This is a genomic window from Nocardioides sp. HDW12B, from assembly GCF_011299595.1.
Classification (GTDB): domain Bacteria; phylum Actinomycetota; class Actinomycetes; order Propionibacteriales; family Nocardioidaceae; genus Marmoricola_A.
Window position 1 is genome coordinate 3,477,686 of sequence record NZ_CP049867.1, and the last position, 57,246, is coordinate 3,534,931.

Below are 57,246 nucleotides of genomic sequence, written 5' to 3' on the forward strand. Positions count from 1 at the left end.
CCTGCGGTGCTCGCCGTCACAGGAGTAGGTTCCGCTCGTGAACCGCATCCTGCTCGTGACCAACGCCGCTGCCGGCACCAACGAGCAGGAAGCCGTCGACGCCGCCCTCGACGTCCTCCGCAAGGGCGCCGAGGTCGAGGTCGCCGCCACCAGCAGCCCGGAGGAGCTCGACGAGGTCGTCGCGGGTCTCGACGGTCGCACCGTGGTCGCCTGCGGGGGCGACGGCACGCTCCACGCCGTGGTCAACGCCCTGTCCCGCGCCGGCGCGCTCGGCTCGACCGACTTCGGGCTGATCCCGCTCGGCACCGGCAACGACTTCGCCCGCGGCATCGGCCTGCCGCTGGAGCCGGACGCCGCCGCAGCGGTGATCAGCGGCGGCCGGACCGTCGCCACCGACCTGATCGTCGACGACGAGGGCACGGTCGTGGTCAACAACGTGCACCTGGGCGTGGGGGCGCAGGCGAGCCGCCGGGCCGAGAAGTGGAAGCCGCGGTTCGGCAAGATCGGCATCGGCAAGGTCGGCTACCTCGTCGGGGCGCTCGACGCGAGCCTGCAGCCGAAGTACCTCAAGGTGGAGGTCACCGTCGACGGCACCGTCCTGCAGGGCCGCGAGCTCACGCGGGGCCACCGGGTCGCCCAGGTGGCCATCGGCAACGGCTCCGACGTCGGTGGCGGGACCCAGCTGATCCCCGGCGCCGACCCGGAGGACGGCAAGCTGTCCGTGATCGTGTCGCGGACACGCGGCACCTGGTCGAAGCTCTCCTACGCCGCCCGCCTCCGGCTCGGCACCCACAACCTCATGAAGGAGGTCACCGAGGTGACCGGCACCGAGGTGCGCGTGCGGGGCGAGCGGTTCTACTGCGTCGCCGACGGCGAGATCGCCGGTCCCTACACCGACAAGTCCTGGTCGCTGAAGCGCGGGGCGCTCTCGATGTTCCGCCCCTGACCCATTTGCCCCCCGGCCCCATGTAACGCGGGGTTATGGACGCCCCCCAAGGCGCATGACGCGTGGGAGGCGTCCACAAGCCTTGGTCAGAACCTCTCGGGGGGCACGCAGGCGACCTGGTCGTCGTACGACGAGCCAGGTGTCGTCCCCAACCCCCGCGACCTCGGAGTTGTCCCCCGCGCGACCCGAGCCCGCCCGACGGCCTCCCGGCCCGACGCAGGGTGCGGGCATGACGAACCTCCCGCCCACCCTGGCCGCCCTCCGGACCCGGCAGTGCGGGCTCTTCACCCGACGTCAGGCCGTCGACGCCGGGTGCACCGAGCGCGAGGTCAAGACGCGCACGGGCGCACGGGGCGACTGGGCGACGGTCCGGCGCGGCGTCTACACGCTCCGCACGACGTGGGACCACGGCACCCCGCGCACGCGGTACGTCATGCGCGTGCACGCCGCCGTCCTGGCGGCCCGCACGCCCGTGCTGCCCAGCCACGCCTCCGCGGCGGCGCTGCTCGGCATGCCCCTGCGGCCGCGGTGGACCGAGCTCGTCCACGTCACCCGCCCCGGCGTGGGCGGTGGCCGGGTCGAGGGCGGCGTGAGCCACCACGTCGCGGCGTACGACGAGCGCGACGTCACCCTCGTCGGTGACGTGCCGGTGCTGGGCCTGGCGCGGACCGCCGCCGACATCGGGCGCGAGCTCAGCCTGGAGGACGCCGTGATCGCGGCGGACGCGGCGTTGCGGCTCGGCAGCACGCGCGAGGAGCTGTGGGCGGCCACGGAGCGGATGTGGTCGTGGGCCGGGATCACGACGGTCCGCGCTGCTCTCGAGATCGCCGACGGCGGCGCCGAGAATCCCGGTGAGTCGCTGCTCCGGCTGGCCGCGTTGGAGGCCGACATCGGTCCGGTCGAGACGCAGTTCCACCTCACCGACGGCCACCGCAACGCCTACACCGACCTCCGCGCAGGGCGGCTGCTCATGGAGTTCGACGGCGAGGTGAAGTACCTCGGGCGGGACGCCGGCGGCGTCGCGGACCGCCCGGCCCACGAGGTCGTCATCGAGGAGAAGAAGCGCGAGGACTGGTGCCGCAGCCAGGATGGTGGCTACGGCATGTTCCGAGCGGTGTGGTCGGAGGTGCTGGGGCGACGACGCTCGGACACCGCGCGACGCGTGCGGGCGGCGTACGTCCAGGCCGAGCGGCTGTACGGCGGCTGACGCGCGGCGCGTCGTCCGACCGAGGCTTGTGGACGCCTCGCACGGGTCACGACCCTTGCGAGGCGTCCATAACCCCGCGTTACATGCGGAAATCAGGCGGTGGCAGGCGCGGGGAGGGTGCCGGAGGTCAGACGGTGAAGCCGAAGTGCGCCGCGGCCTCGGGCGACGAGTCGCGCAGGAACGTCGCGCAGCGGCCGGCCTCGCCGGAGCCGATGACGCCCACCGGCGTGCCGGCGGCCTGCTCCTTGTCGGCCGCCTCGGCGGGCGCGTCGATCGAGCCCTCCCCGATCGCAGCGGCCGAGCGAGCCAGCAGCGCGAGGCAGGTCAGGAAGCCGCGGTTGGGCTCGTGCGCCCACGGCACGGGGCCGGTGCCCTTCCAGCCGTTGCGGCGCAGCATGTCGAGTGAGCGGTGGTAGCCGACGCGGGCGTAGGCGTAGACCGTGAGCTCCTCGGCCCCGGCGTCACGCGCCTGCTGGGCCAGGGCCGCCCAGGCGGTGGGGGACTCCGGGTGCGCCCGGACCACGGCCTCCGGGGCCGCACCGCCGGCGAGGTCCGCGGCGGCGGGGTCGGCGGGGAGGTGGGTGGGCGGGGGTCCGGCCATGAGGTCCTGGAAGGTCATGGCCCCAGTGTGCATCGTGCGTGAAGGAACCCAGTTACCCGCTCTCCCTCCCGTTCACACCTGAGGGCTGCGATACTGACCACGCCGACCCAGGGCGGGCGCGGTCGAACCGGCTGCCACACGCCGGGACGGTCGTGAGAAGGCACGGACAGAAGGACAGCGATGCGTCGTCAGGAAGCGTGGGACACCCTGCGCCACCTCGTCGTCGAGGGATCCCCGCAGCAGGCGGCCACGATGCTGTCGGCCCTGCTCCTCGGGTACGCCGAGCACGGTCGCGACCGCGCCGCGCTGCTGTGCGAGGTCGCCTTCGCCCAGCTGATGGCCGACGAGCCCGACGCCGCCCTCTCGACGGCCCGTCTGGCGATGGACGAGGCCACCCACCGCCGCTGCGCCGACGCCGTCGGCCCCCGGGCCCAGGCGGCCGCGACGCTGGCCCTCGGGCTGGCCGTGCGCGGCCCCGCCCCCGGTACGCCGGCCGCGACGGTGTCCGCCGCGCTCGAGTCGGCCAGCGACCTGCTGCTCGACCTCGAGGTCGACGACCCGGCCGCACCGATGACGACGTACCTCGTCGCCGAGGCCGCCCTGCTCAACGGTCGCTTCGTGGCCGCCGAGGAGGCCGCCTCCCGCGGACGCGCCGTCGCCACCGGCGGCTCGGCCACCGACCCCCGCGACCCGATCGCCCTGGTGCTCAACGAGCTCGTGCTGGCGCGCTCGCTGGTGCTGCGCGGTCGCCGGCGCGACGGCGCCGCGCTGGCCTCCCTGGCCGCCGACCGTGCCGCCCGGATGTCGATGAGCGCCCTCGAGGGCGTCGGGCGGGCGCTCGAGTCCGTCATCGCCGCGGCCGCCGACGACCGCAGCGCCGGCCTGGAGGCCGACCGCCGGGCCCGCCGGGTCGCGACCCAGAACGGCAAGAGCCTGCCCGACATCGCCACCTGGTTGCTGCTCGGCTACGCCGCCTTCCTGCAGGGCCGTCACGCCGAGGCCACCTCGATCGTGGTGACGACCTGCGGCGGCAGCGACCTGCCGCGGTTGCCGTGGACCATGCGGGAGGCGACCTTCGAGCTGCTGGCCACCTCCGCGGTGGCGCAGGAGCGCATCGACGAGGCGTCGGCCTGGCTGGCCCGCGCCAGCCGTGGCGAGACCGTGAGGCGGCCCGACCCGCGCACCTCCGCGGTCAGTGCGCTCGAGCGCCGCGCCGGACGGCTCCACGAGGAGTGGCCGGAGGTGCCCTCGGACGTGGACCTCGCCGAGGCGGTCGGAGGCTGGCACGCGCTGACGCCGCGCGAGCGCCACGTCGCCGAGCTCGCCAGCCGCGGCCTCAACAACCGTCAGGTCGCCGAGCGGCTGTTCCTCACCGAGCGCGCCGTCCGGCTGCACCTCGAGCGCGTCTTCCGCGTCATGGGCATCCACGGCCGCGCGATGCTGCCCGCCACGCTGGCCGGCATCGTCGAGTCACGCACGCTCGCCCCTCAGGTCGCGCTGACCGACCGTCAGGAGGCCGTCGCGGCCAAGGTCGCCGCCGGTCTCACCAACGCCCAGGTCGCCGAGTCCCTCGGCATGAGCGTCAAGACCGTCGAGAAGCACCTGCGCGACGTGTTCGCCCGCTGGAGCGTCAACAGCCGCTCCGCGGTGGCCTCGGCCTGGCACGACTACGCCGAGAGCCGCGACCAGGACAGCGCCAACGCGTCCTGAGCCCGATCCCCGCGAGGGTTGTGGACGCCTCACCAGGGGTGTGACCCATGGTGGGCGTCCATAACCCCGCGTTACATACGGGTGGGGTCAGGGTGGGTGGGGGTGGGGGTCAGAGCTTGTGGCCGGTGGAACGCAGGTTCTCGCAGGCCTCGACGACGCGGGCGGCCATGCCGGCCTCGGCCGCCTTGCCCCAGGCGCGCGGGTCGTAGGCCTTCTTGTTGCCGACCTCGCCGTCGATCTTCAGCACGCCGTCGTAGTTGCTGAACATGTGGCCGGCGACCGGGCGGGTGAAGGCGTACTGGGTGTCGGTGTCGACGTTCATCTTCACCACGCCGTAGTCGAGGGCCTCGGCGATCTCCTGCGGGTCCGAGCCGGAGCCTCCGTGGAAGACGAGGTGGAACGGCTTGGCGCCCTTCTCCAGGCCGAACTCCTGCACGACGGCGTCCTGGGCGTCGCGCAGGACGGACGGGCGGAGCTTGACGTTGCCGGGCTTGTAGACGCCGTGCACGTTGCCGAAGGTCAGTGCGGTCATGTAGTAGCCGCGGTCGCCGTACCCGAGGGCCTTGGCCGTGGCGATGGCGTCCTCGGGGGTCGAGTAGAGCTTGTCGTTGATCTCGGCCTCGACGCCGTCCTCCTCGCCGCCGACGACGCCGACCTCGATCTCGAGGATGATCCGGGCGGCCTGGCAGGCCTGGTGCAGCTCCTCGGCGATCTGCAGGTTCTCGTCGAGGGGCACCGCCGAGCCGTCCCACATGTGGCTCTGGAACAGCGGCTCCTGGCCGTTCTTGACGCGCTCGGCCGAGATCGCGAGCAGCGGCCGCACGAAGCCGTCGAGCTTGTCCTTGGGGCAGTGGTCGGTGTGCAGCGCGATGTTGACCGGGTAGTTCTTCGCGACCTCGCGGGCGTACGCCGCGAAGGCGGCCGAGCCGGCCACCATGTCCTTGACGGTCGGGCCGGACAGGTAGTCGGCACCACCGGTCGAGACCTGGATGATGCCGTCGCTCTCGGCCTCGGCGAAGCCGGCCAGGGCGGCGTTGAGGGTCTGCGAGGACGACACGTTGATCGCGGGGAACGCGAAGGCGTCGCGCTTGGCCGTGTCGAGCATCTGCGCATAGGTCTCGGGGGAAGCGATAGGCATGAGGGAGGTCTCCTGGAGAAGGTCGGAGGGTCGCGCTTCACCCTAGTGGCTACCCACCGGTCACCGAAGGTGTGCCGACCGTGACAACGGGGCCGGGGGGTGCTTCCGTCTTGGTGTCATGAGCCGACACCTCTCCGAACCTCCCTACGACGACGCCGAGCTGGCGGCAGCGATCGACGCCTCCTTCGGCGACGGCCCTGCCCCGGCGCCGCTCGACGAGCTGCTGCTCGCCGGACGGCGCGCCCGCCGGCGACGTACGACGACCCGGGCCGCGGTGGGCGGGCTGGTCGCGGCCGGCGTCCTGACGGTGGCCGCGGTCTCCGTCGGCAGCTGGGACCTGACCGGCGCCAGCGGGGCCGACGGCGGCGGCGACTTCGCCACCTCTCCCTCGGGTGCCCCGACGCCCGCACCCGACGAGGCGGGTCCGACGCCGTCGGACGGCGTCACGACGGAGCCGCCGCCGCTGCCCGCCGGGCAGGAGCTCGGCCTGACCTTCGGCCCGGACGGCGCGCTGCGCGCCGACGAGGGCACGGTCGTCGTCCGCCGTCTGGTCGACCCGGTCGGTCTCACCGGGATCGGCGGCGCACGGCGGACCTTCGCCCTGGAGGTCGAGCGCGCGGGGAAGCGGTTCTGGGTCATCGCCCAGTGGTACGGCGACGCGGGCGAGATGATCTCCGCCGACCCGGCCGGCCAGGGGTTCGACCGCTTCGAGGACTGGCTGGCCCACCGCAGCGACGCCATGCTGGCCGATGCCGACCCGTTCGTGGTGCTGCAGGCCGACGGCTCCTTGCGCCCCGCTGACGGCGTCGAGCTGCTCGCCCAGAAGCAGGACCTCGGCTTCGGGCCCCGCTTCTCCGGACCCCAGGACCGCACGGCCGCCGCCGAGGTCCGGGCCGACGGACGCCGGTGGTACGTGCTGGTACGCGACGACGCGAGCAGTCAGCCGGACTACATCACGGTCGACCCGAGGACGAGCGCGGCGACGTTCGAGGGCTTCCTCCTCGAGGCAGCGGAGACGTACTCCGACGAGGCCGACGGCAGCAGCGGAGGCTACCGATGACCCCGGGCCGCCGGTCCGAGGACCGCGACGCCGCGTTCACTGCCTTCGTCGCGGCGCGACGTACCCACCTGCGGCGGATCGCCTACGCCACCTGCGGCGACTGGCACCGCGCGGACGACCTCGTCCAGACCGCGCTGGTCAAGGCGTACGTCGCCTGGCCGACGCTCCGCAAGCACGGCAGCGAGGAGGCGTTCGTGCGGCGGATCATCGTGCGCTCGAACGTCGACGAGACCCGCCGGCCGTGGCGTCGTGAGCGGTCCGGGCTCGACGGCCACGACCGCCCAGCGGCGGGCCCCGACGTCGAGGAGCGGTCGGCGCTCTTCGACGCGCTGCAGGAGCTGCCCGAGATGCAGCGCAAGGCTGTGCTGCTGCGGCACTGGCTCGGGCTCTCGACCGCCGAGACCGCGGCCGAGCTCGGCATCGGCGAGGGGACGGTGAAGAGCCACTGCTCGCGCGGCCGCGAGCGCCTGCAGCGGCTCCTCACCGAGGCCGACCTCACCTGAGACGACAGGGCTCAGCCGCGCCAGGGCGCGCGGGCGTCCGGGCTGTCACCGCCGGACAGGTCGGCGTGCTGCACGACCCAGGTGTGCATCGCGATCGCTGCCGCTGCCGAGGCGTTGATGGAGCGGGTCGAGCCGAACTGCGCGATCGAGAACGTCGCGTCGCAGACCGCGCGCGCCTCCGGTGACAGCCCCGGGCCCTCCTGGCCGAACAGCAGGCAGACCTGCCGCGGCAGCCGGAGGGTCTCCAGCGGCACCGAGCCCGGCAGGTTGTCGATGCCGAGCACCACGACACCCGCCTCGTGCATCGCGGCGGCCAGCGCCTCGGGCGTCTCGTGGTGGCGCACGTGCTGGTAGCGGTCGGTCACCATCGCGCCGCGGCGGTTCCACCGCCGCCGGCCGACGATGTGGACCTCACGTGCCAGGAACGCGTTGGCCGAGCGCACGATCGTGCCGATGTTGAAGTCGTGCTGCCAGTTCTCGATCGCGACGTGGAAGTCGTGGCGCCGCCGGTCGAGGTCGGCCACGATCGCCTCCATCCGCCAGTAGCGGTAACGGTCGACGACGTTGCGCCGGTCCCCCTCGGCGAGCAGGTGCTCGTCGTACACCTCGGAGCCGGGGCCCTCGGGCCGCGGCCCCGGCCACGGTCCGACGCCCACCTCGGGCGGCCCGTGCGGCATCGGGTCGTACGGCGCCCGCCGGTCCTCGGCGGGCCGGTCCTCCGCGGACCCGTGATCCACCGGCTCAGGAGTCGACGGCACGACGCGAGGCTCGGATCGACCGGACCCGCTGCAGGACCCACCAGCAGACGAACAGCACGACGGCCGCGATGACGACCTTCTGGAAGGTGCTGGCGTACTGGTCGACGCGCTCCCACTGCTCGCCGAGCTGGTAGCCGGCGAGCACGAAGACGCTGTTCCAGATCAGGCTGCCCAGCGTCGTCAGCACCAGGAAGACCGGGATCGGCATGCGCTCGACGCCGGCCGGCACCGAGATGAGGCTGCGGAAGATCGGCACCATGCGGCCGAAGAAGACCGCCTTGGTGCCGTGGCGGGCGAACCAGTCCTCGCACTTCTCCAGGTCGCTGACCTTCACCAGCGGCAGCCGCTCCCACACGGCGTACATGCGTCGCCGCCCGAGGGCCGCGCCCAGCGCGTACATCATCAGCGCGCCCACCACGGACCCGGCCGTGGTCCAGAAGATCGCCTCGGCGATCGTGAACGACCCCTGGCTGGCGGTGAAGCCGGCCAGCGGCAGGATGATCTCGCTCGGGATCGGGGGGAAGAGGTTCTCGGCGGCGATGGCGATGCCCGCGCCGGGTCCGCCGAGCTTCTCCATCAGGTCGACGGCCCAGCCGGCGACGCCGGTGAGGTCCTCGCCGGGCGACGCGGTGGACCTCGCGACCGAGGTGAGCGCGACCGTCGCTGCTGCTGCGATCACAGCCCGAGCTCGTCCTTGCCGATGGCGAAGCGGTACTGCAGGCCCGCCTCCTCGACCTTCTCCGCGGCGCCGGTGTCGCGGTCGACGACCACCGCGACCGCCACCACGTCGGCACCGGCCTCACGCAGCGCGGCGACGGCCTCGAGCGCGGAGCCCCCGGTGGTGCTGGTGTCCTCCACCGCGAGCACGCGTCGGCCCTCGACCGGTGCCCCCTCGATGCGCCGCTGGAGGCCGTGGGCCTTGCCCTCCTTGCGCACGACGAACGCGTCCAGGACCGCGCCCTCGGCGGCAGCAGCGTGCATCATCGCGGTGGCGACCGGGTCGGCGCCCAGGGTGAGCCCGCCGACCGCGTCGAAGGACAGGTCGGCGACCAGGTCGCGCATGACGCGACCGACCAGCGGGGCGGCGACGCCGTCGAGGGTGATGCGTCGCATGTCGACGTAGTAGTCGGCGTCCGCCCCCGACGAGAGGGTGACCCGGCCGTGGACGACGGCTTTCTCCTTCACCTGCTCGATGAGGGCCTGCCGGTCGTCGTTCGCGAGGGTGGTCATGACTCGTGACCCTAGTCGGCCACCCCTGCCGCCGGGACCCTCGCACTAGCATCGCGACCATGACCCGCCGCCTCGCGAGACGTCTCCAGGACGTGCCGCCGACCGTCTTCACCACCATGTCGGCGCTGGCGCTGCGCACCGGGTCGGTGAACCTCGGACAGGGCTTCCCCGACGAGGACGGACCGCCGGAGGTCGTGCGGCGCGCGGTCGCGGCGCTGCAGGGCGGGCGCAACCAGTACGCCCCCGGTCCGGGCGTGCCGGAGCTGCGCCAGGCGGTGGCCGCGCACCAGCGACGTCACTACGGGATCGACCTCGACCCCGACCGCGAGGTGCTGGTGACCGCCGGTGCCACGGAGGCGCTGGCTGCCGCGGTGCTGTCGCTGGTCGACCCCGGTGACGAGGTGGCGATCGTCGAGCCGTTCTACGACGCCTACCTGGCGTGCGTGGCCATGGCCGGCGGCGTCCGTCGTCCGGTCCCCCTGCGGCGTACAGCGTCGGGGTTCCGCCTCGACGTCGAGGCGCTGCGCGCGACCGTGACGGACCGCACCTCGGTGCTGCTGCTCAACACCCCGCACAACCCGACCGGGGCCGTGCTGGACGCCTCCGAGCGGGCCGCGATCGCGGAGGTGGCGGTCCGCCACGACGTGGTGGTCGTGGTCGACGAGGTCTACGAGCACCTGACCTACGACGGCGTCCGGCACGCCCCCTTGGCGGCCGAGCCGGGGATGGCCGAGCGCACCCTCACCATCTCCAGCGCCGGCAAGACCTTCTCCCTCACCGGCTGGAAGGTCGGCTGGGCCACCGGCAGCGAGGAGCTGGTCACCACGGTCATGGCGGCCAAGCAGTGGCTGACCTTCACCAACGCCGCCCCGCTGCAGCCGGCGATCGCCTACGCGCTCGACCACGAGGACGAGGCGGTGGCCACGCTGGCCGCCGACCTCGCCGTACGCCGTGACCTGCTGTGCGGCGGGCTGGCCGAGCTCGGGCTGGACCCGGTGGTGCCGCAGGGCACCTACTTCACCCTCGGCGACGTCCGGCACCTGGGGTGGCCCGACGGCGAGGCGTTCTGCCGCGCGCTGCCCGAGCGGGCCGGGGTCGTCGCGATACCGGCGCAGGCGTTCTACGACGACCCCGCCGACGGCCGTCACCTGATCCGGTGGGCGTTCTGCAAGAACCGCTCGTCGATCGAGCGCGCCCTCCACCAGCTCGCCCGGGCGGACCTCACCGCGTAGCGGCCCGAGGTCGGGCGCCCGAGGGACCAGCCCCTGCCGATCACCAGGGCTTGCGGGGCTGCTGCGGCTCGCGTGGCTCCTCCGGCGAACGCTGCCACTGCTGCGGGGGCGGCCAGCCCTGCGGTGCCTGCTGCTCCGGCGCCGGGGGCTGCTGCTGCTCCTGGGGCGCGGCTCCGGCGTGGTCGTCGTGGGCACGGTCCGTGCCCCCGTCCGCTCCTGCGTCCGTCCCCTCGTGGTGCCCGGACCGGTCGGCGCCGTCGGTCGACGCCGGTCGCGGCGGGTTGCCCCCCTCGTGGTGGGGCGCGGTCTGCCCGGACTCGTCGCGGTGCCAGTCCGGCACGGCGCCGGCGTCCCCGGTCGCGGCGCCCTGCCCCGGGCCCGACTGCCCGGGCGGCGCGTGCCCCGGCTGCTCGGCGTACCCGGGCTGGGCGTAGCCCTGCTGCGCGTCGCCTTGCTGCGCGTAGCCCTGCTGGGCGTACCCCTGCTGGGCGTACCCCTGCTGGGCGTACCCCTGCTGGCCGTAGCCCTGCTGGCCGTAGCCCTGCTGGGCGTACCCCTGCTGGGCGTACCCCTGCTGGCCGTAGCCGTACGGGTCGTAGCCGGGCTGGGCGTACCCGGAGGGTCCGGCCCCGTAGCCGGCGGCCTGCTGGCTGTAGGGGTCCCAGCCCTGGCCGCTGCCGGACCAGCCGGTCCCGCCGGTCGGCGTCCGCCGGGCGAACCAGTCGTTGGCGCCCCCGGTGAAGAGCAGGATCACCGTGGCCCCCGACAGCAGCAGGGGGAACGCCGAGAAGATGCTCAGGATGCCCAGCAGGCTGAGCAGGGCCGTCATGGCGCTGGAGATGACGAGCAGGATGCGAGCCACCTGCGAGCGTCGGAAGGTCAGGATCGTCAGCACGAAGGCCGCGACGGACCACACGAGGAAGATCGCCAGCGTCGTCCACGCCAGCGTCTGGACCTCGGTGGTGCTCATGTTCAGCTCGTCGCGGAGGTCCTGGATGAACTCGTCGGGAGCGGCCGCGAGCAGCAGGATCCCGAGCAGCGTGAGGGCCGTCATCAACCCCGAGCCGACCCACGCCGACCAGCAGGCCAGCGTCACCGTGGTCGGACGGCGGTCCGGGTCCGGCTGGCCCGGGTAGCCCTGCCCGCCGTACCCCTGCCCGGCGTAGCCCTGCTGCGCGTAGCCCTGCTGCGGGTAGCCCTGGCCGTCCTGGCCGGGGCCCCACCCCGAGGAACCGCCGGGAGCACCCTGCGGCGGCGCACCCCCGGCGGCCGGACGAGGCTGCCACCCCGCGGCCGGCCGTGGCTGCCACCCACCGGTGGGCTGGGTGGACGCGAGCGGCTCGGCGGCCGTGCGACCGGTCGGCGGGACCGCGGCGTCGGAGTCGTGGCGCCCCGCACCCGGTCGCGCGGACTTCTTCGCCCGCGGGCCGGGCTGCGACGGGGGCTTGCCGTCGAACCAGTCGCGCGACGGACGGGACCAGTACATCCCGACCGCGATCGCCAGCAGCACGGGCATGACGCCCGAGACCGGCATCGTGAGGACCAGCAACCCGGTGACGATCGTCAGCCCGAGCCGCGCGCCCCGGTGACCCTGGAGCGCGAAGATGCCCAGCACGAAGGCGGTGGCCGCGAGCGCACCCGCGACCAGGCCGAGCACGTGGAGGGCGTCGAGGACCTGCTCGACGCTCACCCCGAGGCCGTCGCCGGGAGGCTCGGCCAGGATCTCCTCGATGCTCTCCCGCATGTCGCTGCCCCGGAGGCTGCCCAGCGTGTCCATGAGCGTGAACACGAGGAAGACGCTGCCCAGGACGGCCAGCAGCGAGGCGGTGGTCACCTGGCGGGGCCGCTCCAGGGACGGCTTGTCAGTCATGCCTCCATTGCACCACGCGTGCCCGACACCTGCGTCAGGCCGCCCGGCCCTGCCCCGACGGGTGGCAGCATGACCGGGTGACGCCGTTCATGCTTCTCGTGGCCCTCGGGATCGGCACGGCCGTCGTCACCGCGACGGTGATGCGGAGCCGCGACGGCGGCTCGACGACGCCTCCAGCAGCGCCCGCCACGCCGCCGACCGCGCACGTCCCCCCGTCGCCGGTGTCGGGGAAGACTCCGACGTCCCCGGAGCAGGCGGCGCGCACCCTGCGGTCCGTACGGCGCCACCGACGTCGTTCGCTGGTCGGCAGCGTCACCGCCGGCGTCGTCCTGGGGCTCGCGACGGGTGCGTTCCCGGTGGCGCTGTGGGTCGACAGCCGCACCGTCCCCGCGGGAGCCGAGACCACCGAGGTCACCGTCGAGGGCTACGTCACCGGCACGACCGCGCTGCGGTCCGGCGCGCGACCCAGCGCACGCACCGTCCAGGTCACCCCGGCAGTCGACGGCCGCGACCGGGTCACGCTGGAGTACCGCTGGCTCTGGCCCGACGCCGGCGACGCCCTGGAGGTCTACCCCGAGGACGGCGGCCTCCGGGCCACCGAGGAGGCCGGCGCCCTGCACCTGGTGGGGGCCTGGCGATGGCGACGTTCTGGACCTGGGCCACGGTGGGCTGGGTGCGCCACCGTCGTCGTCAGGACCGTGACCGCGAGGCGCGCTGGGAACGCCTGGCCCGGCCGTCGTCCGAATCCGCCCCCGGTCCGAGGACCGGCGGGGCATGATCGACCCATGTTCGACATCGCGATCTGGACCATCGTCGCGCTGGGCGTGGTCGTCGGCGCCGTGATCGGGGTGCGCGGCTACCTCACCGGCGGCCCGGACGGCGGCCGTGACCCGGGCCTCACCGCGGACCAGCGGCACGCCATCCGCATGCAGGAGCACCACGCGAAGCGGGACGCCAAGCGAGCCGCCAAGGCGGCCGAGCGCGAGGAGCGCGAGCGCGGCGCGTAGCGCTCCGTCCGGTCCGACGATTTACGGGGTTTTGTCACGTCGCGAGCGCCTTCGTCGGATCATGGAGATCACGTCACGAGGGGGACGAGTGGGCGAGTTCACGGTGGATCCGGACAGCTTGACGGCGAGCGCCGAGGTCGGGCGACGGCAGGCCGAGCACCTGGCGAAGGTCGACGGCTACATCTCGTCGGCCTGCAGCCGCTTCGAGGCCTTCACCGGCGTCCTGAGCTTCTTCCAGGGCCAGTACTCCGAGGCGGTCTCCACCGCCCGTGAGGGTGTCCAGACGTTCGGCGACGTCGCCCGGACCGTCGACGAGTCCTTCGAGGGCTGCCGCGACGACTACCTGACGGGCGACCGGCAGGTCTACCAACGCTTCGACCGCGCCTTCAGCGACGTCGTCAACCTGGCGCCGTACGAGAAGCCGGGGTCCGGGTCGTCGGTGCCCGCGACCGGTGGTCCGCCGGCCATGCCGGGATCGGCGCTCGCCGACCCCAAGCCCTACGAGCTGCCGAAGGCGCCGGACTGGGTCAACAAGCCCTACGACACCGTCTTCCCGAACAACGACGACACCCCGGCGCTCACGCCCCGCGGCGCCATGAAGGAGGGCGCCGTCCGCTGGCTCGACGGCTGGGTCGACGACGCCCAGCAACGGCACTACGAGCGCCAGGGCTACTCACCGACGGAAGCCCGTGACATGGCCCGGGCCAGCGCCGACGACCACGCCTCGACCGCGATGCACGACCGCATCGAGGGCCGCGCCTCGGAGGCCGGGTGGAGGGCCTACTGGGAGGCCCGGGAGAACGGCAGCAGCCACGAGGACGCGACGGCGGCCCGCCACGACGCCTACGGCGAGTCGCGCAGCAGCGACGCGGTCGACAGCGGCAACCGCCGCGACATCTTCGACGCCGGCAGCGCCTACAAGGGCGCCTACGACGGCGTGAACGACGCCATCAAGAACACCCAGGAGGTCGCACAGGGCGTGCAGGACCTGCAGGACCAGATGGACGACAACGATCGCTACGGCGACTTCATCGACCGCGAGGACGACGACAGCAACGAGGAGTGGGGCAGCCGATGAGCGTCTTCGAAGCCTTCGACGCATCCTCGGTGGTGGGCGGGTCGCCGCCCGCCGGCCGGCGGGGCGAGGTGATCGAGGAGGCGAAGAAGAACTGCGGCTTCCTGATCCGGGGCATCGACTGGGCCGTGCACAAGGTGACGGGCTGGAGCCTGCTGGAGGCGATCCTCGAGCCGCTGGCCGGCGACTTCAACACCCTGGACTCCATGAGCCAGGCCTGGGAGGAGGTCGCGGTGGCGCTGGGCGCCGTCGGCGACAACTACCGCTCGCTCGGGCAGCAGCTGCCCGGGGTCTGGACGGGCAGCGCGTCCGAGGCCGCCGTCGGGCGTCTCACGTCGATCGCGGGCAGCCACGACGAGCAGCAGGAAGCCGCGGAGATGATCGCCGAGCAGCTCACGGCGCTCATCGAGGTCTCCGAGGCCACGGTGGACACGGTGGCCGCCTGCATCAACCTCGTCAACGACATCGCGCAGGACCTGCTGGCCTCCGCCGCGTCGGGAGGGGTCGGCCTGCTCAAGGTCGCCTTCACCGCACCTGGCAAGGTGAAGCGGATGGTGACGCTGATCCACCGGGCCATCGAGGCCCTCGACCGGCTCACCTCCGCGGCCAAGGCCGTGGCCACGGTCATGAAGCACGTCAACGCGGCGCTGAACGTCGCCGACGGGGTGCTCGACTTCGGCAACGCGGCGACCAACTCGCGCGCCGGCGGGATGATGAACGAGACGGCCGGCGCCGGGTTCGGCTGAGCCCGCCGCCTCGACCACCCGCCCGTCAGTCACGCCCGAGACCCCCGCCAGGAGCACCGATGAGCCTCTCGTCCGACCCCCGTCTGCGGCAGGCGCTCGAGGAGTCGCGCCGTCAGACCCGGGACGCCGTGCGGGACCTGCGCGCCCTCACCGCGCAGACGCAGGCGGAGCAGCGCGAGTTCCGCAAGGAGCAGGAGCGGTCCGGTGCCGACCGCGCCACGGACGCCCGTCGTGGCGCGCTCGGTCCCGCCATGCAGCGGGTCCAGGAGCGCATCGACCGCCGTCAGACCACCTGGAACGACGTCGTCTCCGGTGCGGACACCCACCCGAGCGCGGTCGCCGTCCGTCGCGACATCGAGCAGGGGCTGGCCGAGTTCCGTCGTCTGGCCGACCAGGACCCCGAGGTCATCGAGGCGCAGATCGCGGCGCGCGCGGCAGCCGAACGCCTCCGCGGCGCCTCCGGCCCCGGCGCCCGCTGACCCCGGCGAGCCGCCGGGACACCTGACGGGTCGCCGCCGCCCTCAGACCTCCGCGGACGCCGTACGCCGTCGCGTCGCCGGCCGCACGATGAGGGCGAGCGCGGTGAGTCCGACGCCTCCGAGGCCCCACCACAGCGCCGCCTGGCGAGCGTCGGCCCACGGGTCGACGGCCGCACCGAGAGCCTTGACGTCCGCCGTCGCCTCGGGTCGCTCGCGCTTGAGCCCCCGCGGGAGCGGCGGCCCGGGGATCGTCGGGTCGATGGTCATCGTCAGCGCCTCGACCGGGCGGATCTGGCCCCACCCCTGCACCGGGTCGGAGTAGCCGAGCCTCGGCCGGTCCGCCGAGGCGAGGATGCGGTAGACGATCTCCTCCGCCGAGGCCTGCGGGTACAGCTCGCGCAGCTGGGCCGCGAGCCCCGCCACGAACGGTGCGGCCCAGCTGGAGTACGGCCGGTCGACTCCCCCGACGCAGTCGCCGCGGTTGCCCAACGAGGCCACGAGCACGTTCTGCCCGGGAGCCGCCACGTCGGAGCCGGGACCGTGCACGGTGTAGGCGTCCACGACGCCGGTGGTGTTGGTGGCGGCGACGCCGATGACGTTCTCGTTGGCCGCCGGGTAGCGGGACGCGGTCAGCGCGTCGTCCTCGCTCGCCGGGGCGTGGTTGCCCGCCGAGGCAACCACCACGACGTCCTCGCTCTGCGCGTAGTCGAGCGCCTGCGTCAGGCTCGGCAGGTCCGCGTCCTCGGAGTCGGTGCTCATGGACACGTTGATGACGTCGGCCCCGTTGTCCACGGCCCAGCGGATCCCGGCCGCCATCAGCGCGGAGTTGGGCTCGCCGGTGTTGTAGACGTCGTCGTCGCCCTCGCTGACGAAGACCTGGACCGGGAGGATCTTGGCGTCGCGCGCCGTCCCGACCAGGCCCGAGCCCTCGATCTCCCGGGCGGCGATGACGCCGGCGACGGCCGTGCCGTGCCCGTAGAGGTCGCTGCGGCCGTCGGCGGTGACGCCGGGGCCGCTGACGAAGGACGTGCCGGGGAGCACGACGTCGGGGCCGAGGTGCAGGTTGTCGACGTCCACCCCGGAGTCGACCACGGCCACGGTGACCCCGGCCCCGGTCGCCAGCTCCCACGACTGCGGGAACCCGAGGTTGATGATCGCCGCCGACTTCTGCTCGATGAAGGGGTCGTCGGCGGTCGGGCACTCCTCACCGGTCTCGGCCGCTCCGGCGGGTGCCGGCGGGACCAGGAGCAGGCCGACCGCTGCGGCAGCGGTGAGTGCGGCCGCCCGACGAGCGGGTCCCGCGTGAGCGGGCGTCCGCCTGGCCCGGGTCATGAGTCGCCCTGCTGGTCGGCGACCGGAGGCTGCCCGGCCGCGCTGCGGGTCAGGGCCGGCCCGTCCCGGAAGATCTTCGTCCACGGGAGCGGGACCGACGGCGGCTCCACGGCGGCGTAGCCGAGGGACGCACGCGTGCTCGCCGAGTCGGCCGGTGTGCCCACGGCGTAGCGCGTCCCGGTGGAGTCGACGAGGAAGACGCTGCCCGTCCCCAGCACGCCGCCCGGCGAGGCCTGCACGAGCGCACCTCCCCCCGGCTGGATGTCGCGGGAGAAGAGTCCGTCCACGATGGCGGGAGCGGACTCCGTGGGGGCGGAGAGCGAGACCACGGGCGCGGCCCCCTCCTCGGTGTCCAGACGCGCGCACTCGACGTCGGTCGTCGCGTAGTCCTCGACCATCTCCTGCGGCCACGACTCCGGGTAGGGCGTGTCGTCGTCGAGGTTGAGCCCGGCGACGTCGGAGTTGCTGACGTCGATGTCGAGCCGGGCGAGCTGGGCTCCGCGCCCGGAGCTCGTGTAGACGGCAGCAGCGAAGGGCGACAGGGGGATGAGGGTCCCGCCCTGGCCCAGGGCGTAGGGACGGCCGTCGACGAGCAACGGCGTGCCCACGCGGGTCAGGCCGGGCACGCCCGTGCTGTTGACCTGCGTGCCGGCGCCGTCGACGGCGAAGGGGACCAGCGGGTCCCCCACCGGGAACAGGTCGAGCCAGACCCCGGTGACGCCGCGCTCGGGCTGGTCGTCGAGGCCGAGCGCTCGCAGCACGGCCGCCTGGGGCTTGGCGGCGTCCGGCAGCTGGTAGCGCTGGTTGCCGGTGACGATCCAGGACCCCTCGCCGTCGACGACGCGCAACGCCTCGTCGGTGACGGGCGTCGAGACCGGCGTGTCGCCCACGGAGACCGCGAGGCCTCCCGTGCTGTCGGTGCACGCCGTCCAGCCGGACTGCACGAGGCTGCTGGGTGCGGGGAGGGCGTCCGGGGCCCCCTGGATGCCGATGGTCGCCTCGGTCGGCGCCTCGGCGATGAGGTCCTCCGGGACGAAGTTGACCTTCATCTCCTCCCCGTCGCTGGCGAGGAGCAGCCGGGCGGAGGTCGTGTTGATGACGGGGTAGAGCGTGCCCTCGACCGCGACGAAGCGTGACCCGCTGTCCTTGCCGACGACGAGACCGCCGTTGCTCCAGTCCTCGGGGACGCTGGGCTTGATGAAGCCCGACACGGCGGCGCCCGCCACGATGAGCAGGGCCAGGACCAGTCCGCCCACGAGCGTGCGGCCGTAGCGGACGGGTTCCACCTCGCGCCCACCCGGCGCCCCGCTGACGAACGCGGTCACCAGACGACGCCGGTTGAAGGAGTGGGCCTCGACGAGGTCGCGCTTGCTGGACATTCAGCCTCGGGTTCGTGACGCGGGTGGGTGTGAGGTCAGCAGTCGGGGGCAGCGGTCTCCCGCTGCCCCCGACCTCGGTCGCTCGATCAGTCGCGGACCTCGGCCCGTCGACGTGGGCGGAGCAGCGTGCCACCGGCGAGGAGGAGGCCCAGCCCGCTGGCCACCCACAGACCGGTGTGGGCAGGCGCGCCCGTGTCGGGCAGCGTCGGACCGGTGCTCGAGGAGGTCGTCGTCGTGGCGGCCGGCTGCACCGTCCCGCACACGGCGGCGTCGGTGCACACCGCGTCGTCGTTGGTGCTCACCTCTCCCTGCGGAGCGGCTCCCAGGCTGCTGACGTCGCCACCGGCCTCGGCGCCACCGCTGCCGGTGTCGCCGTCGCTGCTGGTGTCGCCACCGTTGCCGTTGCCGTTGCCGTTGCCGTTGCCGTTGCCGTTCCCGTTGCCGTTCCCGTTGTCGCCGTCGTTGCCGCCGATCGGGGGAAGCGGCGGCACGCCGCCGTCGTCGCCGTCGTCGTCGCCGTCACCCGGGTCGCCGTCGCCCGGGTCGCCGTCGCCCGGGTCGCCGTCGTCGTCATCGTCGTCGTCGCAGAGACCGTCCGGGTCGGCCGGGATGCCCAGCTCCGGGTCGCACGGCACCGGGAGACCGCCGCCGTCGTCGTCATCGTCGTCGTCGTCACCGCCGCCGGGAGGGAGGTCAGGGTCCTCCTCGCCGGGATCCCCGGGAGGCCCGGGAGGACCCTCGCCGTCGTCGGGGTCGTTCCCGCCGCCGTTGTCGGTGTCCTCGCCGTCGCCCGGGAGCAGCCCCTCGACACCCTCGCGTGCCGCGGTGCCGGCGTCGGCGGCCTCGCCGACGGCAGTGCCCGAGCCCTCGGTGCCGTCGGCCGCGGCGCCCTCGGCGGGGCCGGACTCGGCCGCGGTGCGGACCGCCTGGACCGTCACCTTGGGCGCGCACAGGCGCGGGTCGTTCGGGAGCTTGTCGGCGTCCTTGCACAGGTCCTTCGGCGTGCACCCCGCCTCGAAGGCGGCGTCGCACTCGGCGAGGGCGCGTGTCCGCGCGTCGGAGGCCTTGCTCGTCCTCTTCGCGGTGGCGTCGGTGCCGGCCTCCGCCGACGATGCCTCCGTCTCGTCACCGAGAGCACCGGACGGACCGGTGATCTCCTCGGCGAGCGACGGGGAGGCGAACCCGATCAGCAGCACCCCGGTCACCAGGCTCGCCGCGCCCAGTCTGCGACCAGATCTCATGGTGTTTCCTCTTTCTCTCATGCGTGTGAATCGTGGACGTCGGGGCGTCGTCGCCCCGGACGGGTGGGTCATCGGTGGGTCGTGCAGCTCGTCGGGTCCGTCAGGTCGGTCACGGCGCCCTCACACCGCCCCGACCACGCCGATGGCGACGACGAGGAGGGGCAGGAGGGACACCAGGGCGACCAGCTCCGCCACGTCGCCGAGTCGCCCTCGGCGCACCGAGGGAGGCATCGGGACCAGCGTGCTGACGAGCAGGACGGCTGCAGCCGCGGCGAGCACGAGGGCGAGCCCGACGTGCCAGGACGACTGCAGCAGCAGCGCCGCGGCGGCCGTCGCCGCCAGGCCGGCCACGCCGCACACCAGGCCGACGGCGACCTCGCTGCCGACGCGGTACTGCCGGGTGCGCAGCATCAGCGCGACGCTCGACATGACGACCACGAGGGCGCCCGTGACGCCGAGGCCCACCGCGAGGGGGCTGACGAGCACCAGCAGGATGCCGACCGTCGCGGTGACGGCCAGCAGGACCTCGTGACCCATCCGGGCCCCGGCGCGCACGGCGTCCGGGTCGATGTCGGCGGGCTCGGCAGTCAGGTCGGCGTGGGTGTGGGCCTGCTCGACGTTCGTGCCGGTGGAGCCGAGCGCGAACCAGGGCAGGGCGCTGCCGGCGAGCACGACCACCACGAGGGCGACGACGTACACGTTCGCCGGGTCCAGGTCGGTGGCCTGCGCCAGGCCGCTGCCGACGGCCAGCACCGCGCCGACGACCGCCGCCGGGAGCATCAGCGCTCGTCGCTGGACGAGACCGAAGAACGCGATCACGCCCACCAGCAGGACGCCACCTCCGGTGGCGGCCAGCGGGAGCTCGAGCACCGGGCCGGAGTCGACGACCGTGAGGCCGGCGACACCGGCGTAGAAGGCGCTCGTCCAGGCCAGCACCAGCGCCGCGGTGTGCTCGGCACGCACCCGGGCCAGGGTCAGGGCAGCGGCCAGGAGCAGCAGCGCTCCCACCCCCGCCGCGGCTCCGGCCACCGGGTCGGGGCGTTGCAGCGCCAGGGCGAGCCCGCCCAGGCCGAGCAGGAGCGCCCCGGCCGACAGCGCCGTACGACGACCCGAGGCCGGGTCCCACGGCTGGAGGTCGCCCTCCACCGCGTCGGCCATCGCCTCGACGATGTCGTCGTACACCCGGGGAGGCCGCTGGTCGGCGCCGACGACGACGCTCAGCACGGCTCCGTCCTCGACGCCCTGGAGGGTCAGCCCGGCCTCGCCGGAGAGCCGTCGGCCGTCGGATGCGTGCAGCTCGTAGCCGGCGTACGCCGTCGCCGGGTCGAGCACGCCGACGGTGCGGCACAGCTCGGGGAGCAGCTCGGCCACCGGCAACGTCGCCGGCAGCACCAGGTCGGCGCGGCGTCCGCCGCCCACGACCGTGACCCGGACGAGGCTGGCGCCGGGCGCCGCCGCCGAGGTCGGCTCCTCCATGGTCTGCGTCATCGGATCACGTCCGGTCCGAGCTCGTCGTCGTCGATCCACGCGTCCTCGTCGGCCAGCAGCATCGAGCGACGGTGGCCGTCCTCGTCCTCGTGCGCGCCCTGACCGCCTCGGCCCCCGGTGCCGGCCGCACCGGCCGCGCCGGCTGCTCCCCGGGCGGCGCCTCCGCGTCCGCCGGTGGTCGTCCCGGCCACGCCGGCCGCCCCGCGGCCACCGGCCGCGCCGGCCGCGCCGCCGCGACCGCCGGCTGCACCTGCGGAGCCGGGGGCCATGCCGCCCCGGGCGCCGCCGGCCGTCGAGGTGCCGGTGGTGCTCGCCGGGACCATGGTGCCGCCGCGGGCTCCCGCGGCGCTCGAGCCGGTGGTCCCTCCAGCGCCGCTGGTGACACCGGTGCCGGCAGCTCCGGCGGGGAGTGCACCGCTGCGCCCGACCGTGCCTGCGAGACCGGACCGCGCACTGGCGCCGATCGCGCCGCCACGACCGGCCGCCGAGCTGCCGCTCGTGCCGGCGACGGCGGTCGAGCTCAGGGCCCCCGCCGCCCGGGCTCCGAGCAGGCCTCGACTGCCACCCTTGAGGACCCCCAGCGCGCCGGCGCCCGCGGCGACGCCGCCGAGGCCGATGCCGGGCGATCCGCCCGTGGCACCGATCGCGGACCCGCCGGTGGAGGCCGCCCCCGAGCCGAGGCCGGTGGTGCCACCGAGGTCCGTGGTGCCGCCGATCTGTCCGTCGGCGGTGACGCCGGTCGCCGGCGTCGAGCCGATGGCGGGGACGTTGGCGCCGTTGCCCGAGCCGAGGACCAGGACGCTGTCGAGGCCGCCCCGACCGCCGCCGGTGACCGCGCGCACGCCGGAGGCGGTGGAGTAGGTGCCCACCGGACCCGCGTAGGTCGAGGAGGAGCCGGAGCCGCCGCCGGTCCCCCCGGTGCCGCCACCGCCGCCACCCGTGCCGCCACCGCCGCCGCCACCGCCGCCACCGCCGCTGCCCTCGCGCTGGGAGGCCGCGGAGATGTCGCCGTTGACGCTCTCCATGCTCGTGGTCATCTCGGCGTAGGCCTCCTGCGCCGCCGACTCCCGGGCGTTCGCCGCCTGGTTGCGCTGCGCGTTCAGCTTGATGTAGCGGACCTCCTCGTCCGCAGCCGCGTCGGCGCCGGGCGCGGTCGGCGAGGGCGGGACGGGCGGCAGGTTCGCGTACGCCGACTTCGCGGTCCGCAGCGTGGAGGCAGCCGTGGTGAGCGCGGACGAGGCCGCGTTCATCCGGGAGCTGAAGTCCTGGGTGCGTTCGGCCAGGCCGTCGAAGGCGGTCGTCGCCGCCGTGGCGTCGCGCCCCTGCCAGTCCGCGGCGATCGCCGTGCTCGCCGAGCGGAGTGCCTCACTGACGTCTCCCAGGCCGGTCGACGCCTTCTTCCACGCGGTCGCGGCGCTGTCGATCTGACCCGGCTCCGCCGACTCGACCCTGGCGAGCTTCTGCTCGTTCGGTCCTGCCATGTCCCTGACTCCCCTCGTGTCCTACGCGTTCGTCCTGGTGGTGCTGCCCGAGCCGCCGGACCGTCGTGCCAGCACGACGCCTCCCGCTGCCAGCAGCAGTGCGACGCCGCCGCCGAGCAGCCACGGCAGGGCCGAGCTGCTTCCGTCGTCGCCCGCCTGCGCGGGTGCTCCGGTGGCCTCGGCCGTGGTCTCGCTCCCGTCCTCGCTGCTCGCCTCCGGCTCGCCGGTGGTGTCCCCCGCGTCGGCCTCGGCGTCGGCTCCGTCGTCGGCCTGGCCGTAGACCGACATCGGGTAGGTGTCGATCACCCGCTGCGGGTTGCCCTCCATCAGCGGGTTCTCGTCCGGCCACCCGGTCGGGTCGTTGGCGAGCATGTTGCGCAGCGAGACGACGCCGAACCCGACCGCGTCCGAGTAGGCGAACTCCTCCGGCTCGGCGTCGAAGTGGATGAGGTGCTGGATCAGCTGGTTCCCCGTGGCCTCGGGGTACTTCGACCGCACCAGGGCCAACGCCCCGGCGACGATCGCCGTCGCGGGCGAGGTCCCGTCCTGGGGCTCGCCGGCGACGAAGCGGTCGCCCTTCCAGGTGTAGCCGGGGACGCCGACTCCGGGCGCCGCGATCGTCGGGTAGCCGCGGTACTTGCCGAGGCTGCGGTAGGGCAGCGGGTTGGCGTCCCACGGCCGGGCCTGGTCGTCGAGCGCCATCACCGCGACCCAGCCGGCGTGCGCCGCCGGGAAGTCCATCATCCCTCGGTTGACCGAGTCCTCGTAGTCGCCTGCGGACGCCACGGCGACACCACCCAGCTCCTCCACGTCACGCTGCAGCTGGTCCCACCCGGTGGCGAGGTTGCCGAGCGACAGGCTCAGGATCGGGCCGCCCTCGACGCCGCGGACGGCCTGGCCCAGGATCTCGAGCATCTCGACCTTGCAGGAGATCCCCGGCGAGTTGGGGTCGGCGTCGAGGGTGAAGTACTGCAGCTCGGCGTCCGGCGCGATGCCGGCGATGCCGCCGCCCGCGGACCCGCTGCCGCGTCCGGTCCCGGCCACCAGCGAGGCCATCCAGGTGCCGTGCTCGGCGTCGGGGACGCGGTTGCTCTCCATCTGCTCGCCCAGGCAGCCCTGGCGCAGCTCGAGGCTCGACCCCTCCAGGGCCGGGACCGTGGCGTCGATCGAGCCGTCGGCCATGATGACGGTCGCGCCCTCACCGGTGGTCTCCTCGTGCGCCTCCGGCACCCCGAGCGCCTCGAACCACCAGCTGGCGCCCGGGCTGCTCGCGGCGTCGGCCGGCGTCGGTGCCACCAGGGCGAGGCCCGCTGCCGCCGTCGCGCAGGCCAGTACGCCGGCCCCGACGCGCCGGGCGCGACGGGGGGGCGGTGACGAGGTCGACGAGGGGGGCACCGGGATCACTGCGTCACTGGGCCTGGGTGCCCGAGCCGGACGACGGCAGGGCGGGCTCCAGCACGTCGATCGTGCCGTCGCCGTCGGCGTCGAAGGACGTGGCGATGGGAGTCGGGGCGGCATCGCCCTCGAACGTCGTGGTCGACGACTCCGTGCTCCCCGAGTCGTCCCCGGCGCCGTAGCTGTAGGTCTCCGGGGAGTCGGTGTTGCCGGTGGCCCCGTCGTTGCCCTCGGGACGCTCACTGCCGGCGGGCGGCTCGGACCCCTCGCGCTGCTCGGCGGCGGGCGGCGGGTCGCCGAGCTCCTCGCGGTGCTCGGCGCCGGCGTTGTCGAAGTTCTGGTCGGCCTGCGACTGGTAGCCGCTCATCGACTCGTTGAGGCCGCTCAGGGCACCCTGGCCGGCGCGCTGGGCGTCGGCCGCCGACTGCTCGTCCGTGGCCTCGTGGGCGTTGCAGCTCGCCTCGATGTTGGCCGCGAAGGTCTCGAGGTCGGCGATGACGCCGTCGATGGTGTCCATGAAGACCTGGTGGGCGGCCTGGTGCTGCTGGCCGACGGTCTGGGCGATCGGCACCTGTCCGAACGCGGACGGGGCGAGGTCCAGCGCGCGGAAGTCGCTGGACTGGGACGTGGCGTTGTCCTGCATCGCGGCCATGTTGTCGCGCGCGATGCGTCGGATCGCCTCGATCGTGATCTCGATCTGTCCCGAGACTGCTCCGGCCGGGATGTCGGTGCTGCCACCGCCACCGGAATCTGCGTTCACCATGCCTGTCGGCCCCCGATCTCCCCGTCGTGTGTGCTGCTCAGCCGTGTGCTGCTCGGGGCCCTGACCCTCCCGGGCCCCGGACGCCGCTCACGGGTCGGGACGACCGAGGTCGTCCCGACCCGCGCGGCAGGTCGTACGTCGTGCTGGGCGCGCGCGGCTGGAGCCACGGCACCCGGGCGGGGCTCAGCCCCAGCGCGCGGTGTTCTGGCTCTCGGTCGCCTGGTAGTCGCTGTTGGACGACGTGACGGCGGTGCCGATCTCGGCCAGCAGGGCCTTCATGTCGGCCATCGCGGTGTCCCACTTGGCCTTGGCGACCTGGTACGAGTTGGACGCCTCACCGGTCCAGTCCGAGCGCAGCGGCGCCAGCTCGGACTCGAGGGCGTCGAGACGACCCTCGATCTGGTTGGCCTGCGACTGGATGTCAGCCGCCGCCGCGTCGAGGCTGCCGAAGTTGACCTTCAGCTCTCCTGCTCCACTCATGTTCTGTTTCCCCTCGTGCGTGTGTGAAAAGTCGGGTGGGTGTCGGAGCCGGTCAGCCGAGGCGGCCGGACAGCTTCGAGAAGGTCGAGGACTGCGACTCGTCGTTGGCGTTGTAGACCTGCTCGGACGAGCGCAGGTTCGCCTCGAACTCGTTGAGCGCCGACGTGATCTTGCGGGCGTCCTCGTCCCAGCGCGTCATCACCTGCTGGAAGGCGCTCGAGCCCGCTCCGCGCCACTGGGCGCCGATGCCGGCGAGCTTGCCCCGCAGGCTGCCCAGCTGCTGGTCCAGGTCGCCACGTGCCGACGAGACCATCTGAGCACCCTTGGTGAGTGACTGATCCTGCTTTGAAACCTCTCCAGCCATGTGGCCAGCCTCCTTGTCGATCCCCCGCCGTGGCGTGTCCGGTGCCACGATCGAGACTTGTCCCCAGCCGGTCGGCAGGCGACTCGCGTTCCTCTATCAGTTAACCCTGGAATCCCGTCCAGGGCGGCGATTTGACCCTAAATCGAAAGTCCCGATCTGGACAAATCACAGTGCCGCACGTCCTAGATTCCCGCGCCGGCGGCACCCGAAACGCTGCGGGGACGGTTGACGCGTCATGTGTCGGGCGGGGTCACGACACCAGCGAGCGCACGGCGCCGAAGATGCCCGAGGCCAGTGGCACCGCGGCGACGACGAGGACCACCGCGAGCGCCTCGCAGACGTCGGCCAGCCGGGCCCACCACACCGAGCGCCAGCCCTGCCCGAGGGCCAGCCCGACCGAGACGGTGAGGGCGCCCAGCGCGCCGCCGACCGCGAAGATCCACCAGGTGGCGCGGGGGTCACCCACGTCGAGCAGCGTGAGCCCGGTCCAGGCCGCGACGACGCCGGCACTCAGCCGGAGCGCGAGCCGCGGCACGCGGGCGCGGACCGAGCGGGCCACGAGCGCGAGGGCCGCCGCCCCCAGCAGCACCATGGCCACGCGCGAGACACCGAGCACGTCGAGCTCCGCGTCGCGGACCAGGAGCGCGCCCCCGACGACGACCACGGCGCTGATGACCACGGTGCCCGACGTCATCAGCCGCTGACCCCGACGGACCACCGCGGCCACCCCGTCGGGACGCACGATGACCCTCTTGCGCCGGCTGCCCCGTGGTTGCTCACGGGCCGACCACGCCGTGTTCTGCAGCCGGTCGAGGTCGAGCAGCGCCTCGTCCGGCACGTCCACGACGAGGTAGGGCAGCAGGCGCGCGGCGACCACCGCGGCGCCGTACGCGATCGCGAGCAGCGAGAGCACCGACGACCCGAGCAGCAGGAGCAGGAGCGTGAGCCCGCTCAGCGTGGCGCCGACGACGAGCGCGACGTCGGTCAGCTCCTCCTCCTCCTGGCTCAGCCAGGCACGGGCGACGGCCGCGGCGCCGGTGGCGCACAGTGCCGCCACCGCGAGGCCGAGGAGCAGCCCGCCCGTCTCGTCGGAGTAGCCGGCCGTGAAGCCTGCCGCCGCGGCGAAGGCAGGGCTGGCGGCCGCCCGCAGTCGACCCCCGATCTGCGAGGTGCGCAGCGGGAAGGCCGTGGCCAGCGCGGCGAGGACGAAGAACGCGGCGCAGCCCAGTCGCTGGGACGCCGATCCCTGCACGGCCACCACGGCGGCCGAGCCGACGGCACAGACGGCGCCCATCCCCAGCGTCGCACCGGACGTCACGCCCGTACGGCGTGCGCGGCGTGCGTCGGCGGCGCCTGCTCGCTCCGCCTCTGTGGGGGCCGGGACCGCGGAGGCCCCGGGCCGGGACGGGTCAGCGGGGGCGGGGTCGCCCGAGCGGTCACGGGCGCGCGTGCTCGCCGCGCGGCCCGCGCGTCCTCCGGCTCCGCCGGCACCGGCTCCCGTGGTCGTCAGGACCACCGGGGCGTCGGGACGCGGTCCCGGTGTGCCCACGCCGGGCGTCTGCGGGGCGGCGGGGGTCACGCCGCCGTCGGCCACGATCAGCACGTCGCCGTGCTCCACGCCGAGCTGCTGGAGCTCCTGGTCGGCATCCAGCGGGTGCCCCGAGGCCGTGACGAGGCCCGCTCCGGCCGGTCGCGACGAGCCGACGTACGCGGCGTACTCGTCGGTCAGCTCGGTCGCGGTCATCCACCACGGGACGACCAGGTCCGCCGTCCCGTCCGGGCCGACCACCGTCACCCGGACCGAGGACCGTGCCACCGCCTGGGCATCGGTGCTCACCCCGCACCCCCGTCCTTCACTCGTCCACCTTCGTCGATCCGCCGATGTTCCGTCCGTCGAGCCGCCGGTCGCCGGGCCCCGACGGCCGGCCACCACCTGCGTCAGCCGGTCCCCGCCGCCCGTCCGATGGGACGAAGCGGGCGCGGACGTCAGGTTTGCGTCCTACCATCGTGCACGAACCTGGAGTCCACTGTGTCCGGGTTGCGAAGAGTCGGCACGATGCGCCCCGCATCCGCCGGGACGCCCCTGCTTCCCGCGCGGGCCACGGCGCACGTCCTACGGGGAGGTCCACGCTTGTCCACCACGCTCAGCCACGGCAGCCGGCTCGACCCGCCGACGATGCCCGACGGGGAGCTGGTGCTGCAGGCACCCCCCGAGCTCGCCCCCAACGAGGGCGCCGGCGGTGCCCTGATGATGGCGCTCCCGATGCTCGGCAGCGTGGGCTCCATCGTCTTCATCTCCGCGGCGCAGCCGGGCGGCAAGAGCATGATCGCCGCCGGCATGTTCCTCGTCGCCACGCTGGGCTTCATCGGCGTGCAGATCGACCGCCAGCGCAAGCAGCGCAGCGCCAAGATCGGCGGCGCCCGCCGCGAGTACCTGCAGTACCTCGCCGGCGTCCGCAAGGTCGTCCGCGAGGCGGCCGACCAGCAGCGCCGCACGCTGCTGTGGCACCACCCCGCACCCGCCGCGCTGCCCGCCCTGGCCGAGGAGCGCCAGCGCCTGTGGGAGCGCGGTCCCGACCACGAGGACTTCCTGCTCACGCGCTACGGCCGCAGCCCCCAGGCCCTGGCCCTGCGTCTCGTGCCGCCGGAGACCGCGCCCGTCGAGCAGCTCGACCCGGTCGCCGCCTCGGCCCTGCACCGGCTGCTCGTCGTGCACCGCAACCAGCCCGACCTGCCGGCCAAGGTCGACATGCAGGCCTTCAGCCGCATCGAGGTCACCGGCGACGAGGGCCCGGCCCGCGGGCTGGCGCGCGCCATGGTCTGCTCCGCCGCCGCCGCCCACCGTCCCGACGAGATGATCGTCGCGGTGCTGACCAACGACCAGAGCGTCGCCGCGTGGGAGTGGGCCAAGTGGCTCCCCCACGCGCAGAGCACCGAGGACGCCGACGCCATCGGCCCCAGCCGCATGGTCTGCGACAGCCTCGACGACCTCGCCGCGATGCTGCCCAAGGACCTCGTCGACCGTCCGCGCTTCGGCGCGGCCGGAGCCGCGGCCACGCCGCACCTGCTGCTCGTGGTCGACGGCGGCTCCCTGCCGCCCGGCAACCACCTGATCCCCGACGAGGGCGTCCACGGCGTCACCGTGCTCGACCTGCCCGAGCAGTGGGGCGAGCTCTCCGACCCCACCCGGCTCCGCCTGCACCTCGAGGGCGAGGCAACCGAGGACGGCACCGTGCCGCTCACCGGCATCCAGGTCTACCGCGACCCCTTCCGCGCCCTCGGCGACCAGATGGACCTCGCCAGCGCCGAGGCCTTCGCCCGCCGCCTGGCCCCCCTCCACACCGTCCAGGGCCCGGCCCGCGAGGACTCGCTCAGCCGTGCCCCCGAGCTGCCCGACCTGCTCGGCCTGGCCGACGTCCGGACCTTCGACCTCGACGCCGCGTGGCAGACCCGGCCCCAGCGCGACCGGCTGCGCGTGCCCGTCGGCATCGGCGACAGCGGCGGCCCGGTGCTCCTCGACATCAAGGAGTCCGCCCAGCAGGGCATGGGTCCGCACGGCCTCGTGATCGGCGCCACCGGCTCCGGCAAGTCGGAGTTCCTCCGCACCCTGGTGCTCGGTCTCGCGATGACCCACTCCAGCGAGGTCCTCAACATGGTCCTCGTCGACTTCAAGGGCGGCGCGACCTTCGCCGGGCTCTCCGAGATGCCCCACGTCTCGGCCGTCATCACCAACCTCGAGAACGAGCTCACCCTCGTCGACCGCATGCAGGACGCGCTGTCGGGCGAGATGGTGCGCCGCCAGGAGCTGCTGCGCATCTCCGGCAACTACGCCTCGCTCAAGGACTACGAGAAGGCGCGCACCAGCGGCGAGGCCGAGCTCGACCCGCTGCCGAGCCTGTTCATCGTCGTCGACGAGTTCTCCGAGATGCTGTCGGCCAAGCCCGAGTTCATCGACCTCTTCGTCGCCATCGGCCGCCTCGGCCGCTCGCTCGGCATCCACCTGCTGCTGGCCTCTCAGCGGCTCGAGGAGGGTCGCCTGCGCGGCCTCGAGAGCCACCTGTCCTACCGCATCGGCCTGCGCACCTTCTCCGCGTCGGAGTCGCGGGCCGTCCTCGGGGTGCCGGACGCCTACGAGCTGCCGTCGGTGCCGGGCCTGGGCTACCTCAAGCCCGACCAGTCCACGCTGCTGAAGTTCAAGGCCGCCTACGTCTCCGGTCCGCCGCCGCGCGTCGGCCGGGGCACCGTGAACCGCTCCTCGGGCGGCCTCCAGACCGTGATGCCCTTCTCGCTCGGCCACGTCCTCGCCCCGCACCAGGACGAGCCCGAGGACCAGGTCGTCGAGGTCCGCAGCGGCTCGGAGGAGGCGGCCGACCACCGCTCCCTGCTCGACATCGCCGTCGACCGCATGGAGGGGCACGGCCCCGGCGCCCACAAGGTGTGGCTGCCGCCGCTGGACGTGCCCGACACCCTCGACGAGCTCATGCCGGACCTCACCGAGGACCCCGAGCTCGGACTGGTCTCGCCGTCGTGGCGCGGACGCGGCGGGCTCGTCGTACCGCTCGGGACGGTGGACCGGCCGCGCGAGCAGCGCCGCGACACCCTGACGGTGAACCTCACCGGAGCCGGCGGGCACGTCGCCGTCGTCGGCGGGCCCCGCAGCGGCAAGAGCACGCTGCTGCGCACGGTGCTGACCAGCCTCGCGCTGACCACCACCCCGGCCGAGACCCAGTTCTACGTCCTCGACTTCGGCGGCGGCACCTTCGCGCCGCTGATCGACCTGCCGCACGTCGCCGGTGTCGCCACCCGCTCCGAGCCGGACGTCGTGCGCCGCATCTACGCCGAGGTGCTCGGCATCGTGGACAAGCGCGAGCGCTACTTCCGCTCCCAGGGCATCGACTCGATCGAGACCTACCGCTCACGCCGCGCCCAGGGCCGCGCCGACGACGGGTACGGCGACGTGTTCCTGTTCGTCGACGGCTGGAGCACGCTGCGCTCGGACTTCGACGAGCTGGAGATGGCGCTGCAGTCGCTCGCCCAGCGCGGCCTCACCTTCGGCCTGCACATCGTGGCCGGCGCTGCCCGGTGGGCCGACTTCCGCGCTGCCACCCGCGACGTCCTCGGCACCCGGCTCGAGCTGCGTCTCGGTGACCCGATGGACTCCGAGATCGACCGCAAGGTCGCCCAGCTGGTGCCCAACGGCCGGCCCGGCCGCGGTCTGGTCCCGGCCAAGCTGCACTTCCTCGCCGCCCTGCCCCGCATCGACGGCGAGCCCGACGGCAACACCACGGGCACCGGCGTCGAGGACCTGGTCGAGCGCTCCCGCAAGGCGTGGCGCGGCGAGCAGGGCCCGAAACTGCGCCTGCTGCCCGAGAAGATCGAGCTGGCGCAGGTGCACGAGCAGGTCGGGCGTCAGCGCGACCTCACCACCGACCGCCGGCTCTACCTCGCCATCGACGAGAAGGACCTGGCCCCGGTGGGCCTCGACGTCGAGCGCGAGCCGCACCTGCTGACCTTCGGCGACAGCCGCTCGGGCAAGAGCGCCCTGCTGCGGGCCTACCTGTCCGAGGTGATGCGCACGCGCACCGCCGAGGAGGCCCAGGTGGTCGTCGTCGACTACCGCCGGTCGCTGCTGGGCGAGGTGCCCGAGGACTACGCCCTGCACTACCTGACCAGCGCCACCCAGGCCCAGCCGGCGATCGCCGAGCTCGCGCAGTACCTCGAGGGTCGGCTGCCCGGCCCCGACGTCACGCCCGAGCAGCTGCGCAACCGCTCGTGGTGGACCGGGGCGGAGGTGTTCGTGGTCATCGACGACTACGACCTCGTCTCCACCCAGTCCAGCTCGCCGATGGCACCGCTGGTGCCGCTGCTCGCCCAGGCCCGCGACGTCGGCCTGCACCTCGCGGTGGCCCGGCGCTCCGGTGGCGCGGCGCGTGCGCTCTACGAGCCCGTCATCCAGTCGCTGCGCGACCTCGCCATGCCGGGTCTGCTGCTCTCCGGCAGCCCCGACGAGGGCCCGCTCATCGGCACCACGAAGCCCCGCCCGGGCGTCTCGGGGCGTGGCCAGCTCATCACCCGCGACCGCGGCGTCGAGGTCGTCCAGACGGTCTGGACGGACGCCTCGATCTGAGTGCAGTCGGGCGTCCTGGTGTCGTTCACGACACCAGGACGCTCGCCGTACGTCGTTGACGACGTGGGGACGCCCCAGCCCAGCTCCCCACCGTCCGTACGTCGTTGACGACGTGGGGCCGTCGGGTCAGCGGGGCTCGGACGAGACCAGGTGGCCGAAGGCGATCATGCGGGTGTCGGTGTGGAACAGCTCGGCGCAGGTGGTCAGCGTGATGAGCCGGTCCTCGCCGGACGCCGGACCGACACCGCCGTCGGGGTTGCGCGGCTGCGGGTCGACGACCCACACGTTCTCGAAGCCGATGACGAGGTCGTTGGGGTCGGTGTCCATCACGTAGGTGTGGACCGCGTCGCGGGTCGTCACGACCACCTCGTCGCCGGGGCGCAGCTCGGGCATCTTGCGCAACGGCTCGCCGTGGGTGACCCGGTGGGCGGCCAGGGCGTAGTTGCCCCGCTCGCCCGGGGCGGCGGCGCCCTCGAAGTGGCCGAACCCCTCGGCGAGGACGTCGTCACCGACGCCGGTCTGCACCGGCATCACGTAGTCGTCGCCGAAGCGCGGGATCTGGATGAGCGCCTCGGCGGCCCCGACCTCGAGCGGCGCCTGCGGCCCGTCGCCGGCGGCCTGGGCCTCCCAGGCCTCCTCGGTGCGCTGCACCAGCGCCTGCTGGGCCTGGCGGGCGACGAAGTCGGTGCCGTAGTACTGCCAGCCGACCCAGCCCAGCACGCCGAGCCCCGAGGCCACGAGCACGAGCCCGAGGACGGTCCGCAGGCTCGACGGCACCCAGCGGCGACGGCGGCGCGGGGCTCGAGCGGGGTCGTCGCCGCGCGTGGCGTCGTCGGGGCTGTCCGGCACAGGGCGTGGGGAGGCCGGGTCCGCCGCTGACGTCGCTCCGGTCCCGCTCACGGCTCCATCATGCGCGACCCGCGGCAACGGCTCGAAGGGCGCCGCCGCGACCGGCATCGGAGTCGGTACGACGCCCGGCCGCGGCGCCTGGCCGTCCCGACGACGACCCCGACGGCCGAGCAGCAGGCCGACGACGACGACCAGCAGGAACGGCAGCACGGCGGGCAGGGCCGGGAGGGTTCTCGACGACCGGTCACGGGACATGCTCCGATGATGGGCGAGCCGACCGCCCGCCACCGGGGATTCTGCTCATCCGGGCCGCAGGGCGCACGCCCGAACGGGCAGCTCTGCCCTCCCGTGGCCGATCCGGGCCGGCGGGAGGGGGAGCTGCCCGTCCGGACGGTCGTGTGGCGCTCGGCCGGTCCTCAGCCGCCCGTGGGGGCGGTCGACAGCGCGAGCCCGTCGCCCTCGAGGTCGACGCGGACCGTGCTGCCGTCGAGCACCTCGCCCGAGAGCAGCATCCGCGCCAGCGGGTCGCCGATCGCGCTCTGCACGAGCCGCCGCAGCGGGCGCGCGCCGTACGCCGGGTCGTAGCCGGTGCGCCCGAGCCACTCGAGGGCCGCCGGGGTGACGTCGAGGCCGATCCGCCGGACCTGCAGACGCTTCGCCAGCAGCGCCACCTGCAGGTCGACGATGTGGGTCAGCTCGTCGCGGGTCAGCGCGTCGAACATCACGACCTCGTCCAGCCGGTTGAGGAACTCCGGCTTGAAGCTCTGCCGCACCACCGCCATGACCTGCTCGCGCTTGGCCTCGGCGTCGACCGTCGGGTCGACGAGGTACGCCGAGCCGAGGTTCGACGTCAGGATCAGCACCACGTTGCGGAAGTCGACGGTGCGGCCCTGCCCGTCGGTGAGCCGGCCGTCGTCGAGCACCTGGAGCAGGATGTCGAAGACCTCGGGGTGGGCCTTCTCGACCTCGTCGAGCAGCACCACCGCGTAGGGCCGGCGCCGCACCGCCTCGGTCAGCTGGCCGCCCTCCTCGTAGCCCACGTAGCCGGGCGGTGCACCGACGAGGCGCGCCACCGCGTGCTTCTCGGAGTACTCGCTCATGTCGATGCGCACGATCGCCCGGTCGTCGTCGAAGAGGAAGTCGGCCAGCGCCTTGGCCAGCTCGGTCTTGCCGACGCCGGTGGGGCCGAGGAACAGGAACGACCCGGTGGGCCGGTCGGGGTCGGCGATGCCGGCCCGCGACCGGCGTACGGCGTCGGAGACGGCCGTGACCGCGGCCCGCTGGCCGATCAGCCGCTCGCCGATGACGTCCTCCATGCGCAGCAGCTTGGCCGTCTCGCCCTCGAGCAGCCGGCCGGTCGGGATGCCGGTCCAGGCCTCGACGACGTCGGCGATCTCCTCGGGCCCGACCTCCTCGTGCACCATCGGCTCGGCCGCGTCGTCCCCCTCGGACCCGGCGTGCTCGACCTCGGCGATCCGCTTCTCCAGCGCGGGGATCTCGCCGTACTGGATGCGGCTGGCGCCCTCGAGGTCACCCTCGCGCACGAGCCGCTCGTAGGTCGAGCGCAGCTCGTCGCGCTGCTTGCGCAGCTCGCCGGCGCCCTCCAGCCCGGCCTTCTCCCGCTCCCAGCGCAGCTCCATCACGCGGAGCTCCTCCTGCCGGTCGGCGAGGTCGGCGCGCAGCCGCTGCAGCCGGTCCTTGGACGCCTCGTCGGACTCGCGCGCGAGCGCCAGCTCCTCCATCAGCATCCGGTCGACGGCACGCCGCAGCTGGTCGAGCTCGACGGGCGACGACTCGATCTCCATCCGCAGCCGCGAGCCCGCCTCGTCGACGAGGTCGATCGCCTTGTCGGGCAGGTTGCGCCCGGTGATGTAGCGGTCGGACAGCATCGCGGCCGCGACCAGCGCGGCGTCGGTGATCTTGACCCCGTGGTGCGCCTCGTACTTCTCCTGCAGCCCGCGCAGGATGGCCACGGTGTCCTCCACCGAGGGCTCGCCCACGAAGACCTGCTGGAAGCGGCGCTCGAGCGCGGGGTCCTTCTCGATGCGCTCGCGGTACTCGTCGAGCGTGGTGGCGCCGATCATCCGCAGCTCGCCGCGCGCCAGCATCGGCTTGAGCATGTTGCCGGCGTCCATGGCCGAGTCGCCGCCGGCGCCGGCCCCGACAACGGTGTGGAGCTCGTCGATGAAGGTGATGACCTGGCCGGCCGACTCCTTGATCTCGTTGAGCACGGCCTTGAGCCGCTCCTCGAACTCGCCGCGGTACTTCGCGCCGGCGATCATCGCGCTCAGGTCGAGCGACAGCAGCCGACGGCCCTTGAGCGAGTCGGGCACGTCGCCGTCGACGATGCGCTGCGCGAGGCCCTCGACGACGGCGGTCTTGCCGACGCCGGGCTCACCGATGAGCACCGGGTTGTTCTTGGTGCGCCGCGAGAGCACCTGCACGACGCGTCGGATCTCCTCGTCGCGGCCGATGACCGGGTCGATGAGCCCGTCGTTGGCGCGCTGGGTGAGGTCGACGGCGTACTTCTCGAGCGCCTCGTAGGTGCCCTCCGGGTCGGGGCTCGTCACGCGTCCGGGACGGACCTGCGGCAACGCCCCGCGCAGCGCCTCGGGGGTCGCCCCGGCCTCGACCAGCAGGGTGCGGGCGGGCGACTCGACGGTCGCGAGCGCGACGAGGACGTGCTCGGCGGCGGCGTACTCGTCCTTCAGCTCGGCGGCCACCGTCTGGGCGGTGGTGAGCACCTGCAGCACCGCGCGGGCGTACGACGGACCGCTGACCGTCGAGCCCGAGGCGGCCGGGAGCCGTGACACCTGGGCCTTCGTGGCGGCCTCGACCGCGGCGGCGTCGACCCCGGCGCCGGCGAGGAGCGGGCGGGTCAGGTTGTCCGGCTGCGCGAGCAGGGCGGCCAGCAGGTGCACGGCCTCGACCTGGGTGTTGCCGGCGGTGGACGCCCCGGAGATCGCCGCGGCGATGGCCTCCTGGGTGCGGGTGGTGAACTTCGAGCTGTCCATCGGATGTCCTTCGGGTGTGCGTCGTGCGTCGGTGCCTGGAGGGGTCGGGGGCGTCCTGACTCCTCGACCAGTGCAACCCGCCCGAAGTTGAGTCTGTTCCACTCAACCCTCGATTTCCTGCGAAACTCGTGAGCGAGGGCCCGGACGCCCTAGGTTTGGTCCGACAAACGGATCCCGGGAAGGGCTCGTGGGCGAGGCAACGGCGACAGTGACGTGGGTCCGGCGCCTCGGGCGTCACCGGGTCCTCGGGCTCGTCGTGCTCGCGGTGCTGGCCCTCGAGGTCGTCTTCGGCCAGATGGCCGTGCGCTTCGCCCCGCCCGGGAGCTCGGTGGCGGCGTACTGGCCCAACTCCGGCCTCTCCGTCGTCGCGCTGATCCTCAGCTCGCGGCGCTGGCGTCCGGCCACCCTGGGCGGGGTCTTCCTGGTCACCGTGCTCGCGAACCTGCTCGGCGGTCGCGACCTCCAGGTCTCCGCCGGGTTCGCCATGGCCAACGCGGCCGAGGCCGGGCTCGCCTTCTGGCTGCTCGCCCAGGCCCGCGACGAGCCCCCGGTCACCGGTCACGGGTCGCCGGGACCCGCGCTGAGCGCGACCGGCCTCCCGGCCGACCGGCCCGACGACGACCGCCCGCGGCTCGAGTCGGTCGAGGACTTCATCCGGCTCTTCGTCGCCTGCGCCTTCGCGTCCGCCCTCGGGGCCGTGCTCGCGGGCGCCACCATCGGCCTGCTCCAGGACGGCGACGCCCTGGTCACCGGCCGCGCGGTCCTGGCCTCCCACCTCGCCTCCATGCTGCTGATCGTCCCGCTCTCGATGCGGCTGCCGCGGGACCGCGAGCACGCCGCGGGCCCCGCGGAGGTGCTCGTGCAGTGGGCCACCCTCACGCTGGTGGTCGGCGCGGTCTTCTTCGGCACCCAGGGGCTGCCCCTGGTGTTCCTGATCTACCCGATCCTCGTGTGGGGCGCGCTGCGGGCCGAGCCCTGGGTGACGGCGCTGCAGCTGCTGGTGGCCGGCGGCGCCGTGGCGGTGCTGACCACCACGCGGGGCGGTCCCTACCTCGACGCCATCCGGGACGCCGGCCAGCCTCCCGAGCTGGCCGGGACCCTGCTGCAGGCGCACCTGCTCGCCTCCGCGCTGGTCACCCTGCCCCTGGCCCTCATCAAGGCCCAGCGGCTGCTGGCCCTCGCGGAGGTCACCCGCAGCCACGAGGAGCTCGACGCCATCCTCGCCGCCACCACCGCGACCGCGATCGTCGGCATCGGCCTCGACGGGCGGGTGGAGTACGTCAACGTCGGCGCGCAGCACCTCTCCGGCTACCAGGCCTCCGCCCTGCTGGGCCGCGCCCGCGTGGTCGTCACCCCCGGCCCCGAGCCCCTGCTCACGTTCGCCGAGGACGGCACCGGCCCGTCCGGCGAGGCACCGCTGCGCGAGGTCGTCGACCCCGTCCTCGACGCCTCCGACGGCACGGTGGTGCAGGACTGGGGCTTCCTGCGTGCCGACGGCGCCCGGCTGACCGTGTCGGTCGCGCTGAGCCGCCGGTACGCCGCCAACGGCACGCCGGCCGGCTACCTCGCCGTGGCCGAGGACGTGACCGAGCGGCGCCAGCAGGAGCGGGAGGTCAAGGAGGCGCTGGCCTCGGAGAAGCTCGTGGTCGACCGCCTCGCCCAGCTGGACCAGACGAAGAACGACTTCCTCTCCACCGTCAGCCACGAGCTGCGCACCCCGATCACGAGCATCCTGGGCTACTCCCAGCTGCTCATGGGCCAGGACGCCTCGGACCTGCCGGCCATCCAGCGCCAGGTGGTCGGCCGCATCGAGCGCAACGGCCGGCGGCTCATGGGCCTCATCGAGGACATGCTGGCGATGTCGCAGATCGAGGTCGGCAGCTTCGGCTTCACCCGGGTCCCCCTCGACGCGCGCGAGCCGCTGGCCCTGGCGGTCGAGTCGACGCTGCCGCTGCTGCCGGCGCGCGACCTCGCGCTGGAGCAGCGGGTGTCCACCGAGCCGGTGCTGGTGGCCGGCGACGCCGACAAGCTCGAGCGGGCCTTCGAGAACCTGCTCTCCAACGCGGTCAAGTTCTCCAACCCCGGCGAGCAGATCGTCGTGCGGCTCGCCGCCGAGGCCGGGGAGGCGGTGTTCAGCGTGACCGACACCGGCATCGGCATCGAGTCCGAGGACCAGGAGCAGCTCTTCGACCGCTTCTTCCGCGGCAGCGAGGCCCAGACCCAGGCCATCCAGGGCGCGGGGCTCGGGCTGTCGATCGCGGCCACGATCGTCAACGGCCACGACGGCAGCATCGACATCGAGTCGGCTCCCGGCCGGGGCAGCACGTTCACGATCCGGCTGCCGCTGCTCGAGGAGGTCTGAGCGGCCCCGCGGGTGCTGCCCAGGTGATGCAGGTGCCGCTCAGGTGCCGAGGATCGCCTCGACGTGCTCGCGCAGCTCGATGGGCCCGAAGGGCTTGATGATGTAGGTGTCCGCCCCGGCCTCCATGCCGGCCGTGACGTCCGAGGCCTGGGCCCGTGCCGTCATCAAGATGATGGGCAGGTCGGCGAGCTTCTCGTCGGCGCGGATCGCGCGGCAGACCTCGAGCCCGCTCATCCCGGGCATCGTGATGTCGAGCAGCAGCAGGCGCGGCGTGACGCGGCGGCAGGCGGCGAGGGCCTCCTCGCCGTTCCCGACGGCCGTGACCTCGAGGTCGAGTCCCTCGAGGACGAGCTGCACGAGGTCGCGGATGTCGACGTCGTCCTCTGCCAGAACGACTGTCACGGGTCACCCCCTCATCTCGGCGTCGCGCCACCACGCGCGGGGGGCGCCCCGTCCCCCGGGGAGCCCGGAGCGATGATAGCGGCAAATGCCACGATTCCTCACGGGTTCGACGGACCGCGACGCCAGACGACCACGGAGCGCCCGGGGTCGGTGCCGAGCACCGCGGGCAGGTTGGCCGCGCTCCCCCGGTCGGCTCGCGCCGTCTGCAGGGCGTAGCGCAGCGCGGCCACCTCGTCCTCGCGCTGACGCAGGCGGTCCTGGAGCCCCGCGAGCATCGCCTCGAGCTGGAGGATGCGGCGCACGCCCTCGAGCCCGATGCCGGCCGCGGTCAGCTCCGCGACCTCGCGCAGCAGCTCGATGTCGCGCCAGGAGTAGCGCCGACCGCCGCCCCCGCTCCGACCGGGCGAGACCAGGCCGAGCCGGTCGTAGGTGCGCAACGTCTGCGGGTGCAGACCGGTCAGCTCGGCGGCGACGGAGATGACGTAGACGGGGACGTCCGGCGCCGGCGGGGCGGGCGCAGGACCGCGCCGCCGCTCCCGCTCAGGCATCGCCGCCGCCCCCGGACGAGCCCGTGGGACCGGTGGCCTCGAAGAGCCGGCCGCGCAGGTCCGAGCCCGCGGTCGCCTCCCGGTAGGCCTCGGCCGCGGCACGGACCTCGTCGCTCGGGGAGGCGGGCACCTGCACCTCGACGGTGACCAGCAGGTCGCCCTTGAGGCCGTCGCGGCGCGGCACGCCGCGACCGCGCACCCGGAAGGTGCGGCCGCTGGGCGTCCCCGGCGGCACCTTCACCGTCACGGGGCCGGTGAGCGTCGGCACCTTGACCTCGGCCCCGAGCACGGCCTCGTCGAAGCCGATGGGCACCGTGAGCGTGAGGTTGTCGCCGGTGCGTGCGAAGAGCCGGTGCGGCTGGACGTGGACGACGACGAAGAGGTCGCCGGCGGGACCGCCGTTCTCACCGCGCGCGCCCTTGCCGCGCAGGCGGATCCGCTGGCCGTCCTTGACCCCGGCGGGGATGCGGGCCTGGACCGAGCGGTCCGAGAGCCCCCGTCCCGCGCCCCGGCAGACCGGGCAGGGGTCGTCGACGACCATGCCGCGTCCGCGGCAGGTCGGGCAGGTCTCGTTGAGCGTGAAGGCGCCCCCGGCCGAGGCGGCGCGCATGCCCGCACCCTGGCAGTCGGGGCACATCCGCGGCACGGTGCCGGCCTTGGCGCCGGTGCCGCGGCAGGCCTCGCACGGGGCGTCGGAGGCCAGTCGCAGCGAGACGGTGACGCCGTCGACGGCGTCGGTGAACCCGATCGTGGTGGAGGTCTCGAGGTCGGCCCCGCGTCGCGCCGACGCCCGGGTACGCCGCCCCGTGCCCCGCTGGGCGCCGGCCCGACCGAAGACGTCGCCGAGCACGTCGGAGAAGCCGCCCCCGGCCCCGCCGGCCCCCGCCCCGAACAGGTCGTTGATGTCGAACGGGACGCCGTCGCCGTACCCGCCGCCGGGACCGGGGCTCCACCCTCCGCCGCCGCCGAACATCGACCGGGTCTGGTCGTACTCGGCGCGCTTGGTGGTGTCGCCCACGACGTCGTAGGCCTCGGCCACGGCCTTGAAGCGGTCCTCGGCAGCGGTGTCCCCAGGGTGGGAGTCCGGGTGGTTCTCCCGGGCGAGCTTGCGGTAGGCCTTCTTGATCTCGGCCGCCGGCGCGTCCTTGGCCACACCGAGGACCTGGTAGAAGTCCTTGGTGGCCCAGTCGGCGTTGGTCATCGCTCACCTCCCCGGTCGTCGTCGTGCTGGTTGCTGCTGTCGTGCAGGTCCTCCGTCCCGCTCAGCCCTGCTGCTCGGGAGCGGGCTCGGAGTCCTGCGGCGCGGCCGCCCCGGACGGGTCCGGGTCGACCACGGTCACCATCGCGGGACGCACCACGCGCTCCCCGATGCGGTAGCCCGCCTGCACGATCTTGTCGCACGTGGTCGTGTCGACCTCGCTGGACAGGCCGTGCATGAGGGCCTCGTGCAGCCGGGGGTCGAAGGCGTCGCCCGGCGTGCCGAACTTGTCGAGCCCCTGGCCGGCGACCACCCGCTCGAGCGCCTCGGCGACGGCCTTGAAGCCGCCGCTGAGCTCGCCGTGCTCGCGGGCCCGGTCGACGTCGTCGAGGACGGGCAGCAGGGCGGACAGCACCGTGAAGGTGGCGTTCTGCTTGACCAGCTCGCGGTCGCGGTCGACCCGCCGCTTGTAGTTGAGGAACTCGGCCTGGACCCGCTGCAGGTCGGCGGTCAGCTCCGCCGCGCGGACCTCGGTCTCCGAGGCCGCGGACCCGGGGGCCGTCGCCGCGTCGCCCGCGTCGCCCGCGGCGGCGCCGGTCCCCGGCGCCTCACCGGCCAGCGCCGCGTCGGAGGCGGCACCGTCGGCGACCTCGGGGGCGAGGTCCTCGGCGGCGGCCCCGGGGGCCGACCCCGAGGCCGTCTCGTCGACGGTCTCGGGGTCGAAGGCGACCTGTCCCTCGTCGGGGAACTGGGTCACTTGTTCTCCTCCTCGTCGTCGACGATCTCGGCGTCGACCACGTCGTCGTCGGCGTCACCGGTGCCGGCGTCGCCGGCTCCGGACGCGGCCTGGTCGGCCTCGCCGGCGGCGTACATCGCCGCGCCCATCTTCTGGCTGGACTCGCCGAGCTTGGCGGCCGCCGCGGCGATCTCGTCGCCCGCCGTGTCGGAGGTGTCCTCGAGCGCCTTCTTGAGGGCCTCGATGTCGCCCTGGACCTCGGTCCGGACGTCCTCGGGGATCTTCTCCTCGTTCTCGGAGAGGAACTTCTCGGTCGAGTAGGCCAGGGTCTCGGCCTGGTTGCGGACCTCGACGGTCTCGCGACGCTTGGCGTCCTCCTCGGCGTACTGCTCGGCCTCGCGGACCATGCGGTCGATGTCGTCCTTCGACAGCGCGGAGCCGCCGGTGATCGTCATCTTCTGCTCGCGACCGGTGCCGCGGTCCTTCGCCGAGACCTGCACGATGCCGTTGGCGTCGATGTCGAAGGTGACCTCGATCTGCGGGACGCCGCGGGGTGCCGGCGGCAGCCCGGTCAGCTCGAAGTTGCCGAGCGGCTGGTTCTGCGCCGCCATCTGACGCTCGCCCTGGAAGACCTGGATCATCACCGAGGGCTGGTTGTCGTCGGCGGTGGTGAACACCTCGGACTTCTTGGTCGGGATGGTGGTGTTGCGCTCGATGAGCTTGGTCATCACCCCGCCCTTGGTCTCGATGCCCAGCGACAGCGGGGTCACGTCGAGCAGCAGCACGTCCTTGACCTCGCCCTTGAGGACGCCGGCCTGGAGGGCGGCGCCCACCGCGACGACCTCGTCGGGGTTGACGCCCTTGTTGGGCTCCTTGCCGCCGGTCAGCTCGCGGACGACGTCGGCCACGGCCGGCATGCGGGTCGAGCCGCCGACGAGGACCACGTGGTCGATCTTGGCGACGTCGACGCCCGCGTCCTTGATGACCGAGCGGAACGGCGCCTTGGTGCGCTCGAGCAGGTCGGCGGTCAGCTTCTGGAACTCCGAGCGGCTGAGGCGCTCCTCGAAGTGCAGCGGGCCGTTCTCGCCGTGCGTGATGTAGGGCAGGTGGATGGTGGTCTCGGTCGACGACGAGAGCTCGATCTTCGCCTTCTCCGCGGCCTCCTGGAGGCGCTGCTTGGCGATCTTGTCCTTCGCGAGGTCGACGCCGTTGTTGTCCTTGAACTTCTTGACCATCCACTCGACCAGGCGCAGGTCCCAGTCGTCGCCGCCGAGGTGGTTGTCACCGGAGGTCGCCTTGACCTCGATGACGCCCTCACCGATCTCGAGCAGGGACACGTCGAACGTGCCGCCACCGAGGTCGAAGACGAGGATCATCTGGTCGTCGCCCTTGTCGAGGCCGTAGGCCAGGGCGGCCGCGGTGGGCTCGTTGACGATGCGCGACACCGTCAGGCCCGCGATCTCGCCGGCCTCCTTGGTGGCCTGGCGCTGAGCGTCGGAGAAGTACGCCGGCACGGTGATGACCGCGTCGGTGACCGTCTCGCCCAGGTAGGCCTCCGCGTCGCGCTTGAGCTTCTGCAGCACGAACGCCGAGATCTGCTGGGAGGTGAAGTCCTTGTCGTCGATCTTCTGGGACCAGTCGGTGCCCATGTGACGCTTCACCGAACGGATGGTGCGGTCGACGTTGGTGACGGCCTGCCGCTTGGCGACCTCACCGACGAGGACCTCGCCGTTCTTGGCGAAGGCGACGACGGACGGGGTCGTCCGCGCACCCTCCGCGTTCGCGATGACGGTGGGCTCGCCGCCCTCGAGCACTGCGACGACCGAGTTGGTGGTGCCCAGGTCGATACCGACCGCTCGTGCCATGTGTCCTACCTCCGTGCGTGGGTTCCGTGGTGACGGATGGGGTTCGGGGGGCCCGGGTCCGGGCCTCTCAGCGGGCCCTCGACGGGCCGCTTCCTCGAGTGTGTCAAAAGAGTTGAGTCCGTTCAACTCAACTCCTGTGAGGTGTCCGACAGGGCCCGGTCAGGGTCCGCGGGAATACTGGGGCGGTGATCGACCTCGAGCTCGGCCTCGCCCTCGCCCGGGCCCGGCGCGCCCGCGGGCTCCGCTGGGACCCCCGACCGGGCGACCACTTCGTCGTACCCGACCGCGACCTGGACGACACCGTCTTCGTGGTCAGCGACATGGTCGTGGAGGTCGTGCAGACCGCGGTCGGCCCGGTGCTGGCCTTCAACGGCACCACCGAGTGGGCCCTCGACAGCATCGAGGTCGACGAGGCCGTGTGGCTGCCGCTGGAGCACCAGCTGCGCGAGCAGCTCGGCGAGGACCTCGTGAGCCTGGCGGTGGTCGCCTCGCCGGACCTCGGACCCGAGCAGGCCCCGCCCGGGTACGCCGTGACGGTGCGACGCGGCGCGGACGAGCAGCGCTACCTCGACGTGAGCCCCGAGGCGGCGTACGCCCGGGCGGTGCTGGACGGGCTCAGCCGACCGTCACGGTGACCGTGTTGGAGCCGCGCTCCTCGGCGACGTCGAAGACCCGGAACACCTGCTCGCCGGTGCGGCTGGTCTGGATCCAGGTCTCGAACGATCCCCCGCGCACGCTGGCCGTCACCGGGAAGTCGGTCCAGGTGCCACCCTCCCGGCGCTGGATCTGCAGCGAGGCGCCCTCGCCGTCGACGTAGACGCCGTTGAAGTTGATGCGCTCGCCGGGCGAGACCTGCTGGGGCGCCACGAACAGCGTCACCTTCGCCTTGGTCGGCTCCTTGGTCTGCTCCAGGGGCTCGGTCGAGGACGGGGTCTGGACGCCGGGGATCTTCGGGTCGTCGTCGGCCCCCTTGGTCGCGCGGTACTTCGGGATGAAGAGCGACTGCTCGCTCTCCTGCTCCGCGGCCTCGGTGGACCCGCCGAGGACGTCCTTGAGGGCCACCATCGCGACCCCGCCGATGACGAGGCCGACCACCAGGGCGACCCCGAGCATGGCGGCGACCGCCGTGAGCAGCGTGCGCCCGGGTCGCTCGTCCTCGTACTTCGCCATGGGCCCAGTGTCACCTACCACGCCAGCGGCGGGCCAGCCGGGCGTCACTCACGGGTGTCGCGCCACAGCAGCTCCTCGACCAGCTGCCGGCTGCGCCAGCCCGCCGGGGTGCGCACCAGGGTGTGCACGTAGACGCCGCCGAGGTCCGCGCGCCAGGGGGCCCGGCCCTCGCGGTCGATGAGCAGCGGGTTGGTGAAGTAGGCGCGGACCACGGCGCTGTCGCCGTCGATCTCGACCTGCCGCTGCCCGAGCACGTGCTGCATCCCGGTGAACAGCGGCAGGGTCGCGGCCAGCCAGGCCTTGACCTCCGGGTAGGGCCCGGCGATCCCGCCGGTCGCGGTGTAGTCGACGAGCGCGTCGGGGGTGAAGACGTCGTCCAGCCGGTCCCAGGCGTGCTGGTCGACCGCCATCGTGTACGTCGTGAGCAGGTCGTCGACCGCGAGCCGGTCGAGGAGCAGGCCGAGCCCCTCGCCGTGCTCGCGCGACTCGGTCGAGGGGGTCATGGGGGCGACCCTAGCCCCGAACTGGAACACGTTCTAGTATCGCCGGATGCGGTTCACCTACGCCGAGGCCATGACCGACGCGACCTACTACGTGCCCCTGGCCCAGGCTGCGGAGGCGGCCGGCTACCACTCCATGACGGTCGCCGACAGCCTCGTCTACCCCACGCACAGCGACTCGACGTACCCCTACACCGAGGACGGGAACCGGGAGTTCCTCGAGGGCAAGGAGTTCATCGAGACCCTCACGCTCTGCGCCACCCTCGGCGCGGTCACCACCACGCTGCGTCTCACCCCCTTCGTGCTCAAGCTGCCGATCCGGCCCCCGGTGCTCGTGGCCAAGCAGGCCTCGTCGGTCGCCTACCTGACCGGGAACCGGCTCGGCCTCGGCGTCGGGCTCAGCCCCTGGCAGGAGGACTACTCCGTGATGGGCGTCCCCTGGGAGCGCCGCGGCAGGCGCTTCGACGAGTGCATCGACGTCGTGCGCGGGCTCACCTCGGGCGGCGAGTTCGAGTTCCACGGCGAGTTCTACGACATCCAGCCGGTCACCATGACGCCCGCACCCACCGAGCCGATCCCGATCCTGGTCGGCGGGCACGCCGACGCCGCCCTGCGCCGCGCCGCCGTGCGCGGCGACGGCTGGATGCACGGCGGTGGTCCGCCCGAGGAGCTCGACGCCCTGCTCGACCGGCTCGACGAGGTCCGCCGGGCCGAGGGGGTGGCCGACCGTCCCTTCGAGACCCACGTGATCTCGATGGACGCCTTCAGCGTCGACGGCTGCCGCCGGCTGGAGGACCGCGGGGTCACCGACGTCATCGTCGGGTTCCGCCTGCCCTACGTCGTCGGGCCCGACACCGAGCCGCTGGAGAAGAAGGTCGAGCACCTCGAGCGCTTCGCCGAGGACGTCGTGGCGAAGGTGAACCCGTGACGGCGGCCGGCGGCCCGAGCAGCACCGCCGGCTTCAACGCCGCCGTGACCGAGGCCGAGGCGCTCGTCCGCTCGGCGCCGTTCGTGAAGACCGAGCAGGACCTGACCGAGGGCCTGGACTACCTCGCGGGCTCGATCCGCGCCTCGCTCCAGATGGCGTGGTCCTACCGCCCCGAGCGGCCCTTCCTCGTCAACAGCACCAACCAGCACACCAAGATGGGCCTCGACAACCCCGACACCGTCTACCACCACGCCAACCTGCGCCCCGACGCGACGTACGTCGTGCGCGGGGTGCGCGGCCGGACCGTCGACCTGTCCTTCCAGGTGCTCGGGGGCGACTACACCCCGAGCTCCACCCCGGACGGCTCCACCGCCTTCGACGACCGTGAGCTCACCGTGGCCGCCGACGGCACCTTCGAGCTCAGCCTCGGCCCGGCGGGGTCGCCGCACGCCAGCGCCCACCACGTCGTCCTGCCCGAGTCCGCCGCGATGCTGGCGATCCGCGAGGTGTACGACGACTGGGCCGCGCCGCGCGGGTCGCTCACCCTGCACCGGGCCGACACCCTCGGCACCTCGCCGGCTGCTCCCCCGACCCGGGAGTCGGTCGAGAAGCGCTACGCCGTGGCGGCGAAGATGCTGCTCGGCCGGATCCGGACGTGGTTCGCGTTCCCCGAGTGGTTCTACCTCAACGAGCCGGTGAACACCCTGACCGAGCCGCGCCCGACGCCGGGAGGCCTGGCGTCGCAGTGGTCGTCGGTCGGCCACTACGACCTCGCCGACGACGAGGCCCTGGTGCTCACCGTGCCGCGCGGGACGGCGCCGTACCTCGGCTTCCAGCTCGGCACGGTCTGGTACACCTCGCTCGAGTACGTCGACCACCAGACCTCGCTCAACGGCCAGCAGGCCCAGGTCGACCCCGACGGGATGATCCGCATCGTCGTCAGCGAGCGCGACCCCGGCGTCCACAACTGGGTGGAGCGCCTGGGTCACGACCGCGGCTACCTCCAGTTCCGCTGGCAGCGGCTCGACGGACCGCTGGCCGCGGCCGACGGTCCGACGCTGCAGAAGGTGCCCGTCGACGACCTCGCGGGCGCCCTGCCCCACCACGACCACAACCGGGCGACGCCGGACGAGTGGGCCGCACGCATCGCGGCGCGCCAGCTCGGGGTCGCGGGACGGATGCTGAGTTGAGCGCGCTCGAGACCGACCTGTCCCCACGCTCGTTCGGGCTGCTGCGCGGCCGCGTCGTGGTGGTCGCCGGCTACGGACCCGGCCTGGGAGCCGCGCTCGCGTCCCGCAGCGCCGAGGAGGGCGCCCGGGTCGTCCTCGCCTCGCGGACGCAGCACAAGCTCGACGACGCCGTCGAGCGGCTGCGCGAGGCGGGCCACGAGGCGCTGGCGGTCGCCACCGACGTCGAGAGCGACGAGGCGTGCCGCGATCTTGTCGACCGGACACGATCTGCCTTCGGCCGCGTGGACGTGCTGTTCGCCAACGCCTTCCGGATGCCCCCGATGGACCCGCTCACCCAGGTCGACCACCGCAGGATCAGCCGCGCGATGGACGTCAACGTGATGGCGCCGCTGCGGCTGGCCTCGGTCTTCGCCGACTCCCTGGCGGAGGCGCACGGCAACATCGTGATGGTCAACTCCGGCGTGCTCTGGCAGTCGCAGCCCGAGTTCGCGGCGTACAAGCTGACCAAGGGCGCGATGCTGCACATGGCGCAGTCGCTGGCCACCGAGCTCGGCCCGCGCGGCATCCGGGTCAACTCGCTGGCGCCGAGCTACATCTACGAGGACGTGAACAAGGCCTACTTCGACTGGCTCGCGGCCGAGCGCGGCGTCACCCACGCCGACGTCTACGCCGAGAAGGCCGACCTCAACGACCTCAAGCGGCTCGCCACCGCCGAGCAGATCGCGGACGCGGCGGTCCTGCTGGCCTCCCCGCTGGCCTCCACGATCACCGGCGTGTGCCTCGACGCGAGCTGCGGGGAGTTCCACCGGTGAGCCCGGTCCGCGAGCGGGACTCGGTCGGCAGCCTGGAGGACCTGCACGACGCCGCCACCCGGATGACCGGCCTCGACGACTTCGGGGCCGACGAGCACCTCGAGCCGCTGCAGGTCCTGCTGCACTCCTACGCGCACTCCGCGGGCCTGACCGGCGTCGGCAACACGATGGTGCGCTCGTTCCTGCGCGGGGCGCTGGCGGCCCGCCTGATGTCGGAGGCCGGGTTCGCCCAGCACCCCGGGCACACCGCCGTCCCGGTCGAGCGCCCGGTCTTCGTCACCGGGATCCAGCGCAGCGGCACCACGATGATGCAGCGGCTGCTGCACGCCGACCCCGCCGCGCAGGGCCTGGAGATGTGGCTGACCCAGCTGCCCCAGCCGCGCCCGCCGCGGGAGACCTGGGAGGCCGACCCGGTCTACGCGATGCTGCGCGACGGATTCGAGCAGCACCACGTCGAGAACCCCGAGCTCGCCGGCATCCACTACATGAGCGCCGAGACCGTCGAGGAGTGCTGGCAGCTGCTGCGCCAGTCGCTGACCACCGCGGCGTACCCGGCGCTCGCGCACCTGCCGGAGTACGCCGCCTGGTTGCGCCAGGCCGACTGGGTCCCGGCCTACGCGCGCTACCGGCGCAACCTCCAGCTCATCGGGCTCAACGACCCGGGCCGGCGGTGGGTGCTGAAGAACCCGAGCCACCTCGACGCCCTCGACGCCCTGATGGCGGTCTTCCCCGACGCCCTCGTGGTGCAGACGCACCGCGACCCGGTGACCTGCGTGGGCTCGGCGTGCTCGCTGGCCGCCACCACGACCCGCGGCTGGTCGGAGGTCTTCGTCGGGGAGAGGCTGGGGCGCGACGTCCTCGCCTCGCTGAGCCGCGAGGCCGAGGTCTTCGCCGAGGCTCGCGGCCGCTACGACGCCGCGCAGTTCGTCGACGTGGCGTACGACGACCTCGTCGGCGACCCGGTCGGCACCGTCCGCGGCGTCCACGACGCGTTCGACCTGCCCTGGGACGACGACGTGGCGAGCGCCGTCGCCGAGGAGCACCGCCGCTCCCGCGAGGGCCCCCGCGCCCCCCGGCACCACTACGACCTGGCCGACTACGGCCTCACCGCCGAGCAGGTCCGCGCGGCGTTCTGAGGCGGGGTCAAGCCGGACGCAAGAGAACCTCAAGCACGCTCCACCAGGGTCGACCACGACACCAACGGACCGGCCCCGCAGCCGGACAGACCCAGGAGCACAGCATGAGAGTCACCCGCCCCACCCTCGTCCGCGGCCGACGCGGTCCCGGCCGCGCCGCGGTCACCCGGCTCGCCGTGGTCGGCGCCTGCGCGACCGCCGCGGTCACCAGCACGATGATCGGCCCCTCCGCCTCGGCCCACGACAGCGCCGGGTCGACGAGCGGGTCGACGAGCGCCTCGGCGGCGCACGCCCGCGACGGCGCTCCCCTGGCCGCGCTGAAGAAGTCGCTGTCGCCCTACCGCGACGTCGACCGCGCCCTGGCCGACGGCTTCATCCCGGTCTCGCCCTGCACCGAGTCGCCCGACGGCGGCATGGGCTACCACTACCTCAACCCCGCCCGTGCCATGGCCCCGGTCGACCCGACCAAGCCCGCCATCCTCCTCTACGGACCGACCGCCGACGGTGACCCCGACGGCCGCCGGCTCATCGGGGCCGAGTGGTTCCAGGCCGACGCCGACCAGCAGCTCGGGACCGACGACGACCGCCCCTCCCTGTGGGGCCGGCCGTTCGAGGGCCCGATGCCGGGCCACGACCCGCAGATGCCGGTCCACTACGACCTTCACGTCTGGCTCTTCGACAGCAACCCCGCCGGCGTCTTCGCCAGCTGGAACCCCTCGGTCTCCTGCTGAGCCCGGGTGGGCCCGGGCAGCTCCCGACAGGTCCGAACGGGCCCGGGCGGGTCCGGACCGAGGGCCCGGTCGTCCAGACCTCCGTCCCTGGCCGGTATCACGCGGGGCGTCCAAGACTCCTCAGCATCCGGCACCGCGTCCGGAGCACCCGACGCGCCGATCCATGCCACCTCGTGCCTCACCGGCACACACCCTGCAGCTCCCGACACCGCGCCACGAGCGCGGCCCCGGCCTCCGGGCCCTCACGAAAGGACCTCCCATGACCGACGTGGTCACCACCCCCACCACCCTGGCCCCGCAGCTGCCGCACCAGGCACGACGTACGGCGATCGAGCCCGACGCCGCCGGCGCCCTGGCCGAGCTGCGCGACCTGCTCCCCGGCCGGGTCGTCGGACCCGACGACGCCGCCTGGGTACCCGCCCGGATGGCGTGGGTCGTCAACGTGCCGCAGGAGCCGGCCGCCGTCGTGGCGGTCCGTGACGTCGCCGACGTCGTCACCGCCGTGACCTGCGCGGCCCGCCACGGGCTCAGCGTCTCGGCCCAGCCCGTGGGCCACGGCGCCACCGAGGCGCTGACCGGGACCGTGCTGCTGCGCACCGCCGCGCTGGACGACATCGAGGTCGACGTCGCGAAGCAGGTCGTGCGGGTCGGCGCCGGCGTCAAGTGGGGCGCCGTGCTCGCGGCCGTGGAGCCGACCGGGATGATCGTGCCGGCCGGCAGCAGCCCCGACCCGAGCGTCGTGGGCTTCACGGTCGGCGGCGGTCTCAGCTGGTTCAGCCGGAGCATCGGCAGCGCGGCCGAGAACGTCGAGGCGTTCGAGGTCGTCGACGCCACCGGCACCGCCCGGCGGGTCACCGCCACCTCCGACCCCGACCTGTTCTGGGCGATGTGCGGCGGCGGTGGCGACTTCGCGGTGGTCACCACCATCGAGATGCGCCTGACGCCCGCGCCGCCGGTCGTCGGCGGACGGCTGATGTGGCCGCTCGAGATGGCGCACCCGGTGCTCCACTCCTTCCGCGAAGCGACCGCCGAGGCGCCCGAGGCGCTGACCATGTGGGCCGAGATCTTCCGGTTCCCGCCGATGCCGGAGCTCCCCGAGGAGATCCGCGGCAAGTCCTTCGTCGCGGTGGACCTGACCTACCTCGGCGACGAGGCCGACCTGGGCCCGATCCTCGAGCCGCTGCGTCGCGTGCCGGCCCTCATCCTCGACACGGTCGGCCACGTGCCGCTCGGCCGGCTCGGGGACATCGCCGCCGAGCCGGTGGACCCGATGCCGGCCATGGAGAGCTCCGGCCTGCTCGCCGACCTGGACACGACCACGGTGGACCGGCTGCTGCGCGTGGCGGGTGCCGGTGCGCAGCTCGCGCTCAACGTCGTGCAGATCCGCCACCTCGGCGGCGCGCTGGCCCGCTCGACCCGCGACGACGTGCCCCAGGGAGGACTGAGCGAGAACTACTCGTTCTTCACCCTCGGCGTCCCGGCCGTCCCCGAGCTGGTGCCGGCGATCGAGGCGGGCTTCGCCGCCGTCCGCGAGGCGCTGTCCCCGCAGTCCACCGAGCGCGGTTTCTTCAACTTCCGGGGCTCGAGCAGCGACGCCACGTCCTGCTTCACCCCGGAGGTGGCCGAGCGCCTGCGGGCGGTGAAGGCCGCGGTGGACCCCGCCGGGGTCATCCGCAGCAACCGCCCGACGGCCTGACTCGGCCGTCCGGGCGGGTCAGCCGTCGGTGTCCGCCGACGAGCTGGAGGCGAGGCCGCCCCAGGCGGCCTCGGCGCCCGAGTGGCCGATGAGCACGACCTGGACCAAGGTGCCGACGCAGGCCACGACCCCGGCCACGGCGAGCGCGAGGGCCGTGCCCTTCGACGGGGCTCGCGACGACCTCGCCGAGCGGCGCCCCACGACGGTGAGGGCGACCGCGACGGCGAGCATGCCGAGACACCACCAGATCAGCATCTCCCCGAGCTCGGCGTGCTCCTCGATCAGCTTCGAGCCACCGAGCTGCTCCTCGAAGTTCTCTCCCGAGCTCGTGGAGATCGGCACCAGGACCGTCGACACGACGGCCAGGCCCAGCGGCAGCCACCCGGCCCAGGTCCGGAAGCGCGGCAGCAGCACGGCGAGCAGCAGCACCAGCGCCGTCAGCGGGACGAGCACGACGGTGGCGTGCACGACGAGCGGGTGGACGGGGAGTCCGAAGACGGTCTCGGGCACGACGCCTCCTGGGGTCCGGTCGGGCCGGTGGCCGCGACGCTCCACCCACTCTGGCACCCGCACCCCGAGGACGACCGGTGAGCCGCCTGTGCGTCACCTGTGACTTGCCGGGTGCCGCGTCGACGGCGCGGACGCGACGCTCCGCGTGGGAGGCGGGGTCAGACGGGGGTGACGACGACGCGGGCGCCGCGGTCGGGGACGCTCGTGATGTTGCGGACCCGGGGCCGGTCGGTGTGGCCGGGGACCACGCCCACGTCGTACGTCGTGAGCACCTGGCGCAGCACCTCCACGCCCTCCATGAGCGAGAACCCGGCACCGATGCACCGGCGCACGCCGCCGCCGAACGGGATCCACGTGTTCGGCCGCACCTCCTCGTCGAGGAAGCGCGAGGGCCGGAACTCGTCGGGCTGCGGGAAGTTGTCGGGGTCGGCGTGCGCCAGCAGGATCGACGGCCCGACCGACACCCCGGCCGGCAGCTCGTGGCCGCCGACGACCGCCGGCTTCATGAGGAAGCGCACCACCATCGGGATGATCGGGTGCAGCCGCAGCGACTCCTTCACCACCGCCTCGAGGTGGTCGTCGTCGCCCTCGCGCGCCGCCTGCTGCGCGCGCCGCATCAGCTCGGGGTGCCGTCCGAGCTCGTAGAGCGCCCAGGCCAGGCCCGAGGCGGTCGTCTCGTGACCGGCCAGCAGCAGGGTGACGAGCTGGTCGCGCAGCTCCTCGTCGCTGAGCGGCGCCTCACCCCCGGCGCCGCGCCCGTCCTGAGCCTCACCCTGGCCCACGAGCAGCAGCTGCGAGAGCACGTCGGTGCGCTCGGCCAGGTCGGTCGCAGCACGTCGCTCGGCGATCTCGGCGTAGAGCAGCCGGTCGAGCTCGCGCTGCACCTGCACGACCTTCTTCCACGGCCCGAAGCGCTGCAGGGCGGGATAGCCCCAGCCGAGCAGCACCACCGGCTTGACGTCGACGGTCGCGTTGACCAGCGGGCGGAGCCGGGCCAGCCGCTCCTCGTCGGCCACGCCGAAGACGACGCGCAGGATGACCTCCAGCGTCAGCGCGTTCATCCGCTCGAGGCTGCGCAGCTCCTCGCCGGGCGTCCAGGAGGCGACCTCCTCGCGGGCCAGCTGGGCCACGACCGTCCGGTAGCCCTCCATCGCGGACGGGCGGAAGGCGGGCATCAGCAGCTTGCGGGCCCGCTTGTGCTTCGCCCCGTCGACCAGCAGCAGCGAGTGCGCCCCCATGATCGGCCCGAGCACGGCGTTGCCCTTGCCGGCGTGGAAGACCTCGGGGTCGCTGCCGAAGATCTCCTTGGTGGTGGAGGTGCGGCTGAACAGCACGAGCGGGCGGCCCTCCGGCAGCAGCTTGACGGTCGCGACGTCGCCGTACCGCTTGCGGAGCCACGGCACGAACTGGTGGCGGAAGCGCATCAGCGCGGCCGACTGCACGATCGCCGGTCCTCGGGGACCGCGGGGCAGCCCGCTGCGGGGCACCGGCGCGTGCTTTCGCTGGCCCAGGGTCATGGTCGCCAACCGGTCGTCCGTGGAGCTGCTCATCGTTCGGATACTAGCGGTATCCGGGCTCGTCGGACGGTCAGCGGTCGGGAGAGGTGGCGATCCGGACGTAGGAGTACGACGAGGGGCGGTCGTCGGCGCGCAGGGCAGCGCAGTCGCCGCGCAGGTCCTCGCACCGGACGCGCAGCCCGCCGTCGCGCCCGATGTCGAGGCGCGAGCGGTAGCGCTCGCTCAGCAGGTCGCCGCCGCCCTCGGGGTCGACCTCGCGGTCCACGGCGTCGTGGCGCCAGCCGTCGGTGAGCAGCCGGTCGAGGGCCCCGGCCCCGCTGCCCTTGACGTAGCGGTCGAACCAGGCCGTGGTGTACCAGGAGGCCAGGTCGATGCCGCGCCGCGTCGCCCCGAAGGTCGGGGTCGGGATGAAGGAGTACTCGTAGTGCGTGCCGCCCCGGACCACCAGCTGGCCGGAGTCGACGCCGGCCTTCGAGAACACCCGCGACCCCTGCGACTTGGCCCGCGGGTCGGGCTCGGTCAGGAACGGCGTGGGCGTGAGTCCGTAGTCGTTGGAGATGCCCAGCGAGGGCACCCGGGGCTTCGGCGACCCGAGACCGCCCTCGAGGCACCCGGCGGGCACGTTGCCCCCGGCCGTCAGCCGCGGCGGGGTCGCCGCCGTGACGTCGCACAGGTTGTCCCAGGCCACGACCGCGTCGACCCGGCGGTCCTGCTGGCCCACCCAGCTGACGCCGGCGGCGCCGTACGAGTGGCCGGCGAGGCCGACCCGGGTGCGGTCGACGAGCCGGGCGAACGGGTTCCAGCCGGCGTTGAGCCCCGCGGCCGCCCGCCGCTCCTGCTTGTCGCAGTGGCTCGTGCCGGAGCGGCTGCGGCGCGGGCAGTAGGGGTCCGCCTTGCTGGACAGCGCGAAGTCGAGGCTGTCCTGGGTGCCGTCGAAGAACGTCACGCCGGTCGTCTGGGACGGCACGCTGTCGAGGAAGTCGACGCCCTCGCCGAAGGTGTCGGACTGGCCCTGTCCCTGCGCGTCGCGCGTGAGCACGACGTACCCCTGCTTGGCGAGGGTCTGCGCCGCCCACCAGTAGAGCTGCTCGGGCGCCTGCACCGAGCCGGGCGTGATGACGACGAGCGGCCGCTTGCGCGGGCCGGCGTCGGTGGCCCACACGTGCCCGTTGAGCGTCGCGCCGTTGCGCGCGGTGTAGAGCACCTCGCGCACCTTGCCGTGGCCGTCCTCGCGCCACCGCGCCAGGCGTACGTCGCCGGCGCACGTCAGCGACCCCGACCAGCAGGCGTCGGAGAGGTAGAAGCGCTCGGGGTCCGAGCCCTGCTCGACGAGCGCCTGGACGAAGGTCTCCGCTCCCAGGGTGGCGAGGGCCGCCAGCCCGGCCGGCGTCAGGTAGACCTCCGCCCGCTCCTGCGTCTTGGCGTAGGTGTTCTGCTCCTGCGCGGGGTCGACCGGGTCACCGGGGGCGCCCCAGGCGGACCCGGCGCCGGTGGTCCCGACCCCGACCAGCCCGGCCGCGAGCAGCGACGCCCCGGCGACGAGGGAGACGACACGAGACCGGGACCGTCGAAGCGACAACATGCGTGGCAGGTTACGCCGCCCCCCTCCCCGCCCGCCCCCAGATCCGTGCACAAACGCCCCCAGAACCGTGCACAAGTTCGCTCATGGGGCTGGAGATCGCCCCATGAGCCCCATGAGCGGTCTTGTGCGCGATTTCTCAGGGGGTGACGGGGGGTGGCGCGAGGGCGAGCGGGGTGGTGAGGGGGACGCCGGGGCGGTAGGCGAGATGGAGGTACGACGGCGCGGCCAGCGTGACCAGGTCGGCGCGGGCCCCGACGCGCAGGTGCCCGACGTCGTCGCGCCGCAGCGCCCGGGCTCCGCCCAGCGTCGCGGCCCGGAGCGCCTCGGCCGGGGTCAGGCCCATCTCGCGCACGGCCAGCGCGAGGCAGAACGGCAGCGACGAGGAGTAGCACGAGCCGGGGTTGCAGTCGGAGGCCAGCGCGACCTCGACGCCGGCGTCGACGAGGGCGCGCGCGTCCGGGTAGGGCGAGCGGGTGGAGAACTCCACCCCCGGCAGCAGCGTGGCGATCGTGCCGCTGTCGCGCAGCGCGGCCACGTCGGCGTCGTCGAGGTGGGTGCAGTGGTCGACGGCGGCCAGCCCGAGCTCGCACGCCAGCCGCACCCCCGGCCCGGGGCCGAGCTGGTTGGCGTGCAGCCGCCCCTGCAGCCCGGCGGCGGCGCCGGCCGCCAGCACGGCCCGCGCCTGGTCGGCGTCGAAGGCGCCCCGCTCGCAGAAGGCGTCGATCCATCGGGCGTACGGCGCGCAGGCCTCCAGCATGCGGCCGGTGACGAGGTCGACGTAGCCGGCCGGGTCCTCGGCGTACTCGTCCGGCACGACGTGGGCGCCGAGGAAGGTGGTCTCGGGGGTGAACCGGGCGGCGATCGCCAGGGACCGGGCCTCGTCGAGCACCGTGAGCCCGTAGCCGCTCTTGACCTCGACCGTGGTCGTGCCCTGCGCCCGCATCTCGGCCAGGTGGCGCAGCAGGTTCGCCTCCAGCTGCTCGTCGGCCGCCGCGCGCGTCGCGACCACGGTGGTGCGGATGCCGCCGCCGTCGTAGCGACGCCCGGCCATGCGCGCCTCGAACTCGGCGGCGCGGTCGCCGGCGAAGACCAGGTGGCTGTGGGAGTCGACGAAGCCCGGCACCACCGCCCGCCCGCCGACGTCCATCCGCTCGTCGGCGGCCGGCGCCCGGTGCGCAGGCCCGGTCCACGCGACCCGCCCCCGCTCGACCACGACCGCGGCGTCGGTGAGCAGACCGAGCGGACCGGGGTGCGCCGGGTCGTGGGTGACGAGCTCGCCGATGCCGGTGACCAGCACGGTCCCGCGCGCCTCGGGCACGGCGGCGCTCACCGGTCGCCCCACGCCGCGGCGACGGCCGCGTCAAGCGCGCGGCCGACCGACTCGTGGTCGCCGTCGAAGACCACCCGCCCGCCCGAGACGACGTGGCGCACGTCGGCGGCGGTCGCGGCGTACACCGCGGTCTCGGCGGTCGCGCCCCCGCCCGCCGTGCGTGGCGTGGTGAGGTCGACGGTGACCAGGTCGGCGCGGGCGCCCACCGCGATGCGGCCGGCGTCGCCGAAGCCGAGCGAGCGGTGCCCGGCCAGGGTGCCGGCGCGCAGCAGCTCCGCCGCCTCCCGGTGGCCGCGGGCGCGGGCGCGCAGCCGCTCGTCGAGCTCCACGGCGCGCATCTCCTCGAAGGGGTCGACGACGGCGTGGCTGTCGGAGCCGACGGTCAGGTGCGCCCCGGCCGCGGCGAGCTCGCGCGAGGGGCCGATGCCGTCGCCGAGGTCGCGCTCGGTGGTGGGGCAGAAGCACACCGCTCCTCCGGCGGCGCCGAGCCGGCCGACGTCGGTGCCGGTCAGGTGGGTGGCGTGGACGGCGGTGGTGCGGTCGGTGAGCGCGCCCGCCTCGTCGAGGACCTCGGTCGGGGTGCGCCCGTACGCCGCCAGGCACTGCTCGTTCTCCGCCACCTGCTCGGAGAGGTGGACGTGCAGCGGGGTCTCGAACCGGTCGGCCCACTCGGCGACCAGCCGCATGTCGCGCAGCGGCACCGCGCGCACCGAGTGCAGCGCGGCCCCGACCACGACGTCGCCCCCGAGCTCGGCGGTGAGCTCGTCGGTGCGCTCCTGCCAGGCCTCCGCCGTGCCGTCGCTGAAGCGGCGCTGCACCCCCTCCACCGCGAGCGGCGACCCGTCGGGCGCCAGCCCGGCGCTGAGGTAGCAGGTGTCGAGCAGCGCCAGCCGGACGCCGGCGTCGCGGGCCGCCTCCACCAGCGCCTCGGCCATCACGTTCGGCTCGCCGTAGCGGGTGCCGTCCGGCTGGTGGTGCAGGTAGTGGAACTCCCCGACCGCCGTCCAGCCCGCCGCGGCCATCTCGCGGAAGACCGCGGTGGCCAGCGTGCGGTAGGTGTCGGGGTCGAGGCGTCCCGCGAGGTCGTACATCTGCTCGCGCCAGGTCCAGAACGACCCCTGGCCGCGCTGCGTGCGACCGCGCAGGGCGCGGTGGAACGCGTGGCTGTGGCCGTTGGCGAAGCCCGGCAGCGTCAGCCCCGGCAGCCGGACGGCCGCGGGACCCGGCCGCGCCCGGCCGGCTCCCGCCTCGTCGACGGAGACGATCCGCCCGTCGGCGACTCCGACCAGCACGTCGGAGCGGACCTCGTCGGCGCCGGCGGCGCCGGCCACCCAGGCGTGCTCGAGGCGGTACGTCGTGGACGGGGGCGCGGTCACGGGCTCACCTGGGTCTCGGGGTCGGAGGGGTCCGGCGTCGGGGCGTCCGGGGCCAGCAGCAGCTCCAGGGTGTCGGCGAGCGCGCTGACGCCGGCGAGGCAGTCGGCGGTCCCGGCGTGCTCGTCGGGGGCGTGCGAGACGCCGGTGGGGTTGCGCACGAACACCATGGAGGTGGGCACCCC

The 57,246-nt window shown here is 73.8% G+C and carries 50 protein-coding genes (1 of these 50 running past the window's edge); 19 read left to right on the forward strand and 31 right to left on the reverse strand.

Translation table 11 applies throughout. From position 1 onward, the window contains the following. Positions 1–37: 37 nt before the first annotated feature. Complete coding sequence (locus G7072_RS16300) at positions 38–946, forward strand: diacylglycerol kinase family protein (RefSeq protein ID WP_166088226.1); 909 nt, start codon at positions 38–40, stop codon at positions 944–946. Positions 947–1,175: 229 nt separating this feature from the next. Then, complete coding sequence (locus tag G7072_RS16305; RefSeq protein WP_166088228.1) at positions 1,176–2,153, forward strand: hypothetical protein; 978 nt, start codon at positions 1,176–1,178, stop codon at positions 2,151–2,153. Between the two features lie 127 nt (positions 2,154–2,280). Here the strand turns inward: G7072_RS16305 and G7072_RS16310 are convergent, their stop codons facing one another. Further along, a complete protein-coding gene (locus G7072_RS16310) occupies positions 2,281–2,772 on the reverse strand; it encodes a DUF3151 domain-containing protein (protein ID WP_166088230.1) in 492 nt (163 codons plus the stop codon). Positions 2,773–2,934: 162 nt separating this feature from the next. Between G7072_RS16310 and G7072_RS16315 the strand changes: the two genes are divergently transcribed. Continuing rightward, complete coding sequence (locus tag G7072_RS16315) at positions 2,935–4,464, forward strand: helix-turn-helix transcriptional regulator (protein ID WP_166088232.1); 1,530 nt, start codon at positions 2,935–2,937, stop codon at positions 4,462–4,464. Positions 4,465–4,573: 109 nt separating this feature from the next. Here the strand turns inward: G7072_RS16315 and fbaA are convergent, their stop codons facing one another. Then, complete coding sequence (fbaA, locus tag G7072_RS16320) at positions 4,574–5,602, reverse strand: class II fructose-bisphosphate aldolase (protein ID WP_166088234.1); 1,029 nt, start codon at positions 5,600–5,602, stop codon at positions 4,574–4,576. A 118-nt stretch (positions 5,603–5,720) separates the two neighbouring features. Between fbaA and G7072_RS16325 the strand changes: the two genes are divergently transcribed. Both G7072_RS16325 and G7072_RS16330 read left to right on the forward strand, forming a co-directional pair. Further along, on the forward strand, positions 5,721–6,662 hold the full coding sequence (locus tag G7072_RS16325; protein WP_166088236.1) for a hypothetical protein: 942 nt from the start codon (positions 5,721–5,723) through the stop codon (positions 6,660–6,662). Continuing rightward, positions 6,659–7,165, forward strand: a complete 507-nt coding sequence (locus G7072_RS16330) for a SigE family RNA polymerase sigma factor (RefSeq protein WP_166088238.1) — start codon at positions 6,659–6,661, stop codon at positions 7,163–7,165. Before G7072_RS16325 ends, G7072_RS16330 begins: the two co-directional genes overlap by 4 nt. Before the next feature lie 11 nt (positions 7,166–7,176). On the opposite strand, the gene G7072_RS16335 is transcribed toward G7072_RS16330, so the two are convergent. The 3 genes from G7072_RS16335 to pyrE form a co-directional block, all read right to left on the reverse strand. After that, a complete protein-coding gene (locus G7072_RS16335) occupies positions 7,177–7,842 on the reverse strand; it encodes an RNA methyltransferase (protein ID WP_166090295.1) in 666 nt (221 codons plus the stop codon). 64 nt (positions 7,843–7,906) lie between these two features. Continuing rightward, positions 7,907–8,602 (reverse strand): DedA family protein, encoded by a 696-nt coding sequence (locus tag G7072_RS16340; protein WP_240916998.1) that lies wholly within the window; start codon positions 8,600–8,602, stop codon positions 7,907–7,909. Next, positions 8,599–9,153, reverse strand: a complete 555-nt coding sequence (gene pyrE, locus G7072_RS16345; protein WP_166088241.1) for an orotate phosphoribosyltransferase — start codon at positions 9,151–9,153, stop codon at positions 8,599–8,601. Before pyrE ends, G7072_RS16340 begins: the two co-directional genes overlap by 4 nt. A gap of 59 nt (positions 9,154–9,212) precedes the next feature. Here pyrE and G7072_RS16350 point away from each other — a divergent pair, with 59 nt between their 5' ends. Then, positions 9,213–10,385, forward strand: coding sequence for a pyridoxal phosphate-dependent aminotransferase (locus tag G7072_RS16350; RefSeq protein ID WP_166088243.1), 1,173 nt, complete (start codon positions 9,213–9,215; stop codon positions 10,383–10,385). A 40-nt stretch (positions 10,386–10,425) separates the two neighbouring features. On the opposite strand, the gene G7072_RS19840 is transcribed toward G7072_RS16350, so the two are convergent. Continuing rightward, positions 10,426–12,255 carry a hypothetical protein gene (locus G7072_RS19840; protein ID WP_206063176.1) on the reverse strand — a complete coding sequence of 610 codons (1,830 nt, stop codon included), beginning with the start codon at positions 12,253–12,255 and terminating at the stop codon, positions 10,426–10,428. Positions 12,256–12,332: 77 nt separating this feature from the next. Between G7072_RS19840 and G7072_RS16360 the strand changes: the two genes are divergently transcribed. From G7072_RS16360 to G7072_RS16375, 4 genes are all read left to right on the forward strand, one after another. After that, entirely contained in the window at positions 12,333–13,262 is a 930-nt protein-coding gene (locus G7072_RS16360; RefSeq protein ID WP_166088245.1) for a hypothetical protein, read from the forward strand. An 88-nt stretch (positions 13,263–13,350) separates the two neighbouring features. Further along, entirely contained in the window at positions 13,351–14,340 is a 990-nt protein-coding gene (locus tag G7072_RS16365; protein WP_166088248.1) for a hypothetical protein, read from the forward strand. Then, complete coding sequence (locus G7072_RS16370; protein ID WP_166088250.1) at positions 14,337–15,083, forward strand: hypothetical protein; 747 nt, start codon at positions 14,337–14,339, stop codon at positions 15,081–15,083. The genes G7072_RS16365 and G7072_RS16370 overlap by 4 nt, the downstream gene beginning before the upstream one ends. Positions 15,084–15,142: 59 nt before the next feature. Next, a complete protein-coding gene (locus G7072_RS16375) occupies positions 15,143–15,562 on the forward strand; it encodes a hypothetical protein (RefSeq protein WP_166088252.1) in 420 nt (139 codons plus the stop codon). A 42-nt stretch (positions 15,563–15,604) separates the two neighbouring features. Here the strand turns inward: G7072_RS16375 and G7072_RS16380 are convergent, their stop codons facing one another. The 10 genes from G7072_RS16380 to G7072_RS16425 all read right to left on the reverse strand — a co-directional run bounded on the left by G7072_RS16380 (position 15,605) and on the right by G7072_RS16425 (position 27,322). Next, positions 15,605–16,894, reverse strand: a complete 1,290-nt coding sequence (locus G7072_RS16380; RefSeq protein ID WP_166088254.1) for a S8 family serine peptidase — start codon at positions 16,892–16,894, stop codon at positions 15,605–15,607. After that, positions 16,891–18,273, reverse strand: coding sequence for a type VII secretion protein EccB (gene eccB / locus G7072_RS16385; RefSeq protein ID WP_166088256.1), 1,383 nt, complete (start codon positions 18,271–18,273; stop codon positions 16,891–16,893). The genes G7072_RS16380 and eccB overlap by 4 nt, the downstream gene beginning before the upstream one ends. Before the next feature lie 86 nt (positions 18,274–18,359). Beyond that, the gene (locus G7072_RS16390; protein ID WP_166088259.1) at positions 18,360–19,514 is read right to left on the reverse strand and encodes an LPXTG cell wall anchor domain-containing protein; all 1,155 of its coding nucleotides are present in this window, start codon (positions 19,512–19,514) and stop codon (positions 18,360–18,362) included. A 120-nt stretch (positions 19,515–19,634) separates the two neighbouring features. Continuing rightward, complete coding sequence (gene eccD / locus G7072_RS16395; protein ID WP_240916999.1) at positions 19,635–21,002, reverse strand: type VII secretion integral membrane protein EccD; 1,368 nt, start codon at positions 21,000–21,002, stop codon at positions 19,635–19,637. Beyond that, positions 20,999–22,483, reverse strand: coding sequence for a WXG100 family type VII secretion target (locus G7072_RS19845; protein WP_206063181.1), 1,485 nt, complete (start codon positions 22,481–22,483; stop codon positions 20,999–21,001). The genes eccD and G7072_RS19845 overlap by 4 nt, the downstream gene beginning before the upstream one ends. A gap of 21 nt (positions 22,484–22,504) precedes the next feature. After that, the gene (locus G7072_RS20230) at positions 22,505–23,779 is read right to left on the reverse strand and encodes a S8/S53 family peptidase (protein WP_166088261.1); all 1,275 of its coding nucleotides are present in this window, start codon (positions 23,777–23,779) and stop codon (positions 22,505–22,507) included. 112 nt (positions 23,780–23,891) lie between these two features. Continuing rightward, positions 23,892–24,641 (reverse strand): hypothetical protein, encoded by a 750-nt coding sequence (locus G7072_RS16410; RefSeq protein WP_166088263.1) that lies wholly within the window; start codon positions 24,639–24,641, stop codon positions 23,892–23,894. A 183-nt stretch (positions 24,642–24,824) separates the two neighbouring features. After that, complete coding sequence (locus tag G7072_RS16415; RefSeq protein ID WP_166088267.1) at positions 24,825–25,121, reverse strand: WXG100 family type VII secretion target; 297 nt, start codon at positions 25,119–25,121, stop codon at positions 24,825–24,827. Positions 25,122–25,173: 52 nt separating this feature from the next. Beyond that, positions 25,174–25,485: a WXG100 family type VII secretion target gene (locus tag G7072_RS16420; RefSeq protein ID WP_166088268.1), complete on the reverse strand. Its 312-nt coding sequence runs from the start codon at positions 25,483–25,485 to the stop codon at positions 25,174–25,176. 250 nt (positions 25,486–25,735) lie between these two features. Next, a complete protein-coding gene (locus tag G7072_RS16425) occupies positions 25,736–27,322 on the reverse strand; it encodes an EsaB/YukD family protein (protein ID WP_166088270.1) in 1,587 nt (528 codons plus the stop codon). Between the two features lie 294 nt (positions 27,323–27,616). Between G7072_RS16425 and eccCa the strand changes: the two genes are divergently transcribed. After that, entirely contained in the window at positions 27,617–31,612 is a 3,996-nt protein-coding gene (gene eccCa, locus G7072_RS16430; RefSeq protein WP_240917000.1) for a type VII secretion protein EccCa, read from the forward strand. Positions 31,613–31,738: 126 nt separating this feature from the next. Here eccCa and G7072_RS16435 read toward each other — a convergent pair whose 3' ends face one another. Beyond that, positions 31,739–32,716, reverse strand: a complete 978-nt coding sequence (locus G7072_RS16435) for a class E sortase (protein ID WP_240917001.1) — start codon at positions 32,714–32,716, stop codon at positions 31,739–31,741. 161 nt (positions 32,717–32,877) lie between these two features. Continuing rightward, the gene (clpB, locus tag G7072_RS16440; protein ID WP_166088274.1) at positions 32,878–35,475 is read right to left on the reverse strand and encodes an ATP-dependent chaperone ClpB; all 2,598 of its coding nucleotides are present in this window, start codon (positions 35,473–35,475) and stop codon (positions 32,878–32,880) included. Between the two features lie 208 nt (positions 35,476–35,683). Between clpB and G7072_RS16445 the strand changes: the two genes are divergently transcribed. Continuing rightward, positions 35,684–37,837 (forward strand): ATP-binding protein, encoded by a 2,154-nt coding sequence (locus tag G7072_RS16445; RefSeq protein ID WP_166088276.1) that lies wholly within the window; start codon positions 35,684–35,686, stop codon positions 37,835–37,837. A 39-nt stretch (positions 37,838–37,876) separates the two neighbouring features. Here G7072_RS16445 and G7072_RS16450 read toward each other — a convergent pair whose 3' ends face one another. From G7072_RS16450 to dnaK, 5 genes are all read right to left on the reverse strand, one after another. Continuing rightward, positions 37,877–38,239, reverse strand: coding sequence for a response regulator (locus G7072_RS16450; protein ID WP_166088278.1), 363 nt, complete (start codon positions 38,237–38,239; stop codon positions 37,877–37,879). 98 nt (positions 38,240–38,337) lie between these two features. Further along, positions 38,338–38,787: a MerR family transcriptional regulator gene (locus tag G7072_RS16455; RefSeq protein WP_166088280.1), complete on the reverse strand. Its 450-nt coding sequence runs from the start codon at positions 38,785–38,787 to the stop codon at positions 38,338–38,340. Next, positions 38,780–39,988: a molecular chaperone DnaJ gene (gene dnaJ, locus G7072_RS16460; protein WP_166088282.1), complete on the reverse strand. Its 1,209-nt coding sequence runs from the start codon at positions 39,986–39,988 to the stop codon at positions 38,780–38,782. Before dnaJ ends, G7072_RS16455 begins: the two co-directional genes overlap by 8 nt. 61 nt (positions 39,989–40,049) lie before the next feature. Further along, positions 40,050–40,742, reverse strand: a complete 693-nt coding sequence (grpE, locus tag G7072_RS16465) for a nucleotide exchange factor GrpE (protein WP_206063183.1) — start codon at positions 40,740–40,742, stop codon at positions 40,050–40,052. Continuing rightward, a complete protein-coding gene (gene dnaK, locus G7072_RS16470; protein ID WP_166088284.1) occupies positions 40,739–42,586 on the reverse strand; it encodes a molecular chaperone DnaK in 1,848 nt (615 codons plus the stop codon). The genes grpE and dnaK overlap by 4 nt, the downstream gene beginning before the upstream one ends. 185 nt (positions 42,587–42,771) lie before the next feature. Between dnaK and G7072_RS16475 the strand changes: the two genes are divergently transcribed. Next, positions 42,772–43,221, forward strand: coding sequence for a pilus assembly protein CpaE (locus G7072_RS16475; RefSeq protein ID WP_206063184.1), 450 nt, complete (start codon positions 42,772–42,774; stop codon positions 43,219–43,221). Here the strand turns inward: G7072_RS16475 and G7072_RS16480 are convergent. Both G7072_RS16480 and G7072_RS16485 read right to left on the reverse strand, forming a co-directional pair. After that, positions 43,202–43,756: a flagellar biosynthetic protein FliQ gene (locus tag G7072_RS16480; protein ID WP_166088286.1), complete on the reverse strand. Its 555-nt coding sequence runs from the start codon at positions 43,754–43,756 to the stop codon at positions 43,202–43,204. The genes G7072_RS16475 and G7072_RS16480 overlap by 20 nt on opposite strands. A gap of 44 nt (positions 43,757–43,800) precedes the next feature. Continuing rightward, positions 43,801–44,259 (reverse strand): nuclear transport factor 2 family protein, encoded by a 459-nt coding sequence (locus tag G7072_RS16485; RefSeq protein ID WP_166088288.1) that lies wholly within the window; start codon positions 44,257–44,259, stop codon positions 43,801–43,803. A 46-nt stretch (positions 44,260–44,305) separates the two neighbouring features. On the opposite strand from G7072_RS16485, the gene G7072_RS16490 reads away from it, so the two are divergent. The 6 genes from G7072_RS16490 (at position 44,306) to G7072_RS16515 (ending at position 50,749) form a co-directional block, all read left to right on the forward strand. Then, positions 44,306–45,184, forward strand: coding sequence for a TIGR03619 family F420-dependent LLM class oxidoreductase (locus G7072_RS16490; RefSeq protein ID WP_166088291.1), 879 nt, complete (start codon positions 44,306–44,308; stop codon positions 45,182–45,184). Beyond that, on the forward strand, positions 45,181–46,374 hold the full coding sequence (locus G7072_RS16495; RefSeq protein WP_166088293.1) for a hypothetical protein: 1,194 nt from the start codon (positions 45,181–45,183) through the stop codon (positions 46,372–46,374). The genes G7072_RS16490 and G7072_RS16495 overlap by 4 nt, the downstream gene beginning before the upstream one ends. Continuing rightward, positions 46,371–47,186 carry an SDR family oxidoreductase gene (locus tag G7072_RS16500; RefSeq protein WP_240917002.1) on the forward strand — a complete coding sequence of 272 codons (816 nt, stop codon included), beginning with the start codon at positions 46,371–46,373 and terminating at the stop codon, positions 47,184–47,186. Before G7072_RS16495 ends, G7072_RS16500 begins: the two co-directional genes overlap by 4 nt. Beyond that, positions 47,183–48,322 (forward strand): sulfotransferase, encoded by a 1,140-nt coding sequence (locus G7072_RS16505; protein ID WP_206063185.1) that lies wholly within the window; start codon positions 47,183–47,185, stop codon positions 48,320–48,322. Before G7072_RS16500 ends, G7072_RS16505 begins: the two co-directional genes overlap by 4 nt. A 104-nt stretch (positions 48,323–48,426) precedes the next feature. Next, the gene (locus G7072_RS16510) at positions 48,427–49,053 is read left to right on the forward strand and encodes a hypothetical protein (RefSeq protein ID WP_166088297.1); all 627 of its coding nucleotides are present in this window, start codon (positions 48,427–48,429) and stop codon (positions 49,051–49,053) included. Between the two features lie 259 nt (positions 49,054–49,312). Next, positions 49,313–50,749 carry an FAD-binding oxidoreductase gene (locus tag G7072_RS16515; protein ID WP_166088299.1) on the forward strand — a complete coding sequence of 479 codons (1,437 nt, stop codon included), beginning with the start codon at positions 49,313–49,315 and terminating at the stop codon, positions 50,747–50,749. An 18-nt stretch (positions 50,750–50,767) separates the two neighbouring features. Here G7072_RS16515 and G7072_RS16520 read toward each other — a convergent pair whose 3' ends face one another. The 6 genes from G7072_RS16520 to G7072_RS16545 all read right to left on the reverse strand — a co-directional run. Then, a complete protein-coding gene (locus tag G7072_RS16520) occupies positions 50,768–51,259 on the reverse strand; it encodes a DUF2231 domain-containing protein (protein WP_166088301.1) in 492 nt (163 codons plus the stop codon). Between the two features lie 158 nt (positions 51,260–51,417). After that, positions 51,418–52,809 (reverse strand): cytochrome P450, encoded by a 1,392-nt coding sequence (locus tag G7072_RS16525; RefSeq protein ID WP_166088303.1) that lies wholly within the window; start codon positions 52,807–52,809, stop codon positions 51,418–51,420. 37 nt (positions 52,810–52,846) lie between these two features. Beyond that, complete coding sequence (locus G7072_RS16530) at positions 52,847–54,358, reverse strand: hypothetical protein (protein WP_166088305.1); 1,512 nt, start codon at positions 54,356–54,358, stop codon at positions 52,847–52,849. A gap of 136 nt (positions 54,359–54,494) precedes the next feature. Then, on the reverse strand, positions 54,495–55,688 hold the full coding sequence (gene hutI / locus G7072_RS16535; protein ID WP_240917003.1) for an imidazolonepropionase: 1,194 nt from the start codon (positions 55,686–55,688) through the stop codon (positions 54,495–54,497). Beyond that, positions 55,685–57,064: a formimidoylglutamate deiminase gene (locus G7072_RS16540; RefSeq protein ID WP_166088307.1), complete on the reverse strand. Its 1,380-nt coding sequence runs from the start codon at positions 57,062–57,064 to the stop codon at positions 55,685–55,687. Before G7072_RS16540 ends, hutI begins: the two co-directional genes overlap by 4 nt. Continuing rightward, positions 57,061–57,246, reverse strand: the final stretch of a protein-coding gene (locus G7072_RS16545) for an allantoate amidohydrolase (protein ID WP_166088309.1). The gene runs 1,104 nt beyond the window's last position; 186 of the gene's 1,290 nt are visible here — the last part of the coding sequence; its start codon lies beyond the right edge, outside the window — the gene reads right to left on this strand; it ends in the stop codon at positions 57,061–57,063. The genes G7072_RS16540 and G7072_RS16545 overlap by 4 nt, the downstream gene beginning before the upstream one ends.

Excerpts from the sequence above, each read along its gene's own strand:
- G7072_RS16305 (WP_166088228.1), top strand. The coding sequence starts at position 1,176 with ATGACGAACCTCCCGCCCACCCTGGCCGCCCTCCGGACCCGGCAGTGC.
- G7072_RS16310 (WP_166088230.1), bottom strand. The coding sequence starts at position 2,772 with ATGACCTTCCAGGACCTCATGGCCGGACCCCCGCCCACCCACCTCCCC.
- G7072_RS16315 (WP_166088232.1), top strand. The coding sequence starts at position 2,935 with ATGCGTCGTCAGGAAGCGTGGGACACCCTGCGCCACCTCGTCGTCGAG.
- fbaA (WP_166088234.1), bottom strand. The coding sequence starts at position 5,602 with ATGCCTATCGCTTCCCCCGAGACCTATGCGCAGATGCTCGACACGGCC.
- G7072_RS16325 (WP_166088236.1), top strand. The coding sequence starts at position 5,721 with ATGAGCCGACACCTCTCCGAACCTCCCTACGACGACGCCGAGCTGGCG.
- G7072_RS16330 (WP_166088238.1), top strand. The coding sequence starts at position 6,659 with ATGACCCCGGGCCGCCGGTCCGAGGACCGCGACGCCGCGTTCACTGCC.
- G7072_RS16335 (WP_166090295.1), bottom strand. The coding sequence starts at position 7,842 with ATGCCGCACGGGCCGCCCGAGGTGGGCGTCGGACCGTGGCCGGGGCCG.
- pyrE (WP_166088241.1), bottom strand. The coding sequence starts at position 9,153 with ATGACCACCCTCGCGAACGACGACCGGCAGGCCCTCATCGAGCAGGTG.
- G7072_RS16350 (WP_166088243.1), top strand. The coding sequence starts at position 9,213 with ATGACCCGCCGCCTCGCGAGACGTCTCCAGGACGTGCCGCCGACCGTC.
- G7072_RS19840 (WP_206063176.1), bottom strand. The coding sequence starts at position 12,255 with ATGACTGACAAGCCGTCCCTGGAGCGGCCCCGCCAGGTGACCACCGCC.
- G7072_RS16370 (WP_166088250.1), top strand. The coding sequence starts at position 14,337 with ATGAGCGTCTTCGAAGCCTTCGACGCATCCTCGGTGGTGGGCGGGTCG.
- G7072_RS16375 (WP_166088252.1), top strand. The coding sequence starts at position 15,143 with ATGAGCCTCTCGTCCGACCCCCGTCTGCGGCAGGCGCTCGAGGAGTCG.
- G7072_RS16380 (WP_166088254.1), bottom strand. The coding sequence starts at position 16,894 with ATGACCCGGGCCAGGCGGACGCCCGCTCACGCGGGACCCGCTCGTCGG.
- eccB (WP_166088256.1), bottom strand. The coding sequence starts at position 18,273 with ATGTCCAGCAAGCGCGACCTCGTCGAGGCCCACTCCTTCAACCGGCGT.
- G7072_RS16390 (WP_166088259.1), bottom strand. The coding sequence starts at position 19,514 with ATGAGATCTGGTCGCAGACTGGGCGCGGCGAGCCTGGTGACCGGGGTG.
- eccD (WP_240916999.1), bottom strand. The coding sequence starts at position 21,002 with ATGACGCAGACCATGGAGGAGCCGACCTCGGCGGCGGCGCCCGGCGCC.
- G7072_RS19845 (WP_206063181.1), bottom strand. The coding sequence starts at position 22,483 with ATGGCAGGACCGAACGAGCAGAAGCTCGCCAGGGTCGAGTCGGCGGAG.
- G7072_RS16410 (WP_166088263.1), bottom strand. The coding sequence starts at position 24,641 with ATGGTGAACGCAGATTCCGGTGGCGGTGGCAGCACCGACATCCCGGCC.
- G7072_RS16415 (WP_166088267.1), bottom strand. The coding sequence starts at position 25,121 with ATGAGTGGAGCAGGAGAGCTGAAGGTCAACTTCGGCAGCCTCGACGCG.
- G7072_RS16420 (WP_166088268.1), bottom strand. The coding sequence starts at position 25,485 with ATGGCTGGAGAGGTTTCAAAGCAGGATCAGTCACTCACCAAGGGTGCT.
- G7072_RS16435 (WP_240917001.1), bottom strand. The coding sequence starts at position 32,716 with ATGTCCCGTGACCGGTCGTCGAGAACCCTCCCGGCCCTGCCCGCCGTG.
- clpB (WP_166088274.1), bottom strand. The coding sequence starts at position 35,475 with ATGGACAGCTCGAAGTTCACCACCCGCACCCAGGAGGCCATCGCCGCG.
- G7072_RS16455 (WP_166088280.1), bottom strand. The coding sequence starts at position 38,787 with ATGCCTGAGCGGGAGCGGCGGCGCGGTCCTGCGCCCGCCCCGCCGGCG.
- dnaJ (WP_166088282.1), bottom strand. The coding sequence starts at position 39,988 with ATGACCAACGCCGACTGGGCCACCAAGGACTTCTACCAGGTCCTCGGT.
- dnaK (WP_166088284.1), bottom strand. The coding sequence starts at position 42,586 with ATGGCACGAGCGGTCGGTATCGACCTGGGCACCACCAACTCGGTCGTC.
- G7072_RS16480 (WP_166088286.1), bottom strand. The coding sequence starts at position 43,756 with ATGGCGAAGTACGAGGACGAGCGACCCGGGCGCACGCTGCTCACGGCG.
- G7072_RS16485 (WP_166088288.1), bottom strand. The coding sequence starts at position 44,259 with ATGACCCCCTCGACCGAGTCGCGCGAGCACGGCGAGGGGCTCGGCCTG.
- G7072_RS16490 (WP_166088291.1), top strand. The coding sequence starts at position 44,306 with ATGCGGTTCACCTACGCCGAGGCCATGACCGACGCGACCTACTACGTG.
- G7072_RS16510 (WP_166088297.1), top strand. The coding sequence starts at position 48,427 with ATGAGAGTCACCCGCCCCACCCTCGTCCGCGGCCGACGCGGTCCCGGC.
- G7072_RS16515 (WP_166088299.1), top strand. The coding sequence starts at position 49,313 with ATGACCGACGTGGTCACCACCCCCACCACCCTGGCCCCGCAGCTGCCG.
- G7072_RS16525 (WP_166088303.1), bottom strand. The coding sequence starts at position 52,809 with ATGAGCAGCTCCACGGACGACCGGTTGGCGACCATGACCCTGGGCCAG.
- G7072_RS16530 (WP_166088305.1), bottom strand. The coding sequence starts at position 54,358 with ATGTTGTCGCTTCGACGGTCCCGGTCTCGTGTCGTCTCCCTCGTCGCC.